Source organism: Nostoc sp. XA010, from assembly GCF_020829625.1.
In the GTDB taxonomy this organism is placed as follows: domain Bacteria; phylum Cyanobacteriota; class Cyanobacteriia; order Cyanobacteriales; family Nostocaceae; genus Nostoc.
On record NZ_JAIVFX010000015.1, the window covers coordinates 57672 to 115342 of the forward strand.

The following is a 57671-nucleotide window of genomic DNA, read 5'->3' on the forward strand; positions in this document are numbered from 1 at the left end:
GCTCTTCTTGTTCTTCTTCATCTACTGTTGTTACCTGCAACTTCAAGCTACTGCAATCCCACAGTGGTTCAGATTTGAGGCTCACTGCAAGGGAATTAAACACAAAAGCATAATAAAGTCCAATAGCTTGTTGTCCTTGATAACTTGCCTCAATTCCCGGATCTGGAATATCTGGTAAAGGCAGATCGTTTTTATCTTGAAGAGTTTTAAGGAATCTTCGAGCTTCTAAATCTACATCTGGATCATTACGCCACTGTACTACTCTATAGTCTGGTGCAAGTTCTGAGTAATTAAAATCACTTTTAGTACGAAGCTTTCTCTTGATTCCACTGGGAGGCTTGATTGAAAATATTGTGTTGATTAACTCTGTCATCAATTGTCTTGCTGTAGTAATATCAGAAGCACAAGTGTGTAAAGAGAGTTCATTAAAAACGATTTCTATATCCACCGTTTTATTCTCCCACTGGTTCTAATAAAACTTCCAAGCTCTTATCCCATTCATCAAAGAAACCATCTGGCCATTTGTCAATTCTTCCACTGCGATTAATTCGTGGTGATATTACTTCTGTCAAAGCTTGTCCTTCTTTGTCTTGTTGCTGAAAGTAATGCAACTGGACATAATGCGGGGGAATAATACCACCATGAACAGCAAGACGAATCCCATTTAAAACATGATCACTATGAGTTTCTATCACAACCTGAATATCATAACTAGCTGCTAGTGCTAATAATTCTCCCATTTTGGCTTGTCCTCTAGGATGAAGATGAGCCTCTGGGTTTTCAACTAGGATTAGTGTACCAGGAGGAGATGAAAGTATAGCTACAATAATTGATAAAGTGTAGGTAATTCCAAAACCAACGTTGGTTGCACGGTAAAGATTACTATCTCCATAAAAATATTTGATAGTCACTAAACCCATCGCTGAGTTAGCTTCTATTTTGATACGTATACCAGGACTAACCTCTCTCATCCATGCTTCCACTTGATCTATCAGATTCATTGATTTTGCTTGTGGATAGCTGAGATTAGAGATGGGAATTGGTTCATCTCCATAAATATAAAGAAAATGGGCTGTATATTCTCCTTGAGTACCAATTTGTCTAAGTCTTCGGACTTGATAATCAGATATTTCATTAAATGAACGTGGGCCTATTCGTTCCGCTTTAAGGTAGTGAAAATATTTGCTAAAAATATATGATTGACGGATTTCAGATTCATTTGGTTCTGAAATTACATTTAAAACATCTTCTTCTTTCTTCTCTGGGTTGTAATTAAAATCCCATATACCTTCATACTTTTCCCAGATAATCTCAAAGCTTATATGGCTATCTTTTGCACCCTCATAAAGGGCATCTTGTGCTGTACCAATACTGACTAATTCACCATTTAGTGCCAAGCCAGTTTTTGGCAATAAATCCTGTTGATAAGATTGGCGTAGTAGTAGTAATGATTGAAGTACAGAAGATTTTCCAGTGCTGTTAAGTCCAGATATTAGTGTTAAAGGTCTAAATTCAAGCAACTGATTATCAAAACGTTTGAAGTTGATCAGGCGGAGAGAAGTAATCATGAAAGCACTTCCTGAATGATTTTTTCTATAGTACTAAATCTATACTGTACTTTCTCGGTCGCCTGAGATATAGATTCTAAAAAAGATTTATCGTTGTCTATATATGTCTTGAATAAATTGATTAATTTTTCTTTTCTATCTATCAAAACTTGGATTTGCTCATTACTCAATTTATTCAGAAGTACTGACCAAGATTCAAATAGAGCTTTATTTACAGGAAACTGTTTTTTCTGATAATTAGATATTTTACGAAACGCATCTTTACCAAAGATATTCCTGCTAGCTATCATTGTTCTTTTAAAATCATTTTCAATTTCATTTAACTCTATCTCCGAAAGTTTATTTGCTTTAGATAATGCTTTGGATAAAAAAGTATCTCGTTTGTCTATATATTCTTGGTAAGAAGTTAAAGTAAAAGCTATAAACCCTAGTATAAATTCCCGATCATCCATACGCATTTTGCGATTATTGCCAAGTTTAACCACTTGCTGAAATTCTGGAGATGCTGCAAGTTTAGTCAAAAACTTCGTTCCCTTACCAGGATTAAGAGCATGGCGTAATTCTTGAGGATATAAAGGAAGTCCTCCTGTATTAATGCGTTTAAAAATATTATATTTAATTTCTAGAGGTGTCCCTTTTTCGATCAAATACACTGTTAGTTGAGTTTCTTCAAGGCGACGTTGGTATCTGCGATCGATTTCATCGTAGGTTTTACCTTCTAGATTTGTAAGATATTCTAATCCAGATAGTTTGAGTTCTTTGTCGAGAATAAAGCGCCTTAGTGCAAATAGGCGCTGTAATCCATCGACTACTACCCATTTATCTTCATTAGTGGCATCTATATAAAGTGCTGGTATAGGGATACGGATAATAATAGATTCTATTAGCCTACTCTGAGCATCTTCTTTCCATATATTCGCATGACGTTGGAAATCAGGTGCTAAATCAAGTCCTTCTTCATTGATTCTTTTAAGCAATAACTCTATTGTAGGTTCTCTAGTTATAATATTAATTTTATCAGGATCATACAGGAAAGTAACTTCTTCCTCTTGATATTCCTCTTCTAAAGTTTCTTCATCAGCTAATTCTGCATTGTAGTTATTCAAATCCGTCACAGCGCTTACTCCTTAGTATTAACATTTGTTTGTTCACTCAGTTATGAGTGATACTTAGTGTTACTACATCAGCAAATGGGGCTTTTTAACTGGCGTACTTTAATCCTACTATCTCTCCAAATAATAAAGACGCGAAATTTCGCGCCTCTACGTACCTAGTCTATTACTTGTTTATCTTCCCCAGGCAAATCTAAAATCGGCGCGATCGCCTCTGATAACATCAGAGCAATTGCACCTTAAAGCAAATACCTAAACCTCTGGTTCAATACCGATCGCTCGCTAAAACATTAATCTCAAAGTACACGTAGTAAGCTGGGAATACTTTCAATCGCTGACAAATTCCGTATTTCTGCCAAAGCTTGCCTAAAATTACCTTCCCGTACATCATGGGTAACAACCACAATCTCTGCGAGTTCCCCTTGAAAGCCAGTTTGGACAATTGACTCCAAGCTAACGCCATAGTTACCAAAGCAAGTCCCCAATTTTCCGATAACTCCCGGTTGGTCATTGGTGAGGAAACGGGCGTAAAACCGAGTTATCAATTCTGCCATCGGCGCAATTTGGCAGTATTCCTGATGTCCACAAGCTAATAATGGATTTGCAACTGCTGTATTGATTTTGAGGACAGCAACTAAATTTAAAATATCTGATGTGACAGCACTGGCGGTTGCACCAGCACCAGCACCGGGGCCGAAAAACATTACTTGCCCGATAGGTTCTCCTTCGACAAGAATGGCGTTGTAAACGCCGTTGATGCTAGCCAAAGGGTGGGCTTGAGGCACTAATGTGGGATGAACTCTCACAGAGAGCGGAGATGAGGGAGTATCACGTTTAGCGATCGCTAACAATTTAATCACAAATCCCAATTTTTCGGCGTAGGCAATATCTGTCTTGCTCACTTGCCGAATGCCCTCGGTATAAACATCTTGTAGGTTGATGCGTCCACCAAAACCCAATGATGCCAGGATAGCAATTTTATCTGCTGCATCTAAGCCATCGACATCGGCTGTTGGGTCAGCCTCAGCATAACCCAAGCGTTGGGCATCAGCTAAGACATCGCTGAAGTTGCTGCCTTCTGTCTGCATCCGTGTCAGGATGTAATTAGTTGTACCGTTCACGATGCCAGTTATAGTATGAATACGGTTAACGCTTAAGGACTGCTTTAGAGGTTGAATTACCGGAATACCACCACCCACAGCAGCTTCTAGCATGACGTATACGCCAGCTTGATTGGCAGTTGTGAAAATTTCCGCCCCAAAGCGGGCGATCGCTGCTTTATTGGCGGTGACTACATGCTTACCATTACTTAAAGCTTTCAGGATGAGCGATCGCGCCGGCTCCAGTCCGCCCATCACCTCGACAACTATATCTACCGCCGGATCGTTGACAATTGATTCTAAATCTGTAGTTAAGACTTCCGTAGACAATTCTACTACACGGGGTTTATCGAGCGATCGCACTCCCACCCGATAGATTTCTATCTCTTGCAACAATGGGTGACGCCCAGCGCTATCTTGCAACAACTGCACTGTTCCCGTTCCCACGGTGCCTAATCCCAGTATTCCTAGTTTCACACCCATTTTGCACCCAATTTCACCAATAACAATTGTAGGTAGAGCGTTTGCCCTACCTACTGATTATCCTGCTTCCTTTGTCATTTGTCCTTTGCCCTTTGTCATTTGTCATTTGTCCTTTGCTAATGACTAATGATTAATGATTCATGACTAATGACCAATGACTAATTTAGTATGTTTCTACGTGCCAGCGACCGCCTTTTTTGAGTTGCTTCTGGTAATCACTCCAGGTTACGCCTTCCTTCGCAGCAGCAGCAGTTAAGGCTGCATCAATACCTTCTTCCATACCGCGCAAACCGCAGATGTAGGTGTGGGTTTTTTCATTTTTAATCAACTGCCACAATTCATCTGCGTGTTCTGCTACGCGGTCTTGAATATACATTCTACCGCCTTGGGGATTTTTCTGTTCGCGGCTGATTGCAGCAGTGAGGCGGAAGTTATCAGGATATTTTTGTTGAATTTCTTCCAGTTCTTCCTTATATAAAAGGTTTGGAGTTGTCGGCACACCAAATATTAGCCAAGAGAATCCTTTAAATTGGTATTCTTGGTTCGCTGCTCTTTCCGCATCTTTAAACTGACGCCACAAGTAAGCTCGCATGGGGGCAATACCTGTTCCAGTCGCCATCATAATGACATTAGCATCAGTATCTTGGGGTAACAACATTTCCTTACCCACAGGCCCTGTAATTTTTACCTCTGCCCCTGGTTCCAAGAAACACAAGTGTGTAGAGCAAACACCGTAGACTGTTTCGCTAGTTTCTGGGTGCTTGTACTCCAACTGGCGGACGCATAGTGATACTGTCTTATCATCTACATCATCGCCATGACGAGTTGAGGCGATGGAATAGAGTCTAAGTTTTTCTGGCTTGCCGTTTTTGTCTAATCCTGGCGGAATAATTCCAATACTTTGACCTTCTAGATACTTCAAATCCCCGGCGGAAATGTCAAATTTAAGGTGCTGAACAATACCAATCCCACCTTCTTTGACTAGCGGTTCATTAGATACTACCTTGCCAATAAACGGAGCATTGGGACGGTAAGTGTTTACAGGAACGTCACCGTGGTCTTTTTTGGCTTTCGCTTGAGTCATGGTGTTGCCTTTCTTGTCCTTGTTCTTAAGCTGTTCTTCAGCTGATGATTCAGCGAAGCCTTTGGCTTCACTATCAGCATTTACAGGTGTGGCTTTACCATTTCCTTCACTGTTAGCAGTTTCCTCAGATGTAGCTAACTCGCTGACAACGCTTGTAGCATTCCCAAATGAGGCTTTACCATTAACTGGCTCTAGAGCAGTTATGGGCTGGATGCTAACAATTGTGCCGCCTAGACGAGTGATACGTCGCATTTCTTGATTCATCCGGTTGTAAGGCACTCTGATGAACACACTGCCACTTTTCCGAATTGGGTAGTTAGTTTGATCAGTTTCTTCGCTCTGACGCAAACCCACCACTTCATAAAGGAAGATGCGGCTACCTAATTCTGTGTTGGCAGCACCCTCAACAGCACCTTGATTGTACATTCGTTCTACCACTCCGATAATTTACTTAACCGTTTTTCAAAAAAAAACTATTCCCCTACCTTGCCAGCTTTAGTTTACCGGATTTTCGTTTCACAAAACTGACCATGTAGGAAAAACGGCATCATTGAATTAATGCCTTGCTAAGTACACTCACCAAAGACATGCAGGCATAGCAAAAAACACACCTGTTCACCTTTTAAGGTAAAGGATAAGTCTTGTGGAGAATGTTAATAATGAGTCAATTTAATCTTTTTTTCGTTAACTACCACCCCCATCAGGGAGATGGTTTTTTACCTTATTACCCAACGAGCAACTTAAAGGGGCAGATATTGTAGGAAGCTTGATTCGATTATTACTGGAAGTTAGTGCTCAGTTGACTTCCAAAAATTGCCGTTGCGCTTGCCTACTCCAAGAGTTTAAATCGGAAATGCCAATTCCAGAAGGTTTTCTTCCAATTGGTTTTACTTCTTTAAATCTACTATCTGGGAATATTGTTAGCCATATTCATGACCTGTCTATGGATAATGACATGACTCTGACAACTCCAGCTACAAACATAACGATGTAGAAAACCGTGATTTTAGCAACTCTAATCAGTTTCACTTGATGTGAAAAATCTGTCAACCTTTATCAGTACTTGGCCATAACGTCAACGCTTCTATCTGAGCATATTTATAAATTTACAGCCAAGAATTTGACTAATGCAAGTTCTTTGCTCATTCGTTGGATAGATTTTTGCTTTGAATATATCCAAGTATTGTCGAGCAGGAATTACAATTTAGGAACATCAAAAAATTTGCGGCAATAATAAATTATACCTTATAGTCTTGTTTATAGTCACAAGTAGCGGACTGATAAAGGTGCAACGCTGATGGGCAAAGCTGATCCCCATTTTTAAATTAACAACTAAATCAACAAAAAAATGGTTCATGAACCACCCTAATTCTTCTTAAGAGCAATCTTGTATGGGATACCCCCTTCTGTTAAAATCAAATATACCACTAGGATTAAATACTTACCGGCACCAAAATTCAGGCTAGTCCGACGAGTAGCAACTTAATTACTTTTGTTGCCTACTTGCTTGGTGTCTTATAGATGTGCTAGGTAGCAAGAACGCAGGATAAACCAAAGGGGTAAACTCCTGGCTTCAGGATCTGCTGTGTGAAAAAATATTGAGACAATTTTAGTATTTTAGAGGAGATTTATGACAAATAAGCCGGAACGCGTGGTACTGATTGGAGTAGCCGGAGACTCTGGGTGCGGGAAATCTACGTTTTTGCGTCGTTTGATTGATTTGTTTGGTGAAGATTTAATGACAGTCATTTGCTTAGATGACTATCATTCCCTAGATCGCAAACAGCGTAAAGAAACGGGGATAACAGCACTAGACCCCAGAGCAAACAATTTTGACCTGATGTATGAGCAAATTAAAGCGCTCAAAAGTGGTCAAGCGATTGATAAACCGATTTATAACCACGAAACTGGCTTGATTGATCCGCCAGAGCGGATAGAGCCGAATCACATTATAGTTGTTGAAGGGCTGCATCCTTTATATGATGAGCGGGTGCGATCGCTAATCGACTTCAGTGTTTATTTTGACATTAGTGATGAAGTCAAAATTGCCTGGAAAATCCAGCGAGATATGGCTGAACGTGGCCATCGCTACGAAGATGTCTTAGCGCAAATCAATTCCCGCAAACCTGACTTTGATAAATTTATCGAACCACAAAGAGAATTTGCTGATGTGGTTCTGCAAGTATTACCCACGAACTTGATCAAAAACGACACGGAGCGCAGAGTCTTGCGAGTACGTATGCTCCAGCGCGAAGGTAAGGAAGGCTTTGAGCCAACCTACCTATTTGATGAAGGGTCAACAATTAATTGGACTCCTTGTGGACGCAAGCTGACCTGTTCTTATCCTGGTATGCAACTGTATTACGGTTCAGATGTTTACTACGGCCGCTATGTCTCAGTACTAGAGGTGGATGGTCAATTTGACAACTTGGAAGAAGTAATTTATATCGAAACCCATCTCAGCAATACATCCACTAAATATCAGGGTGAATTGACTCACTTGTTACTCCAGCACCGCGAGTATCCAGGTTCCAATAATGGTACTGGTTTCTTCCAAGTGCTTACAGGTTTGAAAATGCGTGCTGCCTATGAGCGGTTGACAACTACCGAAGCAAAGTTAGCAGTTCAAGTTTAAAGCAGCGGTGTTTGTGTCAAAGTTTGTGGGGGCGCTTCTGGGTGTCCCCTTTTTTTGTGTTATTAAATACTTTTAACTACAAAATAATTAGCATAAATTGATCTTTTTTACAGATACTTACCTGATAACTAGTGGTTTTTATCGATATTAAGAAGATATTAACGACTGAAGTATAAATATTGTTATGATTTCATAAATTAATGTGAGTTCGACTGCTTATATGGTGTTCACCTAACGAGCCGAATCAAAAGACCTCTAAGAGGTTTTACTACCCAAAACCATGTCTCTTTGAGTCAGAGAGGGGCAGGCTTGAACTTTAGTTCAAGTTAGGGACAGGTTCATCTAACTCACGCTAAATTAGGTAGTTGAACTAAATACTACATTTAGTTCAGCCAAAAAGATCAAGTCAGGAGGAATTCCTTTGTCTCGTCGATATCTATTTACCTCGGAGTCAGTCACCGAAGGTCATCCAGATAAAATCTGCGATCAGATTTCTGATACCATTTTGGATGCCCTACTGACACAAGACCCCAGCAGCCGCGTCGCTGCTGAAGTAGTAGTTAATACTGGTTTGGTGCTAATCACTGGTGAAATAACCACCAAAGCCAATGTGAATTTCGTCAATCTCGCCCGTCAGAAAATTGCTGAAATTGGCTATACCAATGCCGATAATGGGTTTTCTGCTAACAGCACCAGCGTTTTGCTGGCTTTAGACGAACAATCACCCGATATTGCCCAAGGCGTTAACACCGCCCAAGAAACCCGCGAACAAGATAGCGATGAACAATTTGACAAAATTGGTGCGGGCGATCAAGGTATAATGTTCGGTTTTGCCAGTAACGAAACACCAGAACTGATGCCTTTACCCATCAGTCTCGCCCACCGCATTGCTCGCCGATTGGCAGCAGTCCGCAAAACAGGTGAATTGTCATACCTGCGTCCTGACGGTAAAACCCAAGTAACTGTGATCTACGAAGATGGACGTCCAGTAGGTATTGATACTATTCTAATTTCTACCCAACATACAGCCAGTATTGGGGAAATCACGGATGAGGCGGCTGTACAAGCCAAAATTAAACAAGACCTCTGGTTAGCAGTGGTCGAACCTGTTTTTGGCGACATTGACATTAAGCCTAATGAGGAAACACGTTTTTTAGTCAACCCCACTGGCAAATTTGTCGTTGGTGGTCCTCAGGGAGACTCTGGTCTGACAGGACGGAAAATAATTGTTGACACCTACGGTGGTTATTCACGGCATGGTGGCGGCGCTTTTTCTGGTAAAGATCCTACGAAGGTAGACCGTTCTGCTGCTTATGCTGCTCGTTATGTGGCGAAAAATATTGTCGCTGCTGGGTTGGCAGAAAAAGTTGAAATTCAGCTATCCTATGCCATTGGCGTAGCACGACCAACAAGCATTCTGGTTGATACCTTTGGCACCGGTAAAGTGGATGAAGAAACCTTACTGGAATTAATCAACCAGCACTTTGAACTGCGTCCGGCGGGGATTATTCATGCCTTCAACTTACGTAACTTACCAAGTGAACGAGGCGGACGTTTTTATCAGGACGTCGCGGCTTACGGTCATTTTGGGCGGGCTGATTTAGACTTACCTTGGGAACAGACCGATAAAGCCGAGTTCTTGAAGCAAGCAGCAAATGAGTTGCTTTCGGCAGTAGTTGCTCAAGCACTAACTTAGACTTATACGCTACTGCAAAAACTTAATTTGTTTATATATATCTGAGGGTATTGGCAACTTCACAAATTGTTTATACCCTCATTTATCTAAAACAGAATTTAGCATGAATTCTGACTTTGCAATATTTGAATTTTTTTCGGAATCTTAACCCTATCTGGGGTGTTAAGCTGTCGCGCAGAGATTAGTGACAACTATTTTGAGGAGAAATTATGCAAGAGTTTGTGATTTATCAAGATATCCTTCAAAAAGGAAGACAGCAGGAAGCGCTAGCACTGATAAAATGCGAACAATTGCAGAAATTAACGAAAAAATTAGCCGCCAACGTGCGGTAGTATTGACAACTGAAGAATTAAAAGCACGAGTTGTAGAAATCGGTGTTACTAAAGCAGCTAAAGAAGTTGATGTAATTACCACTGGCACATTTGAGCCGATGGAATCAAGTGGTGCAATTATCAATCTCGGACACACTGACCCCCCGATAAAAATTCGCCGATGCTGGTTAGATGGCGTTCCAGCATACTCTGGTTTTGGGGCAGTAGATTTATATTTGGGTGCGAGTTCTGCTGTAGAGACGACGGACGGGGAAGAAGTCAGAGAACGTGGCGGCGGTCATGTAATCGAAGATTTGATCGCTGGTAAACCAATACACGTAAAAGCGCAAGGACAAGTAACAGATTGTTATCCCAGAGCAACTTTTGAAACTACAATTACCAATGAAACGATTAATCAGTTTTATTTATTCAATCCGCGCAATCTTTATCAAAATTTTATTGTTGGGGTAAATGGTGGCGATCGCCCCCTCTTCACCTATCTCGGCCCTTTACAACCGCGTTTAGGGAATGCCGTTTACTCTAACCCCGGTGCTATTTCCCCCTTACTCAACGACCCCGATTTGCAACTCGTTGGTATAGGTACTCGAATTTTTTTAGGCGGTGGTATTGGCTATGTGGCGTGGGAAGGCACTCAGCACTTTCCTTTACAAAAGCGTTTAGCTAATCGTACACCGATTGGACCTTCCGCCACTTTAGCTTTAATCGGTGATGCCAAGCAAATGGATGCTCACTGGGTGCGGGGATGTTACTTCAAAAGTTATGGCCCCTCATTGATGTTAGGCGTTGGTGTACCACTACCTGTGTTAAATGAACAAGTAGTTGAACGCTGCGCCGTCCAAGATCAAGACTTAGTAGCCCCAATAGTGGATTTTTCCATTCCCCGGCGCGTTCGTCCCACCTTTGGTTTAGTGAGTTACGCCCAACTCAAATCTGGGAGGATCACCATTGAGGGCAAAGCTGTACGCTCTGCCCCCTTAGCGAGTTTGTTTTTTTCTAGGCAAGTCGCCCTAGAGTTGAAAAAGTGGATCGAAGCAGGTACGTTTACCCTGACAGAACCAGTTGCCCCAATTCCGATGGAGCGATCTTTTCTACCCCAAGACCGGAGGACGGATTTTTGAGGGGATGAGAGGGAGTTTATTTCCCCTGCTCCCTCATCTCCCCCTGCTTCCCCTGCCCCCCATACTTTATTCTTGAGTCGGTTTCGGTCGCTTGATGGGCTTAGGAGCGGGCGTTTTAGGTATAGGTTTTGACACTACAGAGGTATCGCCGCCTGCGCCTGTTTTCTTGATAGGACGTGGGGTTTCACCACTGCGTCTGGGGGGAAATGGTTTTCTACCAGCACCACCGCCACCGCCAGCACGAGGGACACCTTTGAATGGTGGTTTACGTTTTTTGGGCAAGTCAGCGATCGCCTCAGCTTTTTCTACTATTAAAACGTCAGCTTCTCGCTTGGCTTGGAAGTCCCAGAACTTTCCTACTGCTTTGGTAGTCAGCACACCCCTCAATTTCAATTTAAAATATTTGGGCTTCTCAGTTGGTTTGCGTGCAGCCTGCCTAATTTTGACTACCAAGCTCTTAGCGTCAAAAGATTGGTATACTACCTCACCACGAACAGAAAAACCACCATCTGCAACTTCTGATGAGGGAATTACGGGAATTGTACTTAGTTCAGAGTTCTCGGATAAGCCATCATCGGGTGTCTGTAATTGCAACTCCAAGTCTGACTCGTCTTCATCTGTTGAGTTTTTTGCCAGATTTTCTGGCTCCCAAACTCCGACGATTTGGATATGCAAGGTATCATTTTCTTGTCTTGTACGTGGATATACTACCCACAAGTGTTCTTTTTCTAAGTCTAGATGATTCTTGACTAAGCTCATAATCCGGCCTAGGAGGACGGCATTGAGTTCTACACCATCGGTAGTCAGCAGCGTACCTTGAGTAAATTGTTCGCTGCTAGCATGATACCGACCCCTGACCAACCCGATCGCTCGATATTGCATCGGCTCACTGGGAGGCGGAATCGGTTGCTGTCGATTGACTAAGTTCCCATTTGAGTCAGTCTCAATGGGGTTAACAGGCGAGTTTTCAGGCTTAGAGGACTTGGCTGCTATATGAACATTAGCGGCTGCCTCTATGTTAGTTGGGCCCTGGTTAGAGGCAGAAGAATTGGAAGATTCAGGCAACGGCATCAGGTCGGAATTCATAAAAACTCCTTGCGGCGGAGACACATCCCATTGTGGGATTTTACAAAGGCAGCTGGAAAGAGCATTTGTGCGACTGATGAAAGTATATTTGCTTTTAACAAAGTCACACTAGGGTACTCTATAACAATACTAAAGGCGCTAAATTGAGTGTATAAACACTAAACGTGTAATTTAGCGCCTTTACACTAGTTTCGGAAGCATATCATAGCTACAATTCTGATGGCTCCTCCTAAAGTCATCACTTACTTTAGCAGTGTAAATAGTTAATTGTTATAAAATTCACAGGCAATTGGCGGTATTCCGCAAAGTTTTGGAAATTTTTAACTTTACGATTTGTGTAAATGATAATGTCATTAAAATTTAGGAGAAAGACAAAACTGTGTCTCAACCGCGCAATCGTTGGATAGTTCAAATCGTCTTGGCGGTGGCAATTCTTGCTTTTGTGGGTGTTTCGGTGATTCCCATAATTGGAGCATTTAATAATACGCCACCCTCAAACCAGAATACCGCTAGTACCAGAGGCACTTTGACCTCTGCTGACCAAAAATCAAAACTGGAAGACGAAGTACGGGGTTATGAACTGGTTTTGCAAAGGGAACCAGAAAATCAGACTGCGCTCAAGGGCTTATTGCAGGCACGGCTACAATTATTGAGTCAAAAAGAAAAAAGCGAGGTTAAACCAGCTGATATTCAAGTTGTGATTGAACCTTTAGAAAAGTTAGCCAAGCTAAATCCCGAACAGTCAGAATATTCAGTGCTACTGGCTCAAGCCAAACAACAAATTGGCGATCGCGAAGGAGCAGCTCAAGCTTATCGCTCGATTTTAGAGACGAAACCAGGCGATTTGAAGGCTTTACAAGGAATGGTGGCTCTGTTAATCAGTCAGCAACGCCCGGAAGCAGCCATTGGTTTGCTGCAAGAAACTCTCTCTAAGGCAGCCCAAGCAAATACAATTCAGCCTGGAAGTGTAGATACAGTAGCCGTGCAGGTGCTCTTAGGTTCTGTTCACGCTTCCCAGAAACGCTACACTCAAGCTAGCTCTGTATATGACCAAGCAATTAAGAAAGATCCCAAGGATTTTCGCCCCGTTGTCGCCAAAGCGATGCTCTTGAAACAACAGGGCAAAGACGCAGATGCAAAACTTTTATTTGATAGCGCCGCAGCTTTAGCACCTGCTCAGTACAAAGATGAAATTAAGAATGCAGCAACGGCTTCGCCCCTCCCTAATCCTGCTGCATCTCCCGCGCCTTCACCGGAAAGTACTCCGAAGTAATAGGCATTAGGCATTGGGCACTTGTACTAAGGGTATCGTTAAAGCGAAAGCTCCGCTAACGCGTCGCATCTCGTAGAGAAGTATTGGGCATTGGTTATTAATTTTTCTCTCCTCCTCCGCTTCCCCTGCTTCCCCTGCTCCCCCTGCCCCCTGCCCCCTGCTTCCCCTGCCCCCTGCCCCCTGCCCCCTGCCCCCTGCCCCCTCCCCCCCGCCTCCCCTACTTCATCCCCTCACGCTCCCTCAATGGCAGCAATAACACCAAACAGCAAAAACAGGCATCCGCCAATTAAGGTGAGTTGACGCTCAGAAATTCGTCCGGCAATCATTTTGCCGCCGATAACTGCGATCGCAGCACAAATGCCATGTCCTAAAATTGCACCTATTGTCACTCCAATGGGATTATTACCTGCGGCTAGGGCAATGGTGGCAATTTGCGTGCGATCGCCCCACTCTGCCATAAATGTCAACACAAAAGCTTCTATGATAATTGCCAAGGAAGTCTTTTGCTTTGGTAGCTCCAAATCTGCTTTTTTCACCGCAGCTTCGGCCTCTTCTATAACTTCTGTATCACAAGCAGCAGGAGACATCTTACTAGCGTCATATAACAGCTTGAAACCAAACGCAATAAACAAAGCTATTTCGGCGTAATGAATATAAACTTTTGGTAAAAAAGATACCGCTTGTCCAAATAGCACCGAAAGGATTGTCATCGCCGCTAAAGCGGCTGTCACACCTGTAAATACCAGCCGCCGCGAGTGGTGCATTGCCAAAATTACGGCAATAAAAAATGTTTTATCGCCTAATTCGGAAACTGTTATTAATAATAAACCTGCGGTAAAAGCTGTTAACACTCTCTCAAGCTCCTGAAAAATCATTTACCGATGTGAAGCTTGATGAGAACCAAAAGACCTCACCAAGTTTACACTTTTCGGTGTGAACTTAGTGAAGGTCTCGCTTTCAAATATTGATTACTTGCCACCTGAACCAGGCTCATCGCCAGTATGTTGATTCAGATGTACTGGCTTTTAATTTTTTTGGCCAGCAGCTACTCCCCTTCTATGCGAATGTGATTATACATCTTTTCCGGGTAGAAGTCAACGAATTAGGAAATCAAGAGGTATTGGCAGTTTTCATAGAAAATGTTTAGATAATTTTTCGTATATCTTTACTGTGATTGTAGTCTGGAAGAATGCTTAGACATAGCCCGTCATAGACATCGCACTAACGCTACAACGGCGTAACCTATTAGCTATGTAGAGTGAAACTATCAATTAAGTCAGAGGTGACGTAATAATCACCTCAACCTATTGTTTACTTGCACATAATGCCAATTCATTCAAAAAAATAGATCGATCAATCATGCACAGGGTTAAGGCCAAATCCTCTTCTATTACGCAAGTCCAACCAACTTTGCGCTTAGTTCCCACATGCGATCGCCTTTTTCATCATCGCGGGCTTGAGGAGAGACCTTTTGAACAAAGGACTTGCCATCTTTCTTCTGGCGATTTCCCCAACTCCAATAAGCACCAGATTGATTGTATTCAGGTTCGGCAACTACCGCAGCAACCCGTTCTCCTGCCAACTCCTGAGACACATATCCCCCAGTGATGTACTTCTGGAATAATGGGAAAATTTTCTGAAATAGGGGATAGTGGTTTCTAAATAGCGGCGTTTCTGCAACACATCCCGGATAGAGAGAGCTGAAGGCGATACCTGTTGACTCGTGATAGCGCCGATGCAGTTCCCGCATAGTCAGCACGTTGCAAACCTTGCTGTCTTTGTAAGCTTTGACGGGTTCAAACTTCTTGCCGTCAATCATTGAGATTGGCTCTTTAAATCCTTCTGCAAACCCTTGCAAATCGCCCAAGTCGGGACGCGGCGGAATCTTCCCACCCAGTTCGTCTGGATTGTGGGTGACAGTTCCTAAAATTACGAGCCTTGGCTCTGAAGATGACTTCTTCAGATCCTCTAGCATTAGGTTGCACAAAAGGAAATGTCCGAGGTGATTTGTGGTGACAGTTAACTCGTAACCTTCTGGACTGCGTAAAGGCTCCTTTATTAAGGGCATATAAATTGCGGCGTTGCACACCAAAGCATCTAGAGAGTTGCCGCTTGCTCGAAAGTTATTCACAAATTGTCGAACGCTTTCTAAAGAGCCAAGATCGATATGCATGATAGTGTAGCTACCCTGGTGGGGGATTCCTACAGATTGGGCTGCAAGTTGAGCCTTCGCTATATCCCTACAAGCCATTACTACATACCATCCTCTTTCAGCAAGAGCCTTGGCAGCGTACAAACCGACCCCCGAAGAGGCACCTGTGATTATAACCGTTGGCTTGTGATGTTGTTCCATTATGTTGAGCCTCCATTGACTGTCTCTAGGATCTCACACCAGTGAGCCATCATTGTCACCAGCTTTTTCAATGCTGGATTAACCTGAACTAACCCGTACTCCAAATAAGTACTCTTAATTTTTTACTCTCGTTTTGAGAGACTATAGAAGTAATTGATTTTTTATTGAAAAAATATGGCAAAAAAGCTAGAAAGAAATGCATTTAATTGCAATTCGCAAGCTTCGCACTGATACCGCTCAGTATCGCGATTTCAAGAAACAGATTGACAACTGGTATGCAACTGTGAAAAAAACAGAATGGCAGAACTTAGAGGACGTTCGTAAGATTTACAAGGATGCTGAAGCAGTTGGAAACTTTACTGTTTTCAATATCAAGGGTAATGATTATCGCCTAATTGTCGGTATTGATTATGAAGACCAGGTAGTTTACTACAAATACTTTCTTACACATACTGAATACGATAAAGGCAAATGGAAAAATGACTTTTACTTTTGACGAAACTGCTTATCGCAATCTGCTAGCTGAAGTTGCTCCCAAGCTAATTGAGACGGAAGAGGAGTATGAACGTGTGTTGACAGTGGTAGAGCGTCTAACCTTTGCGAAAAATCGTACTCCAGAGCACCGAGTTTTACATAAATTGCTGGTGAAGCTGATTGAAGTATATGAAACACAGAACTACCTGATGGATTTATCTGTACCTCATGAGATACTTCAACACATCATGGAAGCAAGTGGAACCCGCCAAGCTGACTTGGTAGGGGTTATTGGATCAAGCGGTGTAGTGTCTGAGGTTGTTAATGGTAAGCGTTCGATTAGCAAGGCACAAGCCAAAATGCTTGGTGATTACTTCAAGGTTTCACCTAGCCTATTTATCTAAGCCTCAATTTAAAGCGTGTGGGAATACCGTTTTTGGTACACCAAAGTAGTGATGTAGTTTTAGTAAGTTGGCTAGGGGCTTTCTTGCATTGCCTTCAAGGAATTCTCAGACCGCGCTATACCCCCACCCAACACTAAACTAATTTCTATTATTTAACTAATCAACTTTCAGCTTTGCCAATATCTCTAAGCGTTTAAGATAATTCTTCATATATTCAGGACTCTCTGTTGGAACACAACCATCGTTATACAAGTAAATTCTGTCTGTATTTGAATCACTATTGCAAGAGAGCTTTGCTACTGTTGCTGAACCTATACCTTTCAATTCAACGCTAATAGGATAGTCTTGATACTCGATGTGTTCCCTAGTCTTAAAACCAACTGGCTTGTATTCCCTATTAAGGACTACCTATCGTCCATCAGGTTGTTTTTCAAGGCAATAAGGAAGAAAGACTGATCTGAAGTCGTTAAGCGCCATATCGTTTTCCTTGGCTGCAATATTACACTTTCTGCCCTAGTGATATCACTAATACCAGTTTTTTTCCAAGATAATAGCTGCGATTCAAGGACAGTTAGGTTCTTGTCACTAGCTCAATGATTTATAGTCATGTTTTTAATCGAGGTGGACGAGGTGGTTACAGTCCCCTCGATTCATTGTGCAAGGGAGATCAGAAGATTTATTACCTCCAGTTAATACTTCCGCTCTTTTGGCTCAAACATAGTAATCGCCACAGGACGATATTGAATGTCAATTCCCGCAGGTGAATAGTAAGCCATTGTGTGTTTGAGGAAGTTGGTATCATCTCGCTCAGAATAATCTTCGCGGAAATGAGCGCCACGACTCTCTTGGCGATTTAAAGCTGATGCCAAAATAGTCTGTCCCACTACCATCAAACTTCGCAATTCCAAAGCTTCCACAAGTTCCGTATTCCAGCAACTACCTTTATCATCTAAATAAATTTGAGGATATTGCTGTTGGATTTCTTCTAGTTTGTGCAACCCTTCACTCATTAATGCCTCAGTGCGGAAAACACCGCAGTAATCAGTCATACAATCCTGGAAAGCTTGACGAACTTGGTTAATGCGATACTGTCCTGGTTGTTCTAGCAAAGCTTGGATTTGTTGCTGGGCTTCCGTTACATATCGTTGCTCATCTACAGAGGGCAACTTGCGTTTTTGGACAAATTGCGCGATCGCAGCCCCGGTTCTCTTGCCATAAACGACACATTCCAGCAGAGAATTACTCCCTAAGCGATTAGCACCATGTACGGAAACACAAGATGTTTCGCCAGCAGCAAAGAAGGCATCAACTAAACCATCACCACTACTGCGGACTTGCCCATCAGTATTAACCGGAATACCACCCATACAATAGTGAATTGTCGGACGGACTGGCATAGGTTGAGTTACTGCGTCAACACCTACCAAACGGTGTGCTTCTTCCCAACAGAAGGGGACGCGACTCATAATTTTTTCTTTGCCCATGTGGCGTAGATCGAGATAGACAAAGGGGCCCCCAGCACTACCGTCGAGATGAATACCACGTCCGGCGCGAATTTCGTAAGCGATCGCTCGTGAGGTAATATCACGAGGAGCCAGTTCCATGCGACTGGGTGCATAGTTCGCCATAAAGCGATCGCCTTCACTATTTATCAGATACGCCCCTTCACCCCGTACTGCTTCTGAAATCAGCACCCCTACCGGATATAAACCAGTGGGATGAAATTGGACAAATTCCATATCTTCTAAAGGCAAACCTGCGATCGCAGTCATTGCCAAACCATCACCCGAAGAAGCGTAATCATTAGAGGTGGTGTTATAAACGCGACCATAGCCCCCTGTGGCAAACATCACCGCCTTGGCTCGCACCACCTCTATATGTCCATCCAAAAGATTGAACATTACCACACCCTTCGCCTCATTTTCTTCTAAAATGAGACGCATCACATACCATTCTTCATAAACTTGCACTCCATAACGCCGCAAATTGTTAACCAATTCGTGCAAAATTGCGTGACCGGTCTTATCAGCCGCGTAGCAAGTGCGATTGTGGGAATGTCCGCCAAAAGCCCGTTGAGCAATGCGCCCATCGGGTAAGCGAGAGAACAAAACGCCCATGTGTTCCAAGTCAATTACCACATCTGGCGCTTCTTGGGCGAGAATTGCCACAGCATCTTGGTCTGCCAAGTAATCAGAACCCTTGATAGTATCAAAAGCATGTGCTTCCCAAGTATCTGCTGAATCAACATTTTTCAACGATGCAGCCATACCACCTTGAGCCGCCACCGAGTGCGATCGAATTGGGTGTGTTTTGGCAACCACAGCAATATTTAAATTAGGGTCAGTGCGGGCAATTTCTACAGCAGCCCGACATCCCGCCAATCCACCCCCGACAATAATCACATCGTGTTCTAGCATAATTAGCCCCTAATTGCAAACCACTGCTGTTCTATTGTAGAGACGGGATTAATCAGACAGTGCGTTGCATCTCTACAAAAAAAATCCCTGCCTATAGATCAGGGATTTTATTACAAATTTTGAAATTAGGAGGGAAAAGTTAAAAATGAAGAGTTAGGTCTTCACTTATAACTCCTAACTCCTAACTCCTAACTCCTAACTCTTCAGCTAGTCGCTTGTACAGGTTGTTGTTGAGACACATTACCTGGCATGGGTTCCATTTTGGTTTCAGGCCCTACAGGAGTGAGTTCAATATGATTTAACAAGGTAGTGACAAACGCAAACAACAAGAAAGGTAGCGATAACAGAACGACCAGACCCGCTGTTGCTAAAGCGTACACGGGTCGCTTGGCACCCATTAGCGCCAAGGCTGATGCCAAACTTAGGGTAATTGTAATCAACCAAACAATTATTTGACCGTAGATATCACCGAAAGTCAGGGTACAGACAAACCGATACTTTTGAATATTATTTCCGATCATCAAATTTGCCTCAAGTCTCTCCTAATAGGTTCTACGTTAGAACTATGTTTGCTTTGTAGACAATTTCTAAATATTTTTGCAAGCTTCGTAATATAACTTCACAATCAACTTTTTTTGTTACAAAGCGCAATTTCTAGTACAGCATGACGGAAATAGACCAACCATCCGCTACTGTAAGCCTTTCTTTGGTAGTCGCTACTTGGAATTCTCCTCTTCTCTTGTACTACGGAGTTAGCACAAAAACTAAGAGAGCTAGTACGGCACGGCGTAAATAGAGCAACCATTTAAAATCCCTAAAGAGCTTATTCCATAATACTTTTGACTTTTGACTTTTGGCTTCCGGCTTGCGGTACTAGGTGTTGATATAGGCTAAGTTTTTTGTTAAAAGTTTTCGCAATCCTAATCAACTCCTTAACAAATAGGCTCTTTGCCTAAAGCAAAAATTATTTTTGTCATCTGCCAAATTCCAGATATTTAGAATATGGTATTTAATTTTTTGATAGTAAATATTAACTAGATAAATCCCGTAAAGTCCGAATGGAAAAACCAATTTTTTGATGTTAAATTTTGAGTATTGCCCGAATTTGTTGACTTTTAATCAACAAAAGCCTTTATTTTTCGTGGCGATATTGTTTTAGGAGTGAACGTGAATACTATTTTTTTTCGTAAAGGTGTTTTTTGGTTATCAAGTATAACTGCTCTTACAGTCCTGAGTAGCGGCTTATCCGCGAGTGCCCAGACAGTGGATAAGGTCAGCAGTCAGCCATTAACCGAGCCTTCCGCAACCGTAGCCTCTCACAACGAGTTTAGTACAGAACTTGACACTGTAAGCCAAAATTTCTCTACAGAAACAATTGAAACATTTACAGCAACAAATTTAGCTAAGGTACAGCAGTCCCCAAACCCTGCGATACAGGAAAACGCCAGTGTAACGCCTACACCCATTCCAGGCACAGTGGCAACCTCATCTGCAACGCTTACCTCTGAGTTTGTGCAACCGACTTCTCAAACTACTTCTCAACCATCTGCTACCAAAGTAGCGCAATCAGATATTGATTTAGGTACAACTACCCGTGGCGGTAGCAGCTATATTGGCGTTGCTGCTAACATTGGTTTGAGTGGTGGTGAAACGTCTTTGGGCGACGGTAACTTCGCAGTAGTCAGCAAAATCGGACTGACAAATTCTATATCGGTGCGACCTTCAGCCGTATTTGGGGACAACACTACAGTTCTAGTTCCGATCACCTATGATTTTACGTTCAAGTCAGCAGATGCTTTTAGCGAACCGTTAGCGATCGCACCTTACGTTGGAGTGGGTGCAGCTTACAAAACTGGTGATGATTCGCAATTAGGCTTTTTAGTAGCTGGTGGCATTGATGTGCCTCTAACCCCTCAATTCACTGCAACGGCTGCTGTGAATGCCGGATTTTTCGATGAAACTGATATAGGCTTATTGTTAGGAGTTGGTTACAACTTTACTGGCTTTTAAGAGTTAGGAGTTATGAGTTAGAAGTTAAGAGTTAGTAATGTTTCACTTATAACTCCTAACTCCTAATTCCTAACTTTCTATTTAGGGGTAACTTTATCAATTACCTTGATTTTGCCATCGTCTCCTACTGTCCAAACATCATAAACACCGACGACATCGCCGTTAGCATCAACATCAACGTTGCCACTAGCTCCTTGATAGTTAATCTTTTTACCATCTTTAAGTAACTTCAATCCCTCGCAGACATCGGTAACTTCCGTGCCAGTCCCATCAGCCACTTCACGGATTTTGCTGGCTATACCAACGCCTGTATTTTGTTTAGCAGCTTGTGCAGCCAACGTCAATAAAGCAGCCGCATCCCAAGCTTGAGGAGCGTATTCTCCTGGCGCACCACCCTTTTTATCCTTCCACAGCTTGGTAAAAGCTTCTAGTGCTTTACCATCGGAACCAGGTACTGTACCGATCGCTCCAGTTAAAATGAATTTATCACCATCTTTGCCAACTTGTTCGGGAAAAGTAGGTGATTTCACCCCATCTGTCAGCAAAATTTGCACTCCCTTTGTCACACCTTGCTGATAGGCGGCTTTCAGGAACAGACTACCAGTTTCAGCATAAAGTACAGCTAGGACTGCATCTGGTTTACCAGCAAAAGCAGCAGCCGCTTCTGTATCAAATGTCTGGGCTTTTGGATCGTAGCGAACAGGCTTATCTTTATTAACTATAGTTCCACCCAATTTTTCAAAAGTTTGCACAAATGCTTTTTCAAAGCCAACGCCATAGTCGTTATTAATCACGACTGTAGAAACTCGCTTGAAACCTTTTTTTCTGGCAAGTTGGGCTAAAGCTAGTGCCTGGTAGGTATCAGGGGGAGCAGTACGCGCCCAAAAGCCTTTATAGTCGCCTTTTTGGGCCTTTTCAGTAAAGACAGGACTGGTACTACCAGGGGAAACTAGCATGACTTTATTCGGTGTAGCAATGGAGACTGCTGCACTAGAAACGCTACTGGCAAAGGAGCCAACTACACCTGCCACTTTATCTAAAGTTGCAAGTTTGGTCATACCGGCTGCACCCGCTCTGGGGTCGGTTTGGTCGTCTACTTGCACTAAGGTAACTGGTTCACCATTCACCCCACCACAAGCGTTAACAGTATCAACGAGTAAAGGGACAGAACCTAGCATTTGCTGTCCAACAGAAGCTAAGTCGCCTGTTGTCGGTAGCAGGGAACCAATTTTTAGCGCTTTATCACTGCTTGTAGTAGTTGAGTTTGCTGCTGGGGTAGCGGTATTTCCGGTGTTAGCTGTGCCATTGGGAGTACTATTATCACCACAAGCCCCAACTAGGAACCCAATTGCTAGAGTAGCTATACTGAAGGTTAAGGCGGCACTAATTTTTCTCATAAGTAACTTTGACTCCTCAAATATTTAGGAGCCTAAAAGTAAGATTCAAACTAGATTTTTAAATTAGCTGTATCTTATCAGGACTCCAAAAGATAAATCATATCATCCATCTTTGGGAGTAGAAATATTTACACTAGATTATTATTGTTCCACACAGAACATACTCTGTGTATCAAAGCTGTCTATCAAAGCCTGGAAAACGGAGAGGGAGGGATTCGAACCCTCGGTACGGAGTTGCCTGCCGTACAACAGATTAGCAATCTGCCGCTTTCGACCACTCAGCCACCTCTCCATGACTCACGAATATCAATGTTATCAGATTTGTTTGGGAGAGTCAATAGTCATTAGTCATTGGTCATTGGTTATTTACAAAACCCTGAGGACTAATGACTAATTTTTTAAAGGACTTGCGATCGCATCCAAGCCAGGGGCAAAGTGCGTAACTTTTTCCACTGGGGAACGTAAGCCCGTTGACTGAACACATCATAATCGTTGCGTTCAATCACCTCCAAAATCTGACCGTACAGCATTGATGCTGCCCACACAGGCCAACGGGCATCAGATGCTAAATAAGTAATTCCCTGGTCGGATGTGCTATAGAATTGGCGGGCCCGTTCGATTTGAAAGCGCATCAGCGCCCGCCAACGATCATCTACCACACCTTTGAAGAAGTCTTGCTCGGTGTAGTTGAATTTTGCCAAGTCCTCAAGGGGAATGTAGATTCGCCCCCGTTTGGCATCTTCTCCCACATCCCGCAGGATGTTGGTGAGTTGATTGGCAATTCCCAGAGCGATCGCTTCTTCTATGGGAACATAAGGTTGTTTGTTCTGCTGCCACGGAGCGGTGTATATGGTGCTATCTACACCCATAACTGCTGTAGACATTAAGCCAACAGTGCCAGCAACGCGGTAACAGTAGAGGTATAAATCCTCAAAGGTTTCATAACGACTGCGATATAAATCCATGCGCTGACCGGCAATCATATCCCGAAAGGGCTGAATGTCCATCGGAAAGCGCTGGAGGGTATCAGCTAAAGCGACATCGTAATTTTCTAATGGGTGTCCCGCAAAAATCGATTCCAGCTGCTGTTCCCATAGGTCTAGGGTTTCTGGCGTGGTAATAGCAGATGCGGGCCCATCTACCAATTCATCTGTACGGCGACACCAAGCGTAAATTGACCAAATAGATTGACGTTTTACCGGACTCATGAGCAAAGTACCCAGGTAAAAAGTCTTGGCATACTTTGCTGTGAGATGCCGACAAAGTTTGTATGACTCGTCTACAGAGACCAGCGTTTTCATGCGCGGGGGGGAATCAGGCAGTTGCAGCATTCGTTGCGGGCGGTCGGGTGAGCGTTTGCAGGTTTGAGGAATTTGCTACCGGGAGAGCCTCAGAAATTGCCTGCGCTGTCAGCTTACCAGAAAGTACGGCACCTTCCATACTGCCTAAGTAGCGTTGCATGGTATAACTTCCGGCGAGATAGAAGTTGGCAATGGGCGTAACTTGTGCTGGACGGTACTGTTGACGACCAGGGGTCGCTTTGTAAACTGAACGCGGCGTTTTCACCACATGAGATTTCAGCAATGTTGCTGGATTGTCTCCCCCAAAGTGGTCGGGGAAAAGTTTTTCCAACTCAGCAAGCGTTGCAGCCACAATCTCCTCATCAGATTTGGCAATCCAATCTTTTGCCGGAGCTAGAACTAATTCCAGCATTGAGCGATTGGGGTTGGCGTATTCACGGCAGGTATTGCTCATATCAGCATAAACGCTTAGGAGGGGCGATCGCGAAAAAAGCAAGTGATCAATTTCTGTAAGTTTCCGATCAAACCACAGATGCAGGTTAATCACTGGTACTCCTTCCAAGCCTTCTAGCTTCTTGAAAAACTCCATCAGCTTCCAAGGTTTAGGCAACATGACCTTCAGAGGGTCAACCGACATGGCAGATACATACGAATCTGCTGTGATAACTTCATCTTCTGCCCCATTTAAGCCCCGAATCAAGTATCCTTTCACCGTGCCATCGGCGTTGAGCAAAATTTCTTTCAAGGGGGCATTCAACCGCACTTCTCCACCGCGCTCTGTGATGTAATCTACGATTGGGCTGCATAGACGTTCTGTGGGAGAACCATCCAAAAATGCAATCTTGGAGCCATACCGTTCTTGCAGAAAGCGATTCAGTGCAGTTAACAGAATCGTTGCTGAAACTTCATCAGGATTGATAAAGGTGAGTGCTTTACATGCGGCGATAAAAACGTCACTAGTTACTCGCTCGTCAACACCTTGCCTTTTCAACCACTCTAAGAAGCTGTACTTGTCCATGTCTTCAACATACTTTTGACCCCGAACCACTGCTGGAAGTAGGCCAACTGCAAATCGAATCTTCTGCTCCCAAGTCAACATGTCTTTGTTGCGAAGAATCGATGCAATCACGTTGAAAGGAGATGGAATATCCGGAACATCAAAACGTGAGAGTGTCCCAGGCTTGTCTGGTTGATTGAAAATCAACGTATGATCTTTCCACTGGAGTCTGTCTTCAATGCCCAACTCCTTGAGCAATTGGAGCATATTCGGATATGCCCCAAAGAAGGCGTGTAACCCGGTTTCGTACCAGTCGCCGTCAGAGTCTTTCCACGCCGCAACAAGACCACCCAATACGTCCCGGCTTTCCAAGACAATGGGAGTGTGACCTGCGTCCGTGAGATATTTCGCGCAGGAAAGTCCTGCTAGACCAGCACCCGCGATCGCTACTCGCATTTAACCCTAATGCCCTTCAATATTTCTTAATGGTTTTGTCGATTCTCATTATACGTTGCAAACCGTAACATTTGGCAGTTATTGTGCGATCGCTCTCCCAAAAAACTTTTGCCAAAGGGAATTTTACTTACGCGCACCTACCTAACAAAATTGCCAACACCATTGTGAATAATAGGTTTTGGCGAACAATTCATCTAGATTTATATGCAGGAAATTTAGGGAAACAAAAGTAATTCCTTTGAGTGAAAATAAGTAATCTCAAACGTGGTATTAAACTAGTTGATTTCTTTGGGAATCAGTGTATCTACTCTGAAAAAATATCTAGGGTAGTGCTTAAAGATTACTAGTTGATTCTCTATCAAATTTCCTTCGATGGATATATTGACAATGGAAAAATCAAGACTAATTTAGGACTTACACACTTTCTACAATGAGCATAAAAACCTTCCTTTGAAAGCTTCTCACTCGCCATAAGGATGTAGGATAAAAGTTTATATCCTTTAGATTGAACAACTCAGTTGTTTACCGCAGAACTTATAGATAAAAAATTATGAGTGTATCGCAAGAGCTAAAACGCTTTGGACATCACCTGATTTTGGGTATTTCCGGCACTACATTAAGCGATGATGATAAACGCGCACTCAGTGAATTAAAGCCGATTGGGGCGATCTTTTTTGCTAAAAACTTTTTGGATAGCACCCCATATCAGGTTTGGCTAGAAAGCTTCAAAGATTTAAACAATCAGATACGAGAATATACTGAACGTGATTCGATGTTTATGACTTTGGATCATGAAGGAGGTCGTGTCATTCGTACACCACTGCCGATTACGCGGTTTCCTCATGCGTTGTTGCTGCGATCGCACGCCCGCGAAGTAGCAAAAGCCACAGCAGTAGAACTTAAATCACTAGGAATAAATTTATCTTGGGCACCTGTAGCAGATATTTTTTCCTATCCCCACAACCCCGTGATTGGGCCTCGCGCCTTTGGTAACACTCCCGAAATTGCTGCAAAAGATGCTCGTGATTACTACCTTGGACTTCAAGAGTCAGGAATCTTGGGATGCGCCAAACACTTCCCCGGACATGGAGACACTAGCAAAGACTCTCACATTGAGCTACCAATACTGAATCTAACTTTAGAAGACCTGCGACTTCGAGAACTTATACCTTTCAAAGCTTTAATCGAAGTACAGATTCCTTTGATTATGACTGCCCATATTTTATTTCCTAAGATAGATGCTGATGTACCAGCAACGCTTTCCCAGGCTATACTCAAAACCATACTTAGAGAGGAACTTGGCTTTGAAGGAGTGGTTGTATCTGACGACTTAGATATGAAAGCGATCTCAGATATGTTTATTAAAGCTGGTACTGTGGCGCGGTCATTTCATGCAGGCTGCGACTTGTTTATTGTCTCGCGTAATATTAATTCATCATCTATTGAAAGAACTTATCAGATTGCTGAAGATTTTGTTGATTCCCTCAGCAAGGGTAGCTTAGACGAATCAGTAGTGGAAGCAGCAAGAGAAAGAATCGATAAACTACTGGCAGTAACGCCGCAATATCCCGTATATGCTCTGGATAGAGATATATTATTGCAACACGCTCAACTAGCGATTGCTAGTTCCTATTCATAATGGGTGGTATAGGGGTCGAACCTATTTCTGCGGGTTAAGAGCTATCTGCACAGCCGTTATGCCAGCCACCCTAGTTAATTGAAATAATAAATGAGCAAGTGCGATCGTATATTTTTTACATTGCAAGCCTTACACCAACACTAGATATAAATCCACCTGGGAGGTACTGCCCCTCCTATTTCTGTGTTATCAGCACAGCGCCTCGCTTTTCGGCTTCAGGTGGAAAAAGAGGAAGATGGAGGAATCGTAGCTTGTTTGCCGTAGGGTACCCCTACAGTTTGCTGTACCCTGGTTTTCAAGACCAGTTGCCGTCCATACACTTCGAGAAGGCTTCGCCTACAGCAGCATCTTCCATTCAAGGGTGCCTGACGGGACTTGAACCCGCTATGACTGGTTCCACAAACCAGCGCCTCGACCACTTTGGCTTCAGACACCATCAGAATCTTCGCCTTCAAAGGGCGCTATGTTGCCAATTACACCACAGGACTTTATTGCCAGGGCAGGGTTTGAACCTGCAACCTCATCGTTCAGAGCGATGCGACTTACCAATTCGTCCACCCGGTAATGAATGGCTGCCTCAGTAGGACTCGAACCTACAACCGCGCGGTTAACAGCCGCTTGCTCTACCATTGAGCTATGAGGCAACGAAGCCCCCCAGGTCGGAATCGAACCGACGGCCTCCTGTTTTTCAAACAGGCGCTAACTACCAACTGAGCTACCGGGGGATAGAAAAAAGATCATGTAACGAGAGCGGAGGGATTTGAACCCTCAAATCTTCAGTTTCGTAGACTGAGATGTTATCCGATTACACCACACTCTCAAAGCGGAGAGAACAGGATTTGAACCTGCGATCGCATCAGAGGTCAGGACGGGATTTGAACCCGTGCTAATCGGTTTTGCAGACCAACGCCTTACCAACTTGGCTACCTGACCATTTGGGAGTCCCGACGAGATTCCCACTCGCAATCTTCAGTTTGAGAAACTGACGGCTTAAACTATTCGCCTACAGGACTGCAACCAGGGTGACGGGATTTGAACCCGCAACATTTCCGCAGACAACGGAACGCTCTAGCCAGTTGAGCTACACCCCGATTTTTTTGAATCTGTGCCTAAACTTTTAGATTTTTAGGCACAGATTTGTTGGTGAACTTGCCCATTTCTTATTCAGTTTTCAAGGTTCAGAAAAATTACTTTTAGCTGTTAGTAACTGTTAGGGAAACAACCGAAACTCTAGGTAGCAAGCCTGTTGTGTATTACGGATGTATTCTGTGGTTTTGCTGAGTGCAAACTCAAAACTTTTTTGGTTGATTGCCTCTACTTCTGATGGTTTCCAAGTAAGAGCGGCTTTCTTGGCTGGAGATTCTGGTTGATTCCAGCGCCTCTGTTTTAGTTGTATGTAGAACATGACTTTGACCCTTGAGAAGCTTTGTCTTTCGCCTCACTACATTTATACTACAAAATACTACAAGAGGTGTCAAGGGGTTTCAGAAAAATTTTTTGAAATTGTCTAGAAAAGCTTCTGCACTTATATCTGAGCTTGCTAAACCCTCTGAAAAATCACACTACAGCTTATGATTGGGTGAATCTTTAAAAGTCTGACGTGACAGACAACTTCTTGAAGCGACAACAGATAATTAGTTTTGTCGCGATTGCCTCTACGATTACAGCTTGTAGTATTACCCCACAACTGGAGTTGAACAAGCCTTTAAGCAAAATCCATCCTGCACAAGTTCAAGCTCATCCAGCAAAGGGCCAAATTAATGCCCAACTACCGCCAGCCAAAGTAGAAAACCCTACCTTTACAGTCCCAGCTAAATTTCAGGGAAAAACTAGTTTATCAGGTGCATCTCAGGAATAATGAGAAGGTATTGCTCTAGGCATTGATGATGGGTCTTAGCCGAAGACAACCCTAGAAATGCTGGATATCCTGAAGCAAAATAAACGGGGAGAAATTTTACTCCCCGAATTTCAGATTTTAAATTTTGAATTTTGGATTGAATAATCTAAAATCCAAAATTGAGTCACCCGACTATTTCATTTATTCGCTCATGACAGAGGCACAAGCTTGAGATTCTTGCCAGAGTTTGTGCAAAAAGAACTCAGCGCGATCGCTCATGGTGGTGAAAAACACACCTACAGCATCCTTAGAACTATCTAATAGCCAAGAACCCCGCAGGATGACTTCCATATATTCGGCATCACAGGCAGAGAGGGCAATAATTTCTCCTTCATTCCTTTTTACCTCAGCCTTAAGCACTTCTACTCCTGGTAAATCAACAGGAAGCAAAAAGGAAGCGGTACTGGGTTCAATGCATAAACTTTGCCCAACTCGCAGGGCTAAAATCACTCGCTGCGCTACCCATTCTTCTAGCGACAGAGTGAGACATTCCAAATAAAAGCTGCTTTCAGTGTAAGTTAATTTCAGCATTCCTTATGCTCTCCTGTTATTCCAGGCTTCCTTGCATATCTATCCAAAACTGTTCGGCAAAAGAAATCGCAGGGTGGATTGGTGCTTTTGGTTTGGTACACAGTTGCATACCAGCTTCAAACAAGGTGCGATAACCTTTACGGGAGTTACATTTCTCACAAGCTGTGACTACGTTATCCCAAGTGTGAGAACCGCCTCTTGATCGCGGTATCACATGATCTAGCGTTAGATGTTTGCCGCTACCGCAGTATTGGCAAGTGTGATTATCTCGTCGCAACACTTCGCGCCGATTCACTGGCGGAACTTTCCACATCCGCTCATTAGAAGTAATTGTTAAGCGAATGTGTTTTGGCACATCAATTACCAAGTTGGGTGAGTGAACTCGCCATCCGGCTTCTGTGGTAAAACCTAGCGGTTGAGCTTTATCTGTTAGTAACAGCACAATTGCCCGCTTGATATTGATCCGACACAGTGGCAAGTAATTTTGAGAAAACACCACCACAGATTGCTCTAACACTTGCATTGCGTTCGCGCCGCGCATTGTTCGCGCAGCGTCTCGCAGAGAAGATATCGTCACAGCTTAACTCCTTATAAAAAAACCCCCGCTTCAAGTTTTCGGTGAAGCGGGGGTTAGAATTGACCGGAAAATTTTCTGGTCTTATATCGGTACAGTATTCCTTTGTCTGTACCCCCCGCTTTGTTGATCTAGTTCTCGTTTTGCAATCAGCGCACTAATGCTGAGATGTCTAAAGTCATAATTACCCTCTGTGATTTGCCCATGATTTCGGCTACCATCGCCCATAAATAAATACTCCACTTCCATAGCAGCCGATTCCCAATTGGTTCGGCAATTGGTGGCGCACAAAATTGAAGTAGAGATAGGGTAAATGGATTTCACAGAAAATTTCACCTATTGAATATCGCTTTAAACATACTACACTTGTATTACTATCTTGTCTATACCTTTAAGGAGAAATAGTGATGCATACGATCGCCCGCACCCCAACCACCGATATGGAAGTTACCAGCATCCGCCTAGAGCGGGAATTGAAAGATAAGCTCAAAGAAATAGCTGGCAATCAGGGATATCAAGCTTTGATTCGAGATATCCTTTGGAATTATGTCCAGCAAAAATCAGGTGAATGGAAGCCTCGATTTTCCCGAACCGACATTCGAGCTAGCATCGCTGCCACAGCTCAACAAGAAGAACGCTGTGTACTCACAGGTCAACTAATTCAACCCCAAGAACCGATGTTGTTAGGGCTGACTAGGAATGGGGATATGGTTCCTCTGAGTGTTGAGAGTTTGGTTGGATAGTCTTATATTCAGGCAATGCAGCTCAGTTATTTTTGCTAAATAACTGAGCTGCATTGAGAATTTACCTTTATTTTATCCAATGAGTAAAACTTATTGTTAAGAATTGTAGCTATAGGACTCATATTTGATTTTTGAACAAAACTCAGTACACCTTTATTCCTTCTTCCCAGTCCCCAGTCCCTTACCTCTACGAGTGATTCAGAAATCAAATCGGATTGCTTATGTACTCTATTGCTGCTACAAGGTAGCTCTGTTTGATGGTCTGGCTTGCTTATATTTGATTGAGAGCAACACAGATCAAAAGGTAGCTCGTTAAATAGACTAAAATAAAAGCTAAATTTTACAAACTTTCTAAAGTATATTCAGTGTTATTACGGATGTTTCTGGGAGATTTTCCCTGAAATTCCAGAGAAATTACGGTTTATGTATACTTATAGACAGGATATTCTAAGTCAAAGTTAGTTAATTATCTCAATATTTAAAAGATAAACCAGCCAACAATAATCAGGCTGGGACATTTTAGAATATCCTAAGTATCTCACTACCCATGTAGCAATTTGCTTAATATAATGCGAACTTGGCCATGTCCCATAGAAAAGGGCTATAACAGGTGAGAGAAAGTATTCATATAAGAATTGTCAATTATCAAAGTGGAGCAACACAACTAACGGTGAAGAATATGCCAACCGGTTGGGTGCAAAAACAATGGAGTTATTATCCGAGGGCGTGCCAAGAATGAAAAAGCCTTTATCGTCGCCGCCACATTATGTAGATGACATAGATCGACTACAACCTTACCAAGTCAAGCTGATGCAGCATCAGGAAGAACCTGCCCAAAAGTTGGTAGAAAAGATTAACCAAATCATTGCCAATAGCTCCACTACGGCGTTAATGCTGCAAGATATTGCCAAATTGCTAGGAGTTGTCTTTCAAGTAGATTGTTGCTGCTTGGTTTCAGTAACAGGTGAGACATCCGACGAAGCAACTACTAGTAATTGGTGCGCTGATGAGTATCTAGCGTTACCACACCAAGAAGAGATGTTTTCGATGGAACAGTTGCTTATGCACTCGCCAGTGCTGCAATGTGCTGCTGAACCATTGACTATTGAAGACATTTCCATCATTCAGAACAGTCTGGTAATTGGGTGTCAATATTTGCCACTACCGATAAAAGCAGTTTTGGCAATTCCTACCCGGTTTGGTGGCAATAATAATGGCGTGATTAGTCTGATACAATTCCAACCCTATGATTGGAGTGAATCAGAAAAACAACTACTAAAACAGGTGGAATCGGCTTGCGCGATCGCTTTTTCTCGCGTAGCACAAGCCCAGCTAATTGCTCATCAACAACAGTATCTGCAAAAGAGCAATCAGTATCAAAGCTTGATCAAGCAACTAACACTACTGAGCCGTAGCAACTTGGAGCTTAATCAAATGCTCCAGTTAGTTATTGCCTCTACTGCCGAATCTCTACAGGCAGATCGGGGTTTGCTCATACTACTAAAATATACAGACCCACTATTTAGGACTCAAGCTAAAAAACAAGTTCCTAAAGCGAAAGCTAGAGTGGTTGGTGAATGGGCTAAGGAAACCCAAATTTCTCGCATTACTAAACCAGATACCTTAGAAGATCAGTCTTTCTTGCTATCAGAGTGTGGTTTATGCCAGCGTGCCTTCATAGATTCTGCCAAAGGAGTAATAGTAATCTTCGATAATTACACAGAGCAAAATGATACTTCGTCAGCTGCTCCATTATTTGCAATAGAGCAATTGCCTGCGGTCTTATTAGTGCCATTAGAAAATCAAGGTAAAATCTTAGGATTCTTGGTGTTACAGCAAGCTGTCACTCGCAATTGGCAAGCAGCAGAATTAAATCTTGTGGAACTGGTTTGTGCTCAAGTAAGTAACGCCATACTTCAGTCACAGACATTGCGCCAAGTGCAAACTTTGGTAGATGAGCGGACGGCGAAACTACAGAGTAGTCTAGAACTCCAGGCAAAGTTGCATGAAAGAACCCGGCAGTATGTTGAGCAACTGCGGAAACTCAATGAACTCAAAGATGAATTTATGAGTAACATGAGCGATCGCTTGCGCTATCCTTTGACAAACATGCTGATGTCAATTCGGAACTTACGTTTGCCAGGAATCGCGCCAGAGCGTCAGGTTCGATACATGGATATCCTAGAGCAGGAATGTACAAAAGAAATTAACTTGATTAATGACTTGTTGACACTCCAGAAACTAGAGTCGCCTCACGAAGCCCCGCAATTAGAATCTATAGATTTAAATATTAAAATTCAGGATATAGCAGCATCTTTCGAGAAAAAACTCGCAGAGAAGGGATTAAAGATTTCTGTAGATTTACCAGAAGAATCGCTAAAACTGCAAACTGAACTGGAGAGTTTTGACCGCATCCTGCAAGAATTATTAACGAATGCCTGTAAATACTCACAGCATGATACAATTGTCCACCTGAAAGCCTCTCACCAAGTTGATCAACAAATTGATCAAGTTATCATGAAGGTGACGAATACAGGACATGCCATCTCTCAAGAAGAAGCGACTTATATCTTTGACAAGTTCCGTCGCGGAAAAGGGCGCTGGACTCCAGGGACTGGCTTGGGACTTGCTTTAGTCAAGTCTTTAGTGCAGCATCTGAATGGAGCGATCGCAGTTGAAAGTCTCGCAATTTCGGATTCTCAACAGAGCGAAATTTGCTTCACCCTGACTCTGCCCCAATTTTCTGACGAAAGCAAACCATAATTCTGAAAGTGACTAAAAAACAGAACACAACAGAGAACCGTGATTCCCAGTCTCTTAGTGATGACATCAACCTCGAAGGGGATTTGACTGTTGATGCAGTCGTGGCAGCTAATGTAGAAGTTCAAATTGAGAAAATAGCAGAGCGACAGCGACAAATCACCGCCAAAGTCCAAATTCCCCAACCAGTAGAACAAATCTGGAAGGTTCTGACAGATTATGAAGCCTTACCTGACTTTCTCCCCAACCTCGCCAAGAGTCGTCTAATCGAGCATCCCAATGGTGGTATTCGACTAGAGCAAGTAGGCTCCCAACGCTTACTGAGTTTCAATTTTAGTGCGCGGGTAGTTCTGGATTTGGAAGAATACTTCCCCAATGAAATTAACTTCCGCATGGTGGAGGGAGATTTTAAAGGCTTTTCTGGTAGCTGGTGCTTAGAGCCTTATTCTCTTGGTGAGTATGTAGGAACAAATCTATGCTACACAATTCAAGTTTGGCCTAAACTCACTATGCCAGTGGGAATCATTGAAAACCGCCTGAGCAAAGACCTGCGGTTAAATCTCTTGGCTATTCACCAACGTGTAGAAGAGTTAGCCAGCAAACAACCTTATGTATAGTTAAACTATCATTCAGGCTTGTTCCTGAATGATAGTTTAATTTCCTATATTTCTAGCAAAAAATGCTTTTGCTTTTTTATTGTTTTTAAGTACCCCCAGGGGAATTCGAATCCCCGTTACCTCCGTGAAAGGGAGGTGTCCTAGGCCTCTAGACGATGGGGGCATCGGACTCAGACCTTTTATAAGTTAACCAATTTCCTGGCCTTTGTCAACAGCTTTTGCCAAAAAAAGTTTGTGGCGGCTAAACTGGGTGGAGGCAAAAGCTTGAAGAGGATAGAAAGACATGGAGACACCAAAAGAATTCTCTAGATACCTTTGCGGCAAGCCGCAGGGTTCATCAGCGTCCGACACTGTGAGTTTAAAGGGACGCTCAGATAGAAAAGCTAAATTCAGCAATGGCAGAGGGTATGATGTTGTACCGTGTAAAGTTAATATCTACGGTTTTTTATAAAAGATTTTGAAATAAATCGCTCAAAATCTACAAAATGGAAGCATCTTTTGAAATTACCCTACAGATGGCGATCGCCGTCCTTGCAGGCATTAGCGCCCAAGTGCTGGCTGCATACTTTCGGATACCCAGCATCGTTTTATTATTGCTGTTGGGCATTCTCTTTGGCTCTGATGGCATCGGGCTGTTGCATCCCCATTTACTCGGCAGTGGATTGGAAGTTATTGTCGCCCTAGCAACGGCAATCATTTTGTTTGAAGGCGGACTTAACTTGGATTTGCGAGAGTTAGGTAGAGTTTCAGTCAGCCTGCAATTGCTTGTCACTCTAGGAACGCTGATCACATTGCTTGGTGGGAGTATGGCTGCTCACTGGCTGGGTGAATTTCCCTGGAAGATAGCTTTTCTCTATGCTTCCATTGTTGTGGTGACAGGCCCAACCGTCGTTGGCCCTTTGCTCAAACAAATCAATGTAGATCGGCAAGTAGCAACACTCTTGGAAGGAGAAGGGGTTTTAATTGACCCTGTAGGAGCTATCCTCGCCTTCGTCGTCCTTGACACGATTCTAAATGGCGATGCTGACCCCATTAATGCGATCGCAGGTTTACTCATGCGCCTGGGTGTTGGTGCAGCAATTGGCGGTGCTGGCGGTTATCTGATGAGTTTGATTTTCAAACGCGCCAGTTTTCTCTCATTTGAGCTAAAAAACTTAGCGGTATTAGCGATACTTTGGAGCCTGTTTACCTTATCGCAAATGATCCGTAGTGAATCGGGAGTAATGACAACAGTAGTTGCAGGAGCCGTTTTTGCTAACTCCTCAGTCCCAGAACAACGTTTGTTACGCAGCTTTAAGGGTCAGCTGACAATTCTCAGCGTCTCGGTGCTATTTATCTTATTAGCTGCTGATTTATCTATTGCCAGTGTGTTTGCTTTGGGTTGGGGTAGTTTATTCACTGTTTTGGTATTAATGTTTGTCGTTCGCCCAATTAATATCCTGTTGTGTACCTGGAACAGTGACTTAAACTGGCGACAAAAACTGTTTTTAAGCTGGGTTGCTCCTAGAGGAATTGTTGCTGCCTCTGTCGCTTCTTTTTTTGCGATTTCGCTGACACAGCGTGGCATTAACGGCGGTGATTCCATCAAAGCTTTAGTTTTCCTCACAATTATCATGACTGTTGTCTGCCAAGGGCTAACAGCCGGCTGGGTTGCTAAATGGCTGCAAATCACTTCCAAAGACGTAACTGGGGCAGTGATTGTAGGTTGTAATCCGTTAAGTCTTTTGATTGCCCGCTTCTTTCAAGAACGGGGAGAAAACGTAGTCATGATTGATACTGACCCCGAATGTCTTGTGCAAGCCGAGGCGCAAAATCTGCGAGTGATTGCCAGTAGTGGGCTTGATGCTGCTGTTTTGGAAGAGGCAGGGCTTGGCTCTATGGGTACGTTTTTAGCTATGACTAGTAATGGCGAGGTGAATTTTATTTTGGCTCAACGAGCGGCTGAGGAATTTAAACCGCCGCGCGTCTTAGCTGTTTTCCCCCGCGACCCGCAAGCGAATATTTCGGTTAATAATAAAGTTAATCAAGCTTTTATCCCAGATTTAGCGATTAAAACTTGGAATGAATATTTGAATGATGGGCGCGTCAAGCTAGGGACAACTACGTTAGATGAGTTGGAGTTTTCTACTCAATGCGATCGCATCCAAGAAAAGATTCGGACTGGGGTGTTGATACCGCTATTGATAGAGCGAGAAGAACGCTTACAGGTAATGCCAGCTAACCAAGATTGGGAAGTTGGCGATCACATTATTTACCTGTTGCATGACCCCAGACCTAGCCTTTTAAAACGCTTATCTGGTGCTACCCAATCCACTCCCCTCTCTCTAGAAAAGCTACCAGAGGTTGAAGACCTATCCCTCGCCCAATTGCCTCAATTTTCAGCTAGTGAGGCTCCTGGGGGATGAGGTAGAGGGACAGGGAGCAGGGAGCAGGGAGCAGGGAGCAGGGGAGAATATGCTGTAATTTCGCACCAATAGTAGGATTTCAGAGCAAATAAATTTATTTCAAGATGCATAGCACAAGAAATAATGCGTCCAAGATCAAGCCCATATATAAATTTAGAGCCTTCTCCCTCTGCTCCCTGCCCCCTGCCCCCTTTCCTGTTTATTAGCTTTGGGAAGGAATAAATTCGCCTTCTGGCGGTTGTTGCGAATTATCAATTTCTAGTCTTGGCGTTTCTTGATATATTTCCCATTCTTGCCACAGTAAAGCAGATAAATGCACTATGGCAAGAATTAGCGTCGCCATAGAAATCAGATAACTGTGGATTGTATAAAGGTGTTCGACGGTAACTGTGTTAATCGCTCCACCCCCAGTTAGGATCTCGCGCAGTTGTCCACCAATAAAAGGAATGGCTTCGATGGTTCCTAGTTCAATGTTAAAACGCCAGTATCCTTCCTGAGTCCAATCTAGGATCATCGCTGTCCAATTCAGTGCGATCGCGCTTAGGGTCAACAAAATCCCACTAATCCAAGCAGCCAGCCAACTCTTGCGAAATTGCCGACCTAAAAACATCACCACAATTTGAATCAGAGCGATCGCAATTACCGCGTTACCAGCAATATCATGCGCTCTCCAAAACAACCACCCATATGGCAGTTGTGTATTAATCATCTTCAATGAGTTATAAGCTCCGCCTGCTGTCGGTTCATAGTAAAAAGAAAGCATTACTCCGGTAGAGATATAAATTAAGCACAAAGTCAGAATCACGACCGATATTATCGTTGCTACTCGTCGCAAAATCCTGTCGAACTGGGTGCTTTGCATAGCTCGCCCCTCCTGTTCTTAACTAAGTATTTATTACTTTTACAATTTTAACTAAGAAATATTAATAAATGTTGCAATAATCAAATTTTAAAATCGGATATATTAAACAATTCTTGATGAGCTAACTAGCTCACCTCAGACTTAAATCTGAGGCTAATAGCCCAAGTCCACTCAAGTGGACTGAAATTGTTTACTAGGCGATTGTTGGGACTAGCGTCAGATATCAGTTAAATCAAATATTGCACCCAAGCTTTTAAGGGTTCTGCTGAACCATACCAAATCCCAGGACTTCTCGGAGAATGCCTCACACCTTCAATCACTAGATTTTCTGCCCCTTCGAGGTGAGCAGCTTCAATGGGTGTGATTCCATCTCCCCAAGTGTTGCCCTTACCACAGGTTAATTGGTAACTACTGTAAGCTAACCAGCTACCGCGCCGCCTTTGGCCAAAGATAGTTTTACCAGCCACACAAACGTAATTAACGTTTTTGTAAAAAGCTCCTGGGTAGTTATTGGTGACAAAATCTAAATTGGAGCGCGTCCAGCGTTCTTGACTAATATGGGGTGTACCCAAGGTGATGAGAGTAGCAATCAGGGGATGCCCTTCCCAGAGAGATGGTTTAAGGTTACCGCGTCCTAAATAAGGCTTTTCTCCCATGTAGATGCGGGATATCCAACCTCCTGCTGAGTGAGCAATCAAGTTAATTTGAGTAGCATTATGTTGCTCTAATATATGCTTGATTGTAAGATCAAGTTGTTGCAGAATTGGCGTTACAGGTCTTCCTCCAATAGTGGGTAGCCAGTCACGCCGTCGCAGTGGTACTGTAACGGTGGGAAAATCTAACTGTTGTAGGGATTGTTCTAGTTGGTGGTAAGCGATCGCGCTTTCTAGATATCCAGGTACAATAACTGTCGGTAACGGCATTTTAAATTTTGGATGCAATGATTGATGAGGGTTTGAACTTTTTTGACGAAGAAGTAGTCAAAAGTTAGAATTGCGATCGCACAATGGACTCCTTTTATAAAAACCCAAATAGCTCTAGTGGGGTTTAGGGCTAGAATTTCAATAAAATTGTACATTTTGCAACAGATTTAGGGGCTGCTGATGTGGTAGCATTTTCACATAGGGGCTAATCTTGGATAAATAAGTTTCCCATCTGTTACAGAAGCGTAGTTGAGTGGAAAACAGGAGAAAAAACGAAGCAACTTCAAGAAATGTTGTTATCTGCTCAAATTTGTGCTTTCAGTTAAACTTTAATAAATATCCGAGATATTAGTTTTAATTCTGTGCGTCATAACAATAAGAAAAGAAATCAAAAGTAGTAGTTTTTAAAATATCTCTTTAGCAAGCTCAAATTGGAACACATGATACAGCGTCATTGATCAATTAAAAACTTGAATAAATGGCAATTTTGGCGTTTTTATTGCCAGGAGATGAAGTTATTATTTCCTTAGTAGGATGCATATCTCGCAATATATTGCAAGATAATCAAAAAGAGAAAAACGCTAGTCAACTGCAACTGAGCCGAGTGAACGATAACAGCTATGTCTTACGTCTCCCTGTTTAGAAATATACCAGAACTTTTAAGCCAGCCAATTGGGATAGCAGCTATAGCTTCTCTTGGCATCCACGGTGCGATCGCGATGATTGTGCCATTGATGCCTATGGATTCTAACAAACCCAAAGATACAGCATCATCAAAAACAGTTGGACTTTTGGAATTAAGCCAAGCCGACCAAAGCCGTTTGCCGCAAAGCACGCCCCAAGTTGGTTTACAACAACTTCCTCCAATAGCGCCACTTTCTACTCCCAACTTTAGCGCCCAAACTCTACTGCCTCCAGTGGCGCCAGCGCCATCGAGTCAGCTAGTACTGCCTCCGCTACCCGCATCATCGAATAACTATCGAGTTTCCTCCTTGCCTACAAGGCAGTCTTTGCGGATGATTCCTAGTGGTAATTTGGGATTTGATGCCTCTAAATTTGATAGTTCTAAATTCAATAACATCCCTAAATTCAATACCAGCCCTAAATTCTCTCCATCAGCTTCTCCTGTGAATGTCAGTGAGAGGAAATACGAAGCACCTCAGCCTCTGGCTGTAAATAGATTACCAGAATTGCAATCGCAGAAAATACCTGATGATATTCTGCAAAATACTCAATCTCCGAATCTACCTGGCACTAGCCCCATTACAACAGCACAGGTAAATACGACACCACAAATGGCGCAATCGGTTAATGATGCGTCTAGAATTGCTCAAAGCCCGTTGATAAATTCTCTAAAACAAGCTCCAAGGGCTGGGGATAGCTTAACCTTAATTAGGGGAACCGCGTTAAAAGCACCTGATTTATCTGCTAAAGGAACTCAACTGGCTATAGCACAGCTAGACTCCTACGCAAACCTGAGAAAAGAAGTCCAGCAACAATACCCCGACGCTGAACAAAAACCAGTTATCCGCCAAACGTTACCTACGAAAAAGCCGAATCTTGAAGGTGCTGTTTTGGGTGTATTAGTGGTAGATCCTGATGGTAAAGTCTTAGATATCAAGTTTCAAGACAAGTTAGTTTCCCCGGAATTGAAATCAGAAGCAAGGGAATACTTCAACAAGCAATCCCCCAAGGGAGATAAACAGATTAGTTCCTATCCATTTAACCTAAGTTTCCAAAACAACATTAGCAATACCACTGGAACTAATCAATTATCTGCACCGGCAATCAATAACAATCAGCTTACCCCCAAACCATTTCCGGAACTGCGAATCAGAAATAATCAGCCTGCTTCCTCATCGACAGGTACTTTTAAACCATTAGCTGCACCAAAAGTTAATGGCAATCAGCCTAAGTTCTCACCAACATCTGCTCCCAAACCATTATCTGAACTGCCAATCAGAAATAATCAGCCTGCATCCTTTCCAACAGGTACTCTGAAACCATTATCTACAACGGGAGTCAATAGCAATCAACCTACGACTTCACCAGCAGTTACTTCTAAACCATTCCCTGGACTGCAAATCAGAAATAACAAGCTCACACCTTCATCGGCGGCTACTACTTCCGAATCATTATTTTTGCCAAGAGTCAATAAGAGTCAGCTTACACCCTCTACTGAATCGGATCGAAAATTAGTAGAACAGTTGCGTGAATTGAAGGAAAACAGACAAAAGTCTAATCCAGAGAAATAATTACCAGATGGTTATTTTGGATTAAGATACAAGCTCAATGGCACAGCCATTTGAAAGCTAGTTCTTTGTGACCATTGGCATAGTTGCTTTTTATTCAGCCCACCCCATGTTACAAAGTACGGGATGGGCTGATTTTTATTGGCAAGTGCCTGAATTGTTGGTTTTTTAGGTGTTAGTGTTGAGCCAACACCTAATAAAACTGAAGCGGGTTCGGGAACACTCTTTACCAGCCTTTTTCTGCATTCTGAAAAACGTAAGCAGCTACCTCCAGAATCTCCTCAGAACTTAACTTGCCTTTAAAAGCAGGCATGGCATTTTTACCATTTTGTACTTGGTGGATAATCGCCTCGATTGAGTCGCTATCATAATTTTCTAAATACTTTGACAATGCTTCCTTTTTCAAGGTTTTCTGGCTAATAAGGATGTTACCGCCACCTATATGGCAAGAAGCACAGTTAGCCTCAAAAATTTTAGCACCGTTAGATATTTCGGCAGCTAGTGCTGGACTAATGAATATCAAGTTGAATAGAGCGATCGTCCACAGTAGGATTAATAAAAGTATTCTCAACAGAATTTCCTCGCAAGAAGCCTCCAGCAAGAGTATAAACGCGATTAATGCCTGATTAAGTCAAGTTTGATCAAAATTGGCGGTAACGAGTTTACCCCTTTATCACCACAGGTTACTTAGCGTCTTAGGGGAGGATAGAACTCGTTACCGCCATTTATTCATTGTATGCGTCACTCTAGGAGTGTGATGTGTTGCTATGGGCTAATTTCAGAGAAGGAAGCCCAGAAAATCATCTTTCTTATGTGAATGAGGATGTTTCTAGCCTTGCACAGTGATTGTACCAACCATGCCAGCACCACGATGGGGTTCGCAGTAGAAGGTGTAGTCACCAGCAGGTGCGTCTGCGGGGAAGGTAGTTGTTTCCTTTTGACCAGCACTCATCAGCAAATTCTTATGAGACAGAGATTTTGCTAAAGTAGCGTCCTTAGATGGGTTTTTGCCAGCATCAAATACAACATTATGGGGAGGAACTTTATTGTTCACCCACTCAATTGTATCACCTGGTTTAATTGTCAACTTTTTCGGTTCAAATGCCAGCATTCCTTTATCGCTACCCAATTTCACCTTGTAGGTGTCAGCTGATGCACTGGGAGTAAAAACAGCGAAGCTGCTAACAACTAAAAGGATTGTTAACACAGCTAAACTAATACGTCGCCAGCTTGCCGAAATCAATTTCATAGCTCTCTCCTAACAAACAATTTTTTTTCCTTATCTTATTTTAAATAAAATCAACGCCAAAGTATGACAATCTGTCATAGATACATTTTTTTTTTAACAATAAGGAGAAATTTATTGCAAAAAGCTGTGCAATCAGTAATAAATATTAGACTGAGATCGCCCAAAAACCTTGTGAATAAAGGTAATCGGGAAAATAAGAGATTTTTATTTTTTCTTTAGGAATATTTTGGCTTTTGAAGAATTTTTTGTGACCCAACCAGGAATACTTTGTGCTGCTGCAAGAACGAAAGCAGCTAAAATTTGGTGAAAACTGGGGAATGGGGAATGGGGAATAAGGAATGCCATACCCTATGCCCTATGCCCTATGCCCCAATGACTCAGCACTAATTCCAGGATTTAGTAATAGATTTTTCCGCCTCCCCACTTAGTGCCAACGATTTTGGGTTGTAAGAGAATATGACCGGCGATCGCCTCCAAGTCTTCATCTGTCAGATTTCGCATTGCTGTGAAAATATCTGCACTTTTGATACTGGGGTGGATTTCAGAAATCTCTTCTTCTCCGTCGTAAGTAGTAGGATTTTTCAGATAATCCACCAAGCCTTCAATGTTATTACGGTTGGGTGTTGCCAGTGCCAAATCTTCTGGAGTGAGTCCCACGTTCTGGTTTGTCTTGGTAACTCCCCCAGCATGACATTGGGCGCAAGCGTAATTAAATAAGCGTTTGCCTTCTTTGACTTGTTTAAGGCTAAGTACGGTGACCTCACCCTGAGTATTTAATGGCACTGTTCGGGTAGCTTTGTCCAGTTCCACTGCTGTCGCGCTACCGACAATCAACTGAAACGAGAGAAAAACAGTAACCACAACAACGCCAATTAGTCTTCTAAACATGTTTCCCCTTAAAAATTTATGACGCTCAACACAGCTAAGAAAGCGATTCTCAATCTCCAAGCTGCTAATTGCTAATGACTCATTGTTTTTTATCATTAGTTATCAGTGATTAGCCAAAGCCCGAGATAACCCTTCAGGTGACCTCGCGATCATCGCCCATCGAGTCGCTAGTACCTTTTGGGCATATTTCAGACGAGATTTGGGAAATAATTGCTTTTGCATCTTCTAACGCCAAACGAGTCTTTTGGTGTTTGTAAGCAATTCCCAGTTGGTTGCACAGAGAAAACACTTTTTCTACAGGAATGCTGTAGTCGGCTGCTATCTCTGCGATTGATAGGTCTGCAAAACCCATAATGCTTGTTAACTGAGTAGATAGAGATTGAGTCGCTGTAATACCAATATCACGTTAGGAGTGCAATTTGTTGCCCAAAATACTGTTTGGGAATCGGGAGGGGGAGTGGGGGGAGCAGAGGGAGCAGGGAGAGCAGGGGAATAACTTTTAACTCTTAATTAATTACATTTAGGAAAATTAACGAAAAACTGCTGCATCATGAAGATGAAAGTGGCATTAACCATGCTATGGACAATCATCTTTTGGTCAAATCCGTTCGCCTCTGAAAAGTCGCTGCTGAATTAAGGTGATAGCAACGATCGCTGCTGCTAACAAAAATGCGTACCTGCCACGGTGTAGCGTAGTTAACTACCGTCATTAATGACGATCGCGATCGCCAATCCCAAAAAATTAAGTAATCTTTTCTTGACCACAGACAAATAACAGTCTTTGTTGTTACTTGTACCTTGTGTTATCAAGGAGTGATATTTCACTTATTTGAAATTTTGGTTGAAAATTGCAAGTTAAAATAACGAAAACTTATCAAGAATGCTGATGGAAGCATACTGAGTTTCTCAACAACCAGATTTATGTCAGGATGTTTTACTCATAAACATACATTATGGATTTTGTTCAGGTTGAAACAACTGCGCCACTGACTCTGGAAATTCCCCAGATTGCCTTACCGCCCACAGCACTTTCTCCAACCTCTCGAATTCCCAAGGATGCGATTCGCACTAGTTTAAAAGCCTCCACTACAGATTCTGTCTTAGCAACGGTTTACTCTCTTGGAACTGGGGGGATTTTACTCAGCAATTTTTTGGTGGAATTGGGTGCTAGTCCAGTGGTATTTGGGATGCTGTGCTCTATCCCTATGTTGGTCAATCTTATTCAGCCGTTGGGTGCTTATTTGTCTGAACGTAGCACTAGCCGCTTTCAATATTCTCTTCAGACACACGGAATTGGTCGGCTGCTATGGCTGCTTCTAATAATCGGTGTTGCCGGCTTCAACTTGGGCGTGATTAATACTCACCAGTTAGTGATGTTGACACTCTTGATTGTTCTATTCAGCAATCTTTTGGGAGGATTAGGAGCGCCATCGTGGCTAAGTTGGGTAGCAATGATAGTTCCCCGGCAATTGCGAGGCAGGTATTTTGGGATACGCAATAGTGCTGCTAGCCTCACCAATTTGGTTTGCGTACCAATAGCGGGTCTAGTTGTATCACATTGGTATGGTGGAAGTATTCAAGGCTATGGGGTGGTTCTGCTGGTAGGTATAGTGTTTGGGATTGTGGGATTGGGGTGTCAATATTTCCAGGTGGATATGAATCCGCAATTGCAGAACACTTATTATGGCAGCTTACCTCAAACAAATGAGATTAAACAAGAGGCAAGGGAGCTCTTAGCTGGGAGCAAGGGGGATAGAACAGAAAGGGATTCGACCCCACCTGTTGCGTCAGCTTCTAGCATCTGGAAAAACTCTAACTTTTTGAGATTTCTGCTGTATTTCAGCTTCTGGTCTCTTGCTGTTAACCTCAGCAGTCCTTTTTTTAACCTTTATATGCTCGACACGCTCGATTTAGACGTGAGCTATGTGACTATCTACAACAGCCTTCAAGCGGCGGCGACTTTGCTGATGCTCATTGTCTGGGGCAAATTAGCAGACAAGATAGGCAATCGTCCCATCCTTATCTGTATTGGGATTTTGGTTGCAGCCACACCACTGCTTTGGCTGGGGATTGGTGCTGATCGCCTTGATATTTGGTTGTGGTTACCCCTGTTACACATCTTGGCTGGAGGTACTTGGGCGGCGATTGACTTGTGTAACAACAATATACAATTGGCGATCGCACCAACTAAAAATCAGTCTATCTATTTTGCGATCGCAGGCGCCGTTGCTGGAGCGAGCGGTGCTTTAGGCACAACTATAGGCAGCTTCATCGTCCAATTTGCTCAGTTTGGAGGCTTACTGGGGTTGTTTGCCCTCTCTAGTCTATTTCGACTAGCAGCGCTTATCCCACTACTTTTTGTCAAAGAACCAGAGAGAGCATGAGGGAGCCAAAAGTGAGAAGTTAGAAGTTAGGAGTGAGGAGTTATGAATTTTACACTCATAACTCTTCACTCCTAACTCATCACTTTTGACTTTTGACTATTCGGCCGCGGAAGAAGTCAAGGACATTGTTTCCCACAACACCATCTGAGGTGTTGTTAATACAGGCTGGTGTAGCGCAATCAGCTGGGCTAGGGTGTTTTTTAATTGGGTACGGGGTACGATATCATCAACAAAACCGTGCAGGAGCAAATCTTCAGCAGTCTGGAAATTCTCGGGTAGTTTTTCCCGCAGGGTTTGCTCAATCACTCGCCGACCGGCAAAACCAATGGTTGCTTTGGGTTCTGCCAAAATGATATCGCCCAACATCGCAAAGCTAGCGGTAACGCCGCCCGTTGTGGGATTGGTTAAAACAGGAATATATAATAATCGGGCGTCTTTATGGCGCTGTAGGGCTGCGGAGATTTTCGCCATCTGCATCAGGGAGAGCATTCCTTCTTGCATTCTTGCGCCACCAGAGGTGCAGACGATCACTACAGGATACCGCCGTTGAGTGGCTTGCTCAATCATGCGGGTGAGTCTTTCTCCCACGACTGAACCCATGCTACCACCCATGAAGCGGAAGTCCATAACCCCAAGGGCAATGGGCAAACCATTGATTTGACCTAAACCAGTTTTAACTGCGTCTATTAAACCAATTTTTTCTTGCATTTCCCGCAAGCGATCGCTGTAAGGTTTGCGATCGCGAAATTCTAACGGATCGCTTGGACGTAAATGCTCGTCTAGCGGTTTCCAGGTATTATTATCTATCAATTGACGGATGCGCTCATCGCTGTCTACCCGATTGTGATGACCACATTCGGCACAAACCATCTGGTTGGCTTTCAGGTCTTTTGTATATGCCAACACACTGCACTTAGAACATTTATGCCATAGCCCATCAGCAATTTCACGTTCTTGGCGTTCGAGGCTGGTAGATCCTGACTTCCGCCGATTTGCAAACCAATCAAATAGAGACTTTAAACCGCGTGATTCTTCGTTGTTAGCCATTTTTTATTTTATTTTAAGTGGGTATGAGGTAGAAAACATGTCAAGCCGTATCGGATTATCCTTAGCCTTTCGTCATTTGTCTTTATTAATGACCCTTCGGGTGACGCTCCTACGTCGCTTACGCTGCGCTAACGCCAGTTGCTCATGGGGGAAACCCCCAGACGCTCGCAGGCTCGCTAACGCTGCGCTATCGCTTTTAGCGTCTCCCCTTCTCCCAAAGGGAGAGGCTAGCGCCAAGGGAGAAGACCGCACTGGCTCACTAATAGCTACATCGTCAAAGTAAGCTTTTAAGCAATTCAGACTTTAATTTTCATCTTTGGTTGCCAGCTTAACGAAAATACTTATGCCAATACAAGTCCTTGCTCTTTTTTCAGCAGACTTAATTATATGGACATACTGACAAAGCCATGAGAATACCAACCTCCAAATAAGATGCTTTCCCCCTCCTAGCCAAATCAATGATTTGTATTGCTAGGTTATGACCAATCAGCATCTGTTGCACTAGTTGTGATTGCCAACGGTTAATCGTCGTTAACGGATTACGGAAGTCCCCACCTTCTCTGCAAGACGCTAACGCGAACAATGTATTCATAAAGTGGAAATTGTGAGCGGCTGATGACGATTGCATCCAGGATATATAAGGAATACCGATTTCTCGGATATTATAGTTAGTGTTTTGACCATCAATGCCACAAGCGAAAACCAAGCTTATAGGTATATGTTGCAAGAAAACCCTTCCCTAGGGGACGCTACGCGTAGCTTGCTTCTCCGTTCGCGCAACTTGCCGTAGGGAAGGAGTATGGCAGAGCTATGGGTAAAAGATTTGGGTCTTGGGAATCAGGATTTCTGCCCTTGGAGGGATGTCAGACCAATAGAACTACGGAGTTCTCTTGGGTATTCCCGATGAATTGGGAGAGCTACATCCGTCTAGACGGCGGGGTAGTTCACAAGGGTAATACAAGTCACAAGCTGAATATTATCAAAATATCAAGGGTAGATGGGGTAATGCTGGTTACAGTCACGAATTATAAATATTTATTATGAATGAACATTGGGCATTGAGAAGAGGCAGAGGGGCACTTAGCAGGGAGCAGAGGAGAAAGAGATAATTTTTTATTCTCCCCCTGCCCCCTGCTCCCCCTGCCCCCTGCTCCCCTGCCTCTTCCCTACTCCAGTTCAAAACGCTGGAAAGAATAACCGCAAGTAGCTAGACAAAAGGGCTTCGCCGCTAAATAGAGTAATCACAGATCCCAAAGCCAGAAAAGGGCCAAAAGGCATCTTTTGTCCTAACCTTGGTAGTGATGTTTTTTGACTCGCGGCTTTGCCTCTACGTATAATTACACTGCTGCCAATTAGCGCTCCTAGCACACAAGCAATAAAACTAGCTAAGAGCAAATATTTCCAGCCTAACCAGGCTCCCATCATGGCTGCTAACTTGGCATCACCTGCACCCATTGCGGTTTTACCAAAGGCAATTGAACCCAATAGAGCGATCGCATCAAACAGCCATAAGCCCAATACTGCACCGACTATCGCCATCATCAGGTGATTTACCAATGCCACGGAACTAGCCTCTGGTAAAAAACCAACCACCATTTGAAACAGAATCCCCACCACCAAACCCGACTGAGTAAGTGGATTGGGTAAAGTCATTGTATCTAGGTCGATAAGCGATAGCGCCAATAACCAACTACAAAAAGCCCAATAGCCTATTGTTAAAGTCGAAACTTGGAATACCAAAAAAACTAATAAAAAAATTATGCCCGTTACCCCTTCTACCACAGGATAACGGACAGAAATTTTGCTTTTGCAATATCGACAGCGCCCTTTTAAGGAAATCCAGCCGAACACTGGTACATTGTCGTAAGCTTTTAGCTGGTTTAAGCATTTAGGACAACGAGAAGGCGGCCAAAGAATTGACAACCCAGCAGGTAGCCGATAAACAATAACGTTGATAAAACTGCCAATAGATGCACCTAAAGCAAAGACCATTACACTCGCCGGAATGGCGAACAAAATGTCCATACAATCATTTGTCCTTTGTCATTTGTCCTGTGTCATTTGTCGTTTATCTTTTGTCCTTTGTCGAGAACTAATGACTAATGACCAATGACCAATGACTAATGACTAATACATGTGCGATTCTATTTGACTTAAGGGTACAAAACACTCTTGAGGTAAAAGAACTGGTTGGTTAGTAAAAATAACCTTACCTCGATGAGTCACACGATTAATTGCTACACCGGAAGATTGCCCTGCTATTTCGGGATGTACTTCACAGTGAGTATAGTATATCTGCCCGGCGGCTCTGATTAGGGCGGGATCAATCAAAGGCGATTGGTTCTTTGGGGCGGTAAAATTTACTTGACCTTGTCGTAATGCGTACACTATCGACTGTTATTAGATTGCTAGATTTCCCTTTAGTCTACCCGAAACTTATAGCAAAGGTTGCCAAATTGCCCAAGTTGCATTTTTAATTATTTTCTTTCAAGAGCTAAAATCAGTGCATCGCCCATAGCGCGGCAACCTAAAAGGTTTTTTCCTGGAGAAATTATATCCCCGGTGCGATCGCCTTGTTCTAAAACTTGCAATACGGCTTGTTCAATGTGATCTGCCGCTTTTGGTTGGTCTAAACCGTAGCGTAACATCATCGCCGCACTCAAAACCTGTGCTAAAGGATTTGCCTTATCAAGTCCGGCAATATCTGGGGCGGAACCATGAACCGGTTCAAACACGCCAGGCCCAGAAGCACCCAAACTAGCCGAGGGTAACATCCCAATACTACCTGTGAGCATGGCAGCAGCATCAGAGAGAATATCACCAAACAAATTGCCTGTAACTATGGTGTCGAACTGCTTGGGAGAGCGTACTAACTGCATAGCTGCATTATCTACATATAAATGAGAGAGTTCGATATCTGGATATTCTTGTGAAAGTTGGGTGATGCGATCGCGCCACAACTGAGATACTTCTAATACATTCGCCTTATCTACCGAACAAAGTTTTCCGCCACGTTTCCGCGCCGCCTCAAAAGCCACCCGCCCAATGCGTTCAATTTCCGATTCGGTGTAAACCATTGTATTTACACCGCGTTTCTCACCAGTTTCTGTGGCAAAAATCCCTTTAGGTTTACCAAAGTAAATCCCACCAGTGAGTTCACGCACCACCATAATATCCACGCCTTCCACAACTTCGCGCTTCAAAGTCGAGGCGTCGATTAGCTGGGGCAAGATTTTTGCTGGGCGCAAATTGGCAAATAATCCTAAACCGGCGCGTAGTCCTAACAAACCTGCTTCTGGGCGTAAATTGGATGGCAGGGAATCCCACTTATAGCCACCAATGGCAGCAAGTAACACAGCATCACTGTTACGGCAGGTATCTAGAGTGGCAGATGGTAGGGGTTCTCCTGTGGCATCAATTGCTGCACCACCAATGAGGGCTTCTTGGAATTCAAACTTCAGATCAAATTGCTTCCCTACGACTTTCAGCACATCTACCGCCACTGCCATAATTTCAGGGCCAATGCCATCGCCGGGGAGTAGAGTAATGCGGTAGTTCTGGGTCATAGCTTGTTATTACTAGGTAAATGCTTGCAGATCAAATATCATACCTAGCAAAATGTACCGATGGAGTTTTTAATTTATTTGGGTGTGTGTTGTCTGAATCGCCCTTTTGATGCTTAGTTCCCAATTTATTTGCCAATTCAGAGACACTAACTCCAGCAGTAGCTAAGACTAAGGGTTGTGTAGAATGGCTTGTTATGTGAAAAGAGCAGATGTTAGCTTTACTTGGGAATAGAGTGTAATTGCAACATCACCCGGTATCCCAGCTATTCCCAAAAGCCCATTACTAATACCATTACCCACTGACCAAAGCGTTGACTGGTAGATGACATTATTTGCCATCTTATCTCTATCATCAGTCCAGCGTGAATCGTTCACATAGGTTTGTCCCCACTTGTTACCAGCTTCGATCGCACTAGTAATAGTTTGCCCGATAACAGGCATCTTCATAATCGATTCAAAATCCATACAGCTTTTACCTGATTAACTGAGAAGACCTAGAGATTTCTAGCTTTAGTATTCTTAGTAACGCAACTTAATTATTGGTATTATTTAAAACCTTAGTGAAGATAGCGGTAAATAATGCCCATTAGGCAAAGCTACTTTACATAAACTCAGTTTCAATTTCCGAAACGACACTGCCAAAAGCTGTAGGAAAAGGTTAGGTTAACTGTTAATCACAAGCCGCACCCCAGCAGCGATGGTAAAAGAATTAGCAATTTGCACCCGTGGACTAACTAAGCAATTTGACCGGCACGTTGCTGTCAATGACGTTGATTTAGAGATTCAGGCGGGGGAAGTATATGGATTGATTGGGCCAAATGGCGCGGGTAAAACAACTCTCATCCGGATGTTGGCAACTGCTGAGGAACCAACTACGGGTGAGATTTATATTAATGGCGATCGCCTACTCCGTGACAAGAGTAATCCAAAGCTCAAGCGTCGTCTAGGGTACTTACCCGATGACTACCCGCTATATGAGGATCTAACAGTCTGGGACTACTTAGATTATTTTGCGCGTCTGTATCGATTGAGAGAACCACGCCGCACCCAACGCCTACATGAAGTTTTAGAACTAATCCAACTTGGTAATAAACGCCACAGCCAGATTTCTACTCTGTCGCGGGGAATGAAACAGCGCTTAAGTTTAGCGCGAACCATTATCCATGAACCGATTTTACTACTACTAGATGAGCCTGTTTCTGGGCTTGACCCCATTGCTAGGATGCACTTTCGTGAAATCATCAAAGCTTTGCGAGAAGCTGGGATGACTGTAATCATTTCTTCCCATGTTCTCAGTGATTTAGCGGAACTATGTACTTCTGTGGGAATTATGGAACTTGGCTTTTTGGTAGAAAGTACCTCATTACAACAACTTTACCAACGTCTTTCCCACCAGCAAATTGTGATATCAACCCTGGGGAACTTAGAGGCACTTTTAAGGGAATTAAAATATCATCATTTAGTAGAAGAGTGGGAGGTGATATCAGGAAAAAATAGCGTGCGGGTGAATTTTTCGGGTAAAGATGAAGATAGTGCTGAGTTGTTGCGATCGCTCATCAAAGCAGGCATTCCCCTGACTGATTTTCACTGCACACAAGAAGACTTAGAAACTATTTTCTTAAAATTAGGTCACAAACAAGCATCTTGATCTGTCGATAAATATCACTCCCCATTTTTGGAGAATTTTTTCCCATGATGCTCAATTTAATAGACAAAATCGGCGATTGGAATCCGCAATTATTGCGGGAACTCAAAGGACGGCTGAAATTTTTTAATGTAGCGATCGCAGTTGCAACATCCTTACTACTGCAACTGGTAGTTTTTGTATATCAGTTCCGCGAGTTTCCTGATGATAAATACTCGCTAATTGGTACATACTGTCGTTTGCGTCAAGTATATGAACCACAACAACAAAACCAGATTTTCAAGCAATCAAATAATGCATCAAAATTTGTTGACTTCAATGATTTCCTCTCAAAGAACTTTTGCCCTGCAAATGAAATTGATTGGCAGTTGTGGTGGCGAGACCATTGGGAATATATATTCCTAACATTTAGTGTAATTTTTGTATTTACACTACTAGTTGCAGGAAGTTATTTGCTAATCAACGATTTAGCCAAAGAAGAAACTCGCGGTACGCTGAATTTCATCCGTCTCACTCCCCAATCAGAAACAAGTATATTGACTGGCAAGTTGCTAGGAGTACCGAGTTTAATTTATCTGGTAATCTTAGTTGCAGTTCCTTTACATTTGTTGGCTGGACGTTATGCCGAAATTGCCTTTAGTTACATTTTGAGTTACTACGCCATTCTTATTGTTAGCTGTATTTTCTTCTACAGTGCTTCACTACTATTTGGTTTAGTTAGTCGTTGGTTTAGCGGTTTTCAGCCTTGGTTGGGTAGTGGTGCAGTTTTCCTTTTCTTGTTCACAACAATATTGATGGCATCGTCTTATAGCAACGGTTTAAATAATTCAACTGCTTGGTTAAGACTTTTCGCTCCTTGGGATACAATAAATGATCTGTTTCCCAACTTGTTACGTGTATACAATGGTTCTCAACTGAAAAACTTGGAGTTTTTCTATTTACCGTTAGGGAAAAATATTGTTAGTGTTGTTGGCTTCCATTTATTGAACTTGGGATTGTACAGTTACGGAATTTTGCAAGCTCTTAAACGTTGCTTCCGCAATCCTCAAGCCTCAATCATCAGCAAAAGACAAAGCTATCTATTGGTAGCTTTTTGTCAGGTGATGATGTGGGGATTTAGCTTACAATCTTGGCGAAACAATTCCAGATTTAATGAATATGTTGCACAAAATTTAATTTTTCTGGCACTATACAACTTAGTGTTGCTTCTTAGTTTAATTGCTGTGCTTTCCCCTCATCGTCAAGATGTACAAGATTGGGCAAGATACCGACATCAGGAAGTTTCTAGTCGCAAGAGTGTTTGGCGGGATCTAATTTGGGCAGAAAAAAGCCCTGCACTCGTGGCGATCGCTATTAATTTGACAATTGTTGCTATCCCTTGGCTACCCTGGATTTCACTTACATCTGTTTTTGATACAGAATATAGTGACAATTTTGACAAGTTGAAAGTACTTTTAGCTGTAGCTTTGTCTATTAGCATAATCATGATTTACGCTACCATCGCCCAATTGATACTTTTGCTGAAAACTCCTAAACGTTCTTTCTGGGCAATAGGTACTATAGGTGCGGTGACATTATTACCACCGATGATTCTAGAATTTCTCGGTATTTCGTTGTGGAATCATCCTACTATATGGTTGTTTTCAAGTTTTCCTTGGGCAGCGATCCAATACTCTGGGGCGACAACAATTTTTATGGCATTCCTAGCTCAGTTGAGTGTTTTAGCGTTGTTGAATTTCCAGTTAACAAAGCAGGTGAGATTAGCAGGCGAATCTGCTACGAAAGCATTGTTAGCAGGACGCTAAGTAAGTAGTTATCCATTAGAACCCCGATTTCTTTGAGAAATCGGGGTTTTTGCGTTAAGGTTAAACCTTTAATTAGCACGAGTATCACAACAATCTAACAATAATGCTAAATCTGCCGACTCAAGACCTACGCCATACAGCTATCCAGTTTTTAGAACAAAGTCCCCTACAGCGTCTACAAACTCTTAAGCAACTGGGCATAGCTCGTTATGATTTTTTAACTAAGATCCGTCTAAATGAAGCAAATATAATCTGTATGATGGGGTTTTTTAAATATCCAAGTCAGCTAAAGTTTCCGAATCTAATAGGAGCAGACTTATCTGGTTTAATTTTAGATGGAGTAAACTTAATTCGAGGAAACTTATCAGAAGCAAACCTACAAGGCAGTAGCTTAGTCAATGCAGACCTCTTATTTGCAAATTTTACGAAAGCCGACTTGAGAAATGCAGATTTACGAGGTGCAACTCTTAACGAGACTATTTGGGTAGAGACTCTAGTCGATAAGTGTCAGCTTGGCGTAGGTACTGGTTTAAATCATCTGCAACGCCAAGATTTACAATCACGCAGAGCTAGATTTAATTCCTGAGAAAATGCTAATTAAAACACACAAAATTATAAGATTATTAAATTGAGATTGACCTGGATAAATTAATGAGTATTAAGTTGCCCCAAAAATTGATGTTGCTGGGTTCAGGAGAACTAGGCAAAGAATTTGCGATCGCAGCTCAACGTCTTGGTAATTATGTGATTGCCGTTGACCGCTACGCCAATGCTCCAGCTATGCAAGTTGCTGATGCTTATGAAGTTATTTCTATGCTCAGTGCTGATGATTTAGAAGCTGTAGTGAAAAAACATCAGCCAGATATTATTATACCAGAAATTGAAGCAATCAGAACAGAAAAACTGCTCGAATTTGAGCAGCGAGGGATTACAGTTATACCGACTGCGGCTGCCACTAACTATACAATGAACCGTGATAGAATTCGGGAATTGGCACATCAAAAATTAGGCATCAGAACGGCTAAATATGGTTATGCAACAACTCTAGAAGAATTGATTGCAGTTTCTGATGAAATTGGGTTTAGTAATGTTGTTAAACCTGTAATGTCATCCTCTGGTAAAGGTCAGTCTGTAGTGCAGGACGAGAGTGAGGTTGAGAGGGCTTGGAATTATGCGATCGCTAATTCTAGAGGAGACAGTCAAAAGGTCATCGTAGAAGAATTTATTAACTTTGAAATTGAGATAACTTTACTGACAATTAAACAGTGGAATGCACCGACTATTTTCTGTTCTCCTATTGGTCATCGTCAAGAAAGAGGCGATTATCAAGAATCGTGGCAACCCGCACTAATTTCTGAAGACAAGATAGTAAAAGCCCAAGAAATAGCTATAAAAGTCACCGATGCTTTAGGAGGAGCCGGAATTTTTGGCGTTGAATTTTTCATTACCAAAGACGAAGTGATTTTTTCTGAGCTTTCTCCCAGACCTCACGATACAGGAATGGTGACATTAATCTCACAAAGTTTAAACGAATTTGAACTTCATCTGCGAGCAATTTTAGGCTTGCCAATTCCTCATATAGAACTGCTAGGAGCATCAGCCAGCGCGGTAATTTTAGCTTCAGAAAAATCTGATTCTATTGCTTTTAGTGGTGTAGCCGATGCTTTGTCAGAAAAAGATGTAGATATTAGATTATTTGGTAAACCTAATGCTCATCCATATCGGCGAATGGGCGTAGCTTTGGCGAAGGATGATAATGTCGAAGAGGCTAGAGAAAAGGCTATTAGAGCTGCAAGCAAAATCACAATTATCTAATTCCTGTAGGGACGCAGTGCGCCATTGGTGTAAACTTAAGCTTATAACCCAACACCATAAGTCTTTGGGGTTCGCTCTACTAGCGCCCTTAAAAAGCTTGTCGTTAACCACATTTTTGTAACAGTCAAAGTTTCGCGCTCACCCAATATCAGCCCAGAACTTAAGTTCTGGGCTGATAGCTAAAGTCCACTCAAGTGGACTGAAATTTTCCATTTTACCGAAAAGTTGGGTAAAAGCCCCCAATATCCTAATTAGCGATCGCAGCAGCTTTGACACTGGAGCCAAACAGAAACAAAATTAAGAAACTGGGTAAAAACCAGCTAAATTTCAGAAGATTTTCTTTGTGTGTGAGTAAGATTCTTGGAAAACAAAAACCGCTCACCATTAAAGCGCAATTATAAAAATTTTTTTAATGTTGGAAGCTCCCAGCCTGCTTCGCTGAGGCTAGGGTACTTCATAATCCTAAATCTACAGCAATGCGGTGGGCGCAAGCAAACCCAGAAAAAGCTACTGCATTCAACCCTTGACCCGGAAAAGTACTATCCCCTACACAATAAAGTCCTGGAATAGCTGTGCGATTAAAGGGCATATTCAATAACCCCCGCAACTTCCGTCGGGGAATTGGCCCATAAGTGCCATCCTGACGACCCAAAAAGCGGCGATGGGTGCGCGGTGTCCCCACTTCCAGATAATCCAATCCAGTGTCTAATCCGGGAAAAATCTTTTCTAGGCGATCAATAATTCGCCAAGCCGCATCTTCTTTCTTCGCTTCGTACTCACTCGGAGAGAGTTTTTTCCAATCATCTATCCAATGAGGCGTAAAGGCATGAATGATGTGATATCCATTTGGTGCTAAATCTGAATCAAGCAATGTGGGGATCGAAACGAAAACAGTGCCTTCTGCTGCTGTCATCTTTTCCCAATCTTCTAGCAAAATATGGTGGCACTCTGTCCCCGCAGGTAAAACTGACTCCTTTACCCCGATGTGCAAACTCAAGAAGCTTGGAGACTTTTGATAATTTTGTTGCCACTTTTTCTCATTATGTGGCATTTCTTCTGCTGGTAATAATTGTTCAAATGTATCCCAGCGTGTAGCATTAGAAACTATGCGTTTACCCCGATATACTTTACCATTAGCCAGTTGTACACCTACCGCTTTTCCCTGTTCTGTGACAATTTTCGTGACTCTAGCTTGGTACTCAATCTTACCTCCAGCCTTCTCTAGACCCTCTACCAGTTTTTGGGCAATTTGTCCCACCCCGCCTTTAGGATAGTTAACTCCGCCATAATGCCTGTCAGAAAAGACCATCCCAGCATTAATCATTGGTGTCATGTCTGATGGAACCACGGACCAGCAATAACACTCCATATCGATAAATCTCAATAATTGCGGGTCTTTAATGTAGCGCCGCGCCACGTCCCCGGCATTTTGGGGCAGATACTTAGCTAAACCAAGACACGCCAAAGGATGCTGAAAAAATACCCGCAGTAGATAGCGAGGTTCTTCTAGCGACAGCAAATCCATGCTGTTGAGACACTTGAATACTTTTTGGCATTCGTCATAAAAGCGACGAATCCCCTGGTCTTCATGGGGAAAATGAGCAATAAGATTTTGCAAAAATTTTTCATAAACTCGGTCAACCTTCAGGTCTAAACCTTGGGGTAGATGATAGTGAATCTGCACCGGATCTGCGATCGCTTCTTGGCTAACCTTCACAGCTGACAAAGCGCGGGTGAGTAAATTAGTAGTGCCGTTCTGTCCCAGCCCAAAAATCATCGATGCGCCAACATCAAATCGATAACCTTGGCGTTCAAAATAACCAGCGCTCCCACCTGGAATCAAATAACGTTCCAGTACCAGCACTTTTGCTCCTTTAGCTGCTAACTGGGTTGCTGTTACTAATCCGCCAATCCCAGACCCTATCACGATTGCATCAATTGTCATTTGTCATTTGTTCTTTGTCCTTTGTCTAGAGTCCCTTGTCTTTTGTCTAGAGTCAATCAATATTGACTAATGACCTGACCAATAACCAATGACTAATGACTAATCAAAAAAAAGAGGGACGAGCCTGCTGCTGCTGGCTAATCCCGTCTGCCGATCCTTAAAAGAGAGGAGAACACTGTATAACAATATAGCCTTGATTGAGAATTAATATCAATTATTAATAAAAAACTTTATCAATAAAATTGACGGCGTTAATTATCAGCTGTCAGCCGGATGCAGGAAAGAGTATTATGGTGTTTTCAGTTCTTATACAATAAAAAAGCCCTTATTTCTGGCTATGACGCTACAATTGCGGGTTTATGTTCCACCCCATCCCCTGATAAAACACTGGCTGGCAGTTGCCCGTGATGCAGGCACACCTTCAGTGTTATTTCGCAGTGCCATGACTGAGTTGGGAAGATGGCTGACTTATGAAGCTGCACGAGACTGGTTGCCAACCCAAGAAACGACGGTGCAGAGTCCCTTGGATACCTGTTTGGCAACTGTGATTGATCCGCAAATACCAGTGGCAGTAGTGCCGATTCTACGGGCTGGACTAGGATTACTTGAGGGAGCGCAGACTTTACTGCCTTTAGCTTCTATTTACCATTTTGGTTTGGTGCGAGACGAAGAAACACTGCAACCTCATTGTTATCTGAACAAGTTACCAGAAAAATTTGACCCCGAAACACGAGTGTTAATTACCGATCCAATGTTGGCAACAGGAGGGTCGATCATGGCGTTAATGGCAGAATTGACACAACGGGGTGCCGATCCGGCCTTGACCCG

At 42.9% G+C, this 57671-nt stretch carries 51 protein-coding genes and 10 tRNA genes (2 of these 61 cut by a window edge); 20 read left to right on the forward strand and 41 right to left on the reverse strand.

The window, feature by feature from the left end:
- The 6 genes from LC608_RS21140 to LC608_RS37625 form a co-directional block, all read right to left on the reverse strand.
- On the reverse strand, positions 1–448 hold the 5' end (the start) of the coding sequence (locus LC608_RS21140; protein WP_229555389.1) for a hypothetical protein. Its footprint begins 500 nt before the window's first position; only the first 448 of its 948 coding nucleotides appear in the window; the start codon lies at positions 446–448; its stop codon lies beyond the left edge, outside the window.
- A 4-nt stretch (positions 449–452) separates the two neighbouring features.
- Complete coding sequence (locus tag LC608_RS21145; RefSeq protein ID WP_229555390.1) at positions 453–1568, reverse strand: DUF3696 domain-containing protein; 1116 nt, start codon at positions 1566–1568, stop codon at positions 453–455.
- Complete coding sequence (locus LC608_RS21150; protein WP_229555391.1) at positions 1565–2683, reverse strand: DUF262 domain-containing protein; 1119 nt, start codon at positions 2681–2683, stop codon at positions 1565–1567. Before LC608_RS21150 ends, LC608_RS21145 begins: the two co-directional genes overlap by 4 nt.
- A gap of 293 nt (positions 2684–2976) precedes the next feature.
- Complete coding sequence (locus tag LC608_RS21155; protein WP_229555392.1) at positions 2977–4263, reverse strand: homoserine dehydrogenase; 1287 nt, start codon at positions 4261–4263, stop codon at positions 2977–2979.
- Between the two features lie 163 nt (positions 4264–4426).
- The gene (gene petH / locus LC608_RS21160) at positions 4427–5773 is read right to left on the reverse strand and encodes a ferredoxin--NADP reductase (RefSeq protein WP_229555393.1); all 1347 of its coding nucleotides are present in this window, start codon (positions 5771–5773) and stop codon (positions 4427–4429) included.
- 658 nt (positions 5774–6431) lie between these two features.
- On the reverse strand, positions 6432–6527 hold the full coding sequence (locus LC608_RS37625) for a helix-turn-helix domain-containing protein (RefSeq protein WP_374108419.1): 96 nt from the start codon (positions 6525–6527) through the stop codon (positions 6432–6434).
- Between the two features lie 450 nt (positions 6528–6977).
- Between LC608_RS37625 and LC608_RS21165 the strand changes: the two genes are divergently transcribed.
- From LC608_RS21165 to LC608_RS21175, 3 genes are all read left to right on the forward strand, one after another.
- Positions 6978–7982, forward strand: coding sequence for a phosphoribulokinase (locus LC608_RS21165; protein WP_100899933.1), 1005 nt, complete (start codon positions 6978–6980; stop codon positions 7980–7982).
- Between the two features lie 421 nt (positions 7983–8403).
- Positions 8404–9678 carry a methionine adenosyltransferase gene (gene metK / locus LC608_RS21170; RefSeq protein WP_229555394.1) on the forward strand — a complete coding sequence of 425 codons (1275 nt, stop codon included), beginning with the start codon at positions 8404–8406 and terminating at the stop codon, positions 9676–9678.
- A 280-nt stretch (positions 9679–9958) separates the two neighbouring features.
- Entirely contained in the window at positions 9959–11128 is a 1170-nt protein-coding gene (locus LC608_RS21175; RefSeq protein WP_229555395.1) for a homocysteine biosynthesis protein, read from the forward strand.
- A 66-nt stretch (positions 11129–11194) separates the two neighbouring features.
- On the opposite strand, the gene LC608_RS21180 is transcribed toward LC608_RS21175, so the two are convergent.
- Positions 11195–12214: a hypothetical protein gene (locus LC608_RS21180; RefSeq protein ID WP_229555396.1), complete on the reverse strand. Its 1020-nt coding sequence runs from the start codon at positions 12212–12214 to the stop codon at positions 11195–11197.
- Positions 12215–12593: 379 nt separating this feature from the next.
- Here LC608_RS21180 and LC608_RS21185 point away from each other — a divergent pair, with 379 nt between their 5' ends.
- Positions 12594–13487: a lipopolysaccharide assembly protein LapB gene (locus LC608_RS21185; protein WP_229555397.1), complete on the forward strand. Its 894-nt coding sequence runs from the start codon at positions 12594–12596 to the stop codon at positions 13485–13487.
- 230 nt (positions 13488–13717) lie between these two features.
- Here the strand turns inward: LC608_RS21185 and LC608_RS21190 are convergent, their stop codons facing one another.
- Both LC608_RS21190 and LC608_RS21195 read right to left on the reverse strand, forming a co-directional pair.
- Positions 13718–14338, reverse strand: coding sequence for a TMEM165/GDT1 family protein (locus LC608_RS21190; protein WP_229555398.1), 621 nt, complete (start codon positions 14336–14338; stop codon positions 13718–13720).
- 539 nt (positions 14339–14877) lie between these two features.
- Positions 14878–15840 (reverse strand): protochlorophyllide reductase, encoded by a 963-nt coding sequence (locus tag LC608_RS21195; RefSeq protein WP_229555399.1) that lies wholly within the window; start codon positions 15838–15840, stop codon positions 14878–14880.
- A gap of 196 nt (positions 15841–16036) precedes the next feature.
- Here LC608_RS21195 and LC608_RS21200 point away from each other — a divergent pair, with 196 nt between their 5' ends.
- Positions 16037–16336 (forward strand): type II toxin-antitoxin system HigB family toxin, encoded by a 300-nt coding sequence (locus tag LC608_RS21200; protein WP_229555400.1) that lies wholly within the window; start codon positions 16037–16039, stop codon positions 16334–16336.
- Positions 16320–16718 carry a type II toxin-antitoxin system HigA family antitoxin gene (locus tag LC608_RS21205; RefSeq protein ID WP_229555401.1) on the forward strand — a complete coding sequence of 133 codons (399 nt, stop codon included), beginning with the start codon at positions 16320–16322 and terminating at the stop codon, positions 16716–16718. Before LC608_RS21200 ends, LC608_RS21205 begins: the two co-directional genes overlap by 17 nt.
- A gap of 689 nt (positions 16719–17407) precedes the next feature.
- On the opposite strand, the gene LC608_RS21210 is transcribed toward LC608_RS21205, so the two are convergent.
- Both LC608_RS21210 and LC608_RS21215 read right to left on the reverse strand, forming a co-directional pair.
- Positions 17408–19135 carry a succinate dehydrogenase/fumarate reductase flavoprotein subunit gene (locus LC608_RS21210; RefSeq protein ID WP_229555402.1) on the reverse strand — a complete coding sequence of 576 codons (1728 nt, stop codon included), beginning with the start codon at positions 19133–19135 and terminating at the stop codon, positions 17408–17410.
- 203 nt (positions 19136–19338) lie between these two features.
- Entirely contained in the window at positions 19339–19656 is a 318-nt protein-coding gene (locus LC608_RS21215) for a hypothetical protein (protein WP_196523800.1), read from the reverse strand.
- Positions 19657–20302: 646 nt separating this feature from the next.
- Here LC608_RS21215 and LC608_RS21220 point away from each other — a divergent pair.
- Positions 20303–21145, forward strand: coding sequence for a hypothetical protein (locus LC608_RS21220; protein WP_229555403.1), 843 nt, complete (start codon positions 20303–20305; stop codon positions 21143–21145).
- A gap of 77 nt (positions 21146–21222) precedes the next feature.
- On the opposite strand, the gene LC608_RS21225 is transcribed toward LC608_RS21220, so the two are convergent.
- From LC608_RS21225 to pds, 4 genes are all read right to left on the reverse strand, one after another.
- Entirely contained in the window at positions 21223–22542 is a 1320-nt protein-coding gene (locus LC608_RS21225; protein WP_229555404.1) for an ABC transporter substrate-binding protein, read from the reverse strand.
- Positions 22543–22742: 200 nt separating this feature from the next.
- Positions 22743–22834, reverse strand: a tRNA-Ser gene (locus LC608_RS21230).
- 106 nt (positions 22835–22940) lie between these two features.
- Complete coding sequence (gene crtB / locus LC608_RS21235; RefSeq protein ID WP_229555405.1) at positions 22941–23873, reverse strand: 15-cis-phytoene synthase CrtB; 933 nt, start codon at positions 23871–23873, stop codon at positions 22941–22943.
- Positions 23857–25296 carry a 15-cis-phytoene desaturase gene (pds, locus tag LC608_RS21240; RefSeq protein WP_229555406.1) on the reverse strand — a complete coding sequence of 480 codons (1440 nt, stop codon included), beginning with the start codon at positions 25294–25296 and terminating at the stop codon, positions 23857–23859. Before pds ends, crtB begins: the two co-directional genes overlap by 17 nt.
- 550 nt (positions 25297–25846) lie before the next feature.
- On the opposite strand from pds, the gene LC608_RS21245 reads away from it, so the two are divergent.
- The gene (locus LC608_RS21245) at positions 25847–26935 is read left to right on the forward strand and encodes a glycoside hydrolase family 3 protein (RefSeq protein WP_229555407.1); all 1089 of its coding nucleotides are present in this window, start codon (positions 25847–25849) and stop codon (positions 26933–26935) included.
- 360 nt (positions 26936–27295) lie between these two features.
- On the opposite strand, the gene LC608_RS21250 is transcribed toward LC608_RS21245, so the two are convergent.
- From LC608_RS21250 to LC608_RS21290, 9 genes are all read right to left on the reverse strand, one after another.
- Positions 27296–27369: transfer RNA gene (locus LC608_RS21250), tRNA-His, on the reverse strand.
- A gap of 57 nt (positions 27370–27426) precedes the next feature.
- Positions 27427–27499, reverse strand: a tRNA-Gln gene (locus tag LC608_RS21255).
- A 5-nt stretch (positions 27500–27504) separates the two neighbouring features.
- A tRNA-Asn gene (locus LC608_RS21260) sits at positions 27505–27579 on the reverse strand.
- A 6-nt stretch (positions 27580–27585) separates the two neighbouring features.
- Positions 27586–27660 (reverse strand) — tRNA-Phe (locus LC608_RS21265).
- 20 nt (positions 27661–27680) lie between these two features.
- A tRNA-Arg gene (locus tag LC608_RS21270) sits at positions 27681–27755 on the reverse strand.
- 40 nt (positions 27756–27795) lie between these two features.
- A tRNA-Cys gene (locus tag LC608_RS21275) sits at positions 27796–27868 on the reverse strand.
- A gap of 3 nt (positions 27869–27871) precedes the next feature.
- A tRNA-Glu gene (locus LC608_RS21280) sits at positions 27872–27948 on the reverse strand.
- 4 nt (positions 27949–27952) lie between these two features.
- Positions 27953–28026 (reverse strand) — tRNA-Asp (locus LC608_RS21285).
- Between the two features lie 119 nt (positions 28027–28145).
- Complete coding sequence (locus LC608_RS21290) at positions 28146–28340, reverse strand: hypothetical protein (protein ID WP_229555408.1); 195 nt, start codon at positions 28338–28340, stop codon at positions 28146–28148.
- Positions 28341–28535: 195 nt separating this feature from the next.
- Between LC608_RS21290 and LC608_RS21295 the strand changes: the two genes are divergently transcribed.
- Positions 28536–28793 carry a hypothetical protein gene (locus LC608_RS21295; protein WP_229555409.1) on the forward strand — a complete coding sequence of 86 codons (258 nt, stop codon included), beginning with the start codon at positions 28536–28538 and terminating at the stop codon, positions 28791–28793.
- A gap of 180 nt (positions 28794–28973) precedes the next feature.
- Here the strand turns inward: LC608_RS21295 and LC608_RS21300 are convergent, their stop codons facing one another.
- The 3 genes from LC608_RS21300 to LC608_RS21310 form a co-directional block, all read right to left on the reverse strand.
- Positions 28974–29363, reverse strand: coding sequence for an alr0857 family protein (locus tag LC608_RS21300; RefSeq protein WP_229555410.1), 390 nt, complete (start codon positions 29361–29363; stop codon positions 28974–28976).
- Positions 29364–29379: 16 nt separating this feature from the next.
- Positions 29380–29886 (reverse strand): HNH endonuclease, encoded by a 507-nt coding sequence (locus LC608_RS21305; RefSeq protein ID WP_229555478.1) that lies wholly within the window; start codon positions 29884–29886, stop codon positions 29380–29382.
- A 135-nt stretch (positions 29887–30021) separates the two neighbouring features.
- A complete protein-coding gene (locus LC608_RS21310) occupies positions 30022–30273 on the reverse strand; it encodes a hypothetical protein (protein WP_229555411.1) in 252 nt (83 codons plus the stop codon).
- A 71-nt stretch (positions 30274–30344) separates the two neighbouring features.
- On the opposite strand from LC608_RS21310, the gene LC608_RS21315 reads away from it, so the two are divergent.
- From LC608_RS21315 to LC608_RS21325, 3 genes are all read left to right on the forward strand, one after another.
- Positions 30345–30680, forward strand: coding sequence for a ribbon-helix-helix domain-containing protein (locus LC608_RS21315; protein ID WP_229555412.1), 336 nt, complete (start codon positions 30345–30347; stop codon positions 30678–30680).
- A gap of 735 nt (positions 30681–31415) precedes the next feature.
- The gene (locus LC608_RS21320; protein ID WP_229555413.1) at positions 31416–33443 is read left to right on the forward strand and encodes a GAF domain-containing sensor histidine kinase; all 2028 of its coding nucleotides are present in this window, start codon (positions 31416–31418) and stop codon (positions 33441–33443) included.
- A gap of 8 nt (positions 33444–33451) precedes the next feature.
- Complete coding sequence (locus LC608_RS21325; protein ID WP_229555414.1) at positions 33452–34057, forward strand: SRPBCC family protein; 606 nt, start codon at positions 33452–33454, stop codon at positions 34055–34057.
- Positions 34058–34147: 90 nt separating this feature from the next.
- Here the strand turns inward: LC608_RS21325 and LC608_RS21330 are convergent.
- Positions 34148–34220, reverse strand: a tRNA-Glu gene (locus LC608_RS21330).
- A gap of 322 nt (positions 34221–34542) precedes the next feature.
- On the opposite strand from LC608_RS21330, the gene LC608_RS21335 reads away from it, so the two are divergent.
- A complete protein-coding gene (locus LC608_RS21335; protein ID WP_229555415.1) occupies positions 34543–36462 on the forward strand; it encodes a sodium:proton antiporter in 1920 nt (639 codons plus the stop codon).
- A 202-nt stretch (positions 36463–36664) separates the two neighbouring features.
- On the opposite strand, the gene LC608_RS21340 is transcribed toward LC608_RS21335, so the two are convergent.
- Both LC608_RS21340 and LC608_RS21345 read right to left on the reverse strand, forming a co-directional pair.
- Positions 36665–37324 carry a cytochrome b N-terminal domain-containing protein gene (locus LC608_RS21340; protein WP_229555416.1) on the reverse strand — a complete coding sequence of 220 codons (660 nt, stop codon included), beginning with the start codon at positions 37322–37324 and terminating at the stop codon, positions 36665–36667.
- A gap of 227 nt (positions 37325–37551) precedes the next feature.
- A complete protein-coding gene (locus LC608_RS21345) occupies positions 37552–38247 on the reverse strand; it encodes a triacylglycerol lipase (protein WP_229555417.1) in 696 nt (231 codons plus the stop codon).
- Positions 38248–38867: 620 nt separating this feature from the next.
- On the opposite strand from LC608_RS21345, the gene LC608_RS21350 reads away from it, so the two are divergent.
- Positions 38868–40502, forward strand: coding sequence for a hypothetical protein (locus tag LC608_RS21350; RefSeq protein WP_229555418.1), 1635 nt, complete (start codon positions 38868–38870; stop codon positions 40500–40502).
- 223 nt (positions 40503–40725) lie between these two features.
- Here the strand turns inward: LC608_RS21350 and petJ are convergent, their stop codons facing one another.
- The 4 genes from petJ to LC608_RS21370 form a co-directional block, all read right to left on the reverse strand.
- Positions 40726–41070, reverse strand: a complete 345-nt coding sequence (gene petJ, locus LC608_RS21355; RefSeq protein ID WP_229555419.1) for a cytochrome c6 PetJ — start codon at positions 41068–41070, stop codon at positions 40726–40728.
- A gap of 258 nt (positions 41071–41328) precedes the next feature.
- The gene (gene petE, locus LC608_RS21360; protein WP_229555420.1) at positions 41329–41748 is read right to left on the reverse strand and encodes a plastocyanin; all 420 of its coding nucleotides are present in this window, start codon (positions 41746–41748) and stop codon (positions 41329–41331) included.
- A gap of 396 nt (positions 41749–42144) precedes the next feature.
- Entirely contained in the window at positions 42145–42636 is a 492-nt protein-coding gene (gene psbV, locus LC608_RS21365; protein ID WP_229555421.1) for a photosystem II cytochrome c-550, read from the reverse strand.
- Between the two features lie 133 nt (positions 42637–42769).
- A complete protein-coding gene (locus LC608_RS21370) occupies positions 42770–42988 on the reverse strand; it encodes a hypothetical protein (RefSeq protein ID WP_229555422.1) in 219 nt (72 codons plus the stop codon).
- A gap of 601 nt (positions 42989–43589) precedes the next feature.
- On the opposite strand from LC608_RS21370, the gene LC608_RS21375 reads away from it, so the two are divergent.
- The gene (locus LC608_RS21375) at positions 43590–45020 is read left to right on the forward strand and encodes an MFS transporter (RefSeq protein WP_229555423.1); all 1431 of its coding nucleotides are present in this window, start codon (positions 43590–43592) and stop codon (positions 45018–45020) included.
- Positions 45021–45116: 96 nt separating this feature from the next.
- Here the strand turns inward: LC608_RS21375 and accD are convergent, their stop codons facing one another.
- From accD to LC608_RS21405, 6 genes are all read right to left on the reverse strand, one after another.
- Positions 45117–46067 (reverse strand): acetyl-CoA carboxylase, carboxyltransferase subunit beta, encoded by a 951-nt coding sequence (gene accD, locus LC608_RS21380; protein ID WP_229555424.1) that lies wholly within the window; start codon positions 46065–46067, stop codon positions 45117–45119.
- Between the two features lie 379 nt (positions 46068–46446).
- A complete protein-coding gene (locus LC608_RS21385) occupies positions 46447–46794 on the reverse strand; it encodes a hypothetical protein (RefSeq protein ID WP_229555425.1) in 348 nt (115 codons plus the stop codon).
- A 449-nt stretch (positions 46795–47243) separates the two neighbouring features.
- Positions 47244–48092 carry an A24 family peptidase gene (locus LC608_RS21390; RefSeq protein ID WP_229555426.1) on the reverse strand — a complete coding sequence of 283 codons (849 nt, stop codon included), beginning with the start codon at positions 48090–48092 and terminating at the stop codon, positions 47244–47246.
- 102 nt (positions 48093–48194) lie between these two features.
- On the reverse strand, positions 48195–48455 hold the full coding sequence (locus LC608_RS21395; RefSeq protein ID WP_229460416.1) for a hypothetical protein: 261 nt from the start codon (positions 48453–48455) through the stop codon (positions 48195–48197).
- An 89-nt stretch (positions 48456–48544) separates the two neighbouring features.
- Positions 48545–49633: a 3-isopropylmalate dehydrogenase gene (gene leuB, locus LC608_RS21400; protein ID WP_229555427.1), complete on the reverse strand. Its 1089-nt coding sequence runs from the start codon at positions 49631–49633 to the stop codon at positions 48545–48547.
- Positions 49634–49825: 192 nt separating this feature from the next.
- Positions 49826–50098, reverse strand: coding sequence for a hypothetical protein (locus LC608_RS21405; RefSeq protein ID WP_229555428.1), 273 nt, complete (start codon positions 50096–50098; stop codon positions 49826–49828).
- Positions 50099–50330: 232 nt separating this feature from the next.
- Between LC608_RS21405 and LC608_RS21410 the strand changes: the two genes are divergently transcribed.
- The 4 genes from LC608_RS21410 (at position 50331) to purT (ending at position 54898) form a co-directional block, all read left to right on the forward strand.
- On the forward strand, positions 50331–51281 hold the full coding sequence (locus tag LC608_RS21410) for an ABC transporter ATP-binding protein (RefSeq protein ID WP_229555429.1): 951 nt from the start codon (positions 50331–50333) through the stop codon (positions 51279–51281).
- A 44-nt stretch (positions 51282–51325) separates the two neighbouring features.
- On the forward strand, positions 51326–53083 hold the full coding sequence (locus LC608_RS21415) for an ABC transporter permease subunit (protein ID WP_229555430.1): 1758 nt from the start codon (positions 51326–51328) through the stop codon (positions 53081–53083).
- Between the two features lie 103 nt (positions 53084–53186).
- Positions 53187–53669, forward strand: a complete 483-nt coding sequence (locus LC608_RS21420; protein WP_229555431.1) for a pentapeptide repeat-containing protein — start codon at positions 53187–53189, stop codon at positions 53667–53669.
- Between the two features lie 65 nt (positions 53670–53734).
- A complete protein-coding gene (purT, locus tag LC608_RS21425; RefSeq protein ID WP_229555432.1) occupies positions 53735–54898 on the forward strand; it encodes a formate-dependent phosphoribosylglycinamide formyltransferase in 1164 nt (387 codons plus the stop codon).
- Positions 54899–55352: 454 nt separating this feature from the next.
- Here the strand turns inward: purT and crtH are convergent, their stop codons facing one another.
- Complete coding sequence (crtH, locus tag LC608_RS21430) at positions 55353–56843, reverse strand: carotenoid isomerase (protein WP_229555433.1); 1491 nt, start codon at positions 56841–56843, stop codon at positions 55353–55355.
- A 337-nt stretch (positions 56844–57180) separates the two neighbouring features.
- Here crtH and upp point away from each other — a divergent pair, with 337 nt between their 5' ends.
- On the forward strand, positions 57181–57671 hold the 5' portion of the coding sequence (gene upp, locus LC608_RS21435; protein ID WP_229555434.1) for a uracil phosphoribosyltransferase. 160 nt of this gene lie beyond the right edge of the window; 491 of the gene's 651 nt are visible here — the first part of the coding sequence; the start codon lies at positions 57181–57183; its stop codon lies off the right edge, out of view.

Excerpts from the sequence above, each read along its gene's own strand:
- LC608_RS21305 (WP_229555478.1), bottom strand. The coding sequence starts at position 29,886 with ATGCAAGTGTTAGAGCAATCTGTGGTGGTGTTTTCTCAAAATTACTTG.
- LC608_RS21415 (WP_229555430.1), top strand. The coding sequence starts at position 51,326 with ATGATGCTCAATTTAATAGACAAAATCGGCGATTGGAATCCGCAATTA.
- LC608_RS21215 (WP_196523800.1), bottom strand. The coding sequence starts at position 19,656 with ATGATCGGAAATAATATTCAAAAGTATCGGTTTGTCTGTACCCTGACT.
- crtH (WP_229555433.1), bottom strand. The coding sequence starts at position 56,843 with ATGACAATTGATGCAATCGTGATAGGGTCTGGGATTGGCGGATTAGTA.
- LC608_RS21410 (WP_229555429.1), top strand. The coding sequence starts at position 50,331 with ATGGTAAAAGAATTAGCAATTTGCACCCGTGGACTAACTAAGCAATTT.
- LC608_RS21155 (WP_229555392.1), bottom strand. The coding sequence starts at position 4,263 with ATGGGTGTGAAACTAGGAATACTGGGATTAGGCACCGTGGGAACGGGA.
- LC608_RS21205 (WP_229555401.1), top strand. The coding sequence starts at position 16,320 with ATGACTTTTACTTTTGACGAAACTGCTTATCGCAATCTGCTAGCTGAA.
- LC608_RS21315 (WP_229555412.1), top strand. The coding sequence starts at position 30,345 with ATGCATACGATCGCCCGCACCCCAACCACCGATATGGAAGTTACCAGC.
- LC608_RS21420 (WP_229555431.1), top strand. The coding sequence starts at position 53,187 with ATGCTAAATCTGCCGACTCAAGACCTACGCCATACAGCTATCCAGTTT.
- LC608_RS21345 (WP_229555417.1), bottom strand. The coding sequence starts at position 38,247 with ATGCCGTTACCGACAGTTATTGTACCTGGATATCTAGAAAGCGCGATC.
- LC608_RS21390 (WP_229555426.1), bottom strand. The coding sequence starts at position 48,092 with ATGGACATTTTGTTCGCCATTCCGGCGAGTGTAATGGTCTTTGCTTTA.
- LC608_RS21180 (WP_229555396.1), bottom strand. The coding sequence starts at position 12,214 with ATGAATTCCGACCTGATGCCGTTGCCTGAATCTTCCAATTCTTCTGCC.
- leuB (WP_229555427.1), bottom strand. The coding sequence starts at position 49,633 with ATGACCCAGAACTACCGCATTACTCTACTCCCCGGCGATGGCATTGGC.
- petE (WP_229555420.1), bottom strand. The coding sequence starts at position 41,748 with ATGAAATTGATTTCGGCAAGCTGGCGACGTATTAGTTTAGCTGTGTTA.
- LC608_RS21225 (WP_229555404.1), bottom strand. The coding sequence starts at position 22,542 with ATGAGAAAAATTAGTGCCGCCTTAACCTTCAGTATAGCTACTCTAGCA.
- purT (WP_229555432.1), top strand. The coding sequence starts at position 53,735 with ATGAGTATTAAGTTGCCCCAAAAATTGATGTTGCTGGGTTCAGGAGAA.
- LC608_RS21200 (WP_229555400.1), top strand. The coding sequence starts at position 16,037 with ATGCATTTAATTGCAATTCGCAAGCTTCGCACTGATACCGCTCAGTAT.
- petH (WP_229555393.1), bottom strand. The coding sequence starts at position 5,773 with ATGTACAATCAAGGTGCTGTTGAGGGTGCTGCCAACACAGAATTAGGT.
- LC608_RS21195 (WP_229555399.1), bottom strand. The coding sequence starts at position 15,840 with ATGGAACAACATCACAAGCCAACGGTTATAATCACAGGTGCCTCTTCG.
- LC608_RS21335 (WP_229555415.1), top strand. The coding sequence starts at position 34,543 with ATGGAAGCATCTTTTGAAATTACCCTACAGATGGCGATCGCCGTCCTT.
- psbV (WP_229555421.1), bottom strand. The coding sequence starts at position 42,636 with ATGTTTAGAAGACTAATTGGCGTTGTTGTGGTTACTGTTTTTCTCTCG.
- LC608_RS21375 (WP_229555423.1), top strand. The coding sequence starts at position 43,590 with ATGGATTTTGTTCAGGTTGAAACAACTGCGCCACTGACTCTGGAAATT.
- pds (WP_229555406.1), bottom strand. The coding sequence starts at position 25,296 with ATGCGAGTAGCGATCGCGGGTGCTGGTCTAGCAGGACTTTCCTGCGCG.
- LC608_RS21175 (WP_229555395.1), top strand. The coding sequence starts at position 9,959 with ATGCGAACAATTGCAGAAATTAACGAAAAAATTAGCCGCCAACGTGCG.
- LC608_RS21245 (WP_229555407.1), top strand. The coding sequence starts at position 25,847 with ATGAGTGTATCGCAAGAGCTAAAACGCTTTGGACATCACCTGATTTTG.
- LC608_RS21290 (WP_229555408.1), bottom strand. The coding sequence starts at position 28,340 with ATGTTCTACATACAACTAAAACAGAGGCGCTGGAATCAACCAGAATCT.
- LC608_RS21320 (WP_229555413.1), top strand. The coding sequence starts at position 31,416 with ATGAAAAAGCCTTTATCGTCGCCGCCACATTATGTAGATGACATAGAT.
- LC608_RS21145 (WP_229555390.1), bottom strand. The coding sequence starts at position 1,568 with ATGATTACTTCTCTCCGCCTGATCAACTTCAAACGTTTTGATAATCAG.
- crtB (WP_229555405.1), bottom strand. The coding sequence starts at position 23,873 with ATGCTGCAACTGCCTGATTCCCCCCCGCGCATGAAAACGCTGGTCTCT.
- LC608_RS21165 (WP_100899933.1), top strand. The coding sequence starts at position 6,978 with ATGACAAATAAGCCGGAACGCGTGGTACTGATTGGAGTAGCCGGAGAC.
- LC608_RS21340 (WP_229555416.1), bottom strand. The coding sequence starts at position 37,324 with ATGCAAAGCACCCAGTTCGACAGGATTTTGCGACGAGTAGCAACGATA.
- LC608_RS21370 (WP_229555422.1), bottom strand. The coding sequence starts at position 42,988 with ATGGGTTTTGCAGACCTATCAATCGCAGAGATAGCAGCCGACTACAGC.
- LC608_RS21405 (WP_229555428.1), bottom strand. The coding sequence starts at position 50,098 with ATGGATTTTGAATCGATTATGAAGATGCCTGTTATCGGGCAAACTATT.
- LC608_RS21300 (WP_229555410.1), bottom strand. The coding sequence starts at position 29,363 with ATGCTGAAATTAACTTACACTGAAAGCAGCTTTTATTTGGAATGTCTC.
- LC608_RS21350 (WP_229555418.1), top strand. The coding sequence starts at position 38,868 with ATGTCTTACGTCTCCCTGTTTAGAAATATACCAGAACTTTTAAGCCAG.
- accD (WP_229555424.1), bottom strand. The coding sequence starts at position 46,067 with ATGGCTAACAACGAAGAATCACGCGGTTTAAAGTCTCTATTTGATTGG.
- LC608_RS21210 (WP_229555402.1), bottom strand. The coding sequence starts at position 19,135 with ATGCTAGAACACGATGTGATTATTGTCGGGGGTGGATTGGCGGGATGT.